This window comes from Shinella sp. GW821-FHT11G07 (assembly GCF_058808115.1).
On record NZ_JBXARJ010000007.1, the window covers coordinates 113,992 to 170,344 of the forward strand.

Consider the following 56,353-nt stretch of genomic DNA (forward strand, 5'->3'; position numbering starts at 1 on the left):
CGGCGAAGCGGTCGCCCGACATTTTCACGCGCGGCTGCAATAGCGGCCGTCAGGGGGTCAGCAGCGATGGCATCGGCGAGGCCGAGCGCCACGGCTTCGTCCACCTTTGCCGTCCGTCCCGTACCGATTAGGTCGATGGCGGCAATCGTGCCGATCAGGCGCGGCAGCCTTTGTGTCCCGCCGGCACCCGGAACGATGCCGAGCTTTACCTCCGGCAGGCCGAACGTGGCGTTCTTGCCGGCAATGCGGCCGTGGCAGGCGAGCGCGACCTCGCAACCGCCGCCAAGGGCTGCACCGGTCACGGCGCAGACAACGGGTTTCTCGAAAGCCTCGATCTGATCGACCACGTCAGGCAGCGAGGGCGCGACCGGGGGCTTGCCGAACTCCCGGATATCCGCCCCGCCAATGAAGATGCGGCCCGTGCCCGAAATGACAAGCCCGACGACATCGCGAGCACCGGCGGCATAGTCCAGCGCCGCGACCAGCCCGGACCGGACATGCGCCGAGAGGGCGTTAACGGGCGGATTGTCGATGGCAACGACGAGAACGTCCCCCTCCAGCCGGGCGGAAACACTCTCGGAAAATCGCATCTCGGCCATTGCGGCAAGCCTCATTCGGGGATGACGGCCGTGGCCTGGATTTCGATCTTGGCGCGGTCCTCGACCAGCGCGACCACCTGCATCGCCGCCATGGCGGGATAGTGCCTGCCGATGGTTTCGCGGTAGGCCTGGCCGATGCCGCGCAGGTTGCCGAGATATTCCTGCTTGTCGGTAAAATACCAGGTCATCGTGGTGATGTGGTGGGGTTCAGCACCGCCTGCCGCGAGCACGGCGACGACATTCTTCAGCGTCTGGCGCACCTGTTCGACAAAATCGTCGGTCTCGAATTCGGAGCGTTCGTTCCAGCCGATCTGGCCGCCGACGAAAAACGTGCGGCCCGTCGCCGCCACGCCGTTGGAGTAGCCGATGGGCTTTGCCCAGCCTTCAGGTTGCAGGATGGTGTGCATGGGGCGTCTCCAGATGAGATGTCAGTGCGGCGCGGATATCGTCCGGCCAGGCGAGCGAGGCGTGGGTATCAAGCGAGGTGGCGACGATGCGGTGTTTGGCGGTCCAGAGCACGATGCCCCTCGCCGATACCGTATGGTCCATGTCGAGTGACGAACGGCCGACGCCATGCACCGCGAGCGCGAAATCCAGCTCGTCGCCCTGAAAGCCCGGGCGACGGAAGGTGAGGTCGAGACGCACCGTCGGCACGCCGATGCGCAACTCGTCATTCATTGCCTTCCAGGGAAAACCGAGCGAGGCGAAAAAGTCCTCCAGCACACCGACAAGGATGTTGAGGTAGGACGGGAAGTAGGCAATCCCCGATGGGTCGCAATCCCCGAACCGCAATGGTTTTTTGATCGTGAACACGGTGGCCTCTCCTCTATCGCGTCGAGGTTTTCACCAGCTCGCGGCCGATGATGAGCTTTTGAACTTCGGTCGCACCCTCGTAGATGCGCAGCGCCCGGATCTCCCTGTAGAGCCGTTCGGTGATCTCGCCGGAGCGCACGCCGCGGCCACCAAAAAGCTGGAGCGCCTGGTCGATGACCCATTGCGCATTTTCCGTCGCCGTCATCTTCGCCATCGCGGCTTCGCGCGTCGTCGGCAGCTTCTGCACGTCGCGCTTCCAGGCGGTGCGGCAGGTGAGGAGGGCTGCGACATCAATGGCGGTCGCCATCTCGCCGAGTGTGCTTTGCGCGGTCGGCAGATCGGCCAGCGTCGCGCCGAACATCTTTCGATTTTTGGCGTGCGACACCGCTTCGTCGAGTGCCCGCCGTGCGAAACCGGTTGCGGCCGCCGCAACGGACGGGCGAAAAATGTCGAGCGTGCGCATGGCGATCTTGAAGCCTTCGCCCGGGCTGCCGAGAAGCTGCGCAGCCGGGATGCGGCAATTGTCGAAACGGATGCGCGCGAGCGGATGCGGGGCGATCGTCTTGATGCGCTCGGCAATCGTGAAGCCTGGCGTATCCGCGAAGACGACGAAAGCGGAAATACCGCGGGTGCCGGGCGCCTCGCCGGTGCGCGCGAAGACCGTGTAGACGTCGGCGATGCCGCCGTTCGAGATCCAGGTCTTTTCACCGTCGAGCACGAAGTCGTCCCCGTCGCGTCGCGCCGCACAGGCCAAAGCGGCGACATCCGATCCGGCATCGGGCTCGGACAGCGCGAAGGCGGAAATCCATTCACCGGCTGCGACCTTGGGCAGGACAAGCTCCTTTAGCGCCTGCGAACCGGAAAGGCTGATTGCGCCCGTGCCGAGCCCCTGCATGGCGAAGGCGAAATCGGCAAGACCGTCGGCATAGGCCAACGTCTCGCGCATGAGGCAAAGCGCCCGGCTGTCGATCTCCTCGCTCGCGCCGCCGAAAGCTTTTGGCACGCAGGGACGAAGAAGGCCGGCGGCACCAAGGGCTGTGACCAGTTGCCGGCAGGCGGCATCGACATCGCCGTGATCGATCTCATCGAGGCTGCCGCGGGCAACGAAGCCGTCGAGATCCGCAGCAAGGGCACGGTGGTTCTCGTCGAAGAACGGCCAATCGAGATGATCGCGGGTCGGCGCCTTGCGTTCGGAGTGCATGGTCAGTTCCCCTCGAAGACGGGCTTTGCCTTGGCGGCGAAGGCCTCGAAGGCGCGACGGAAATCGCCGGTCGCCATGCAGATCGCCTGCGCCTGCGCTTCCGCCTCGATCATCTGGTCGATACCCATCGCCCATTCCTGGTCGAGCATCTTTTTCGTCATCGCATGGGCGAACCACGGACCATCGGCGATCATGCGAGCAAACTTTTGCGCTTCGGCGAGCAGCGTGTCGCGCTCGTGCAGGGCATTGTAAAAACCCCAGGCATGACCTTCCGCCGCCGTCATGACGCGGCCGGTGAAGAGCAGCTCGGCGGCACGGCCCTGGCCGATGATGCGGGGGAGAATGCCGCAGGCGCCCATATCCGCACCGGCAAGCCCGACGCGGGTGAACAGGAACGCTGTCTTCGCCTCCGGCGTCGCGACGCGGAAATCAGCCGCCATCGCCAGAATGGCGCCGGCACCGGCGCAGATGCCGTCGACGGCCGCGATGATCGGTTGCGAGCAGGCGCGCATCTGGCGCACCAGTTCGCCGGTCATGCGCGTGAAATCGAGAAGGTCCGGCATTGCCATGCGCGTCAGCGGCTCGATGATCTCGAACACATCCCCGCCGGAGGAGAAATTGGCCCCGGCGCCGGTCAGCACGACCGCGCGGATATCGCTGGCGCGCGAAAGCGAGCGAAAGAGATCGCCAAGCTCTTCATAGCTATCGAAGGTCAACGGGTTCTTCTTGTCCGGCCGGTTGAGCGTGATCGTGGCGACGCGACCGTCGGCATCCGTTTCGAACAGGAAGTGTTTTGCCTCGTGACCCTTGAAGGGGCGTTTCTTGGCCTGCATGGGGTTCGTCATGTCGTCTATCCTCACAGAACTTCGCCGCCGGCCACCGCGATGGCCTGGCCGGTGATCGCGGTCGCCTTTTCCGAGACGAGCCAGGAAACGGTGTGGGCCACCTCGGCGGGCGTCACCAGCCGGCCCTGCGGATTGGCGCGGGCGAGGCTGGCGCGGGCGTCCTCGCGCGAGCGGCCGGTCTTCTCGCTGATCGTGTCGAGCGCGCCATCGATCAACGGCGTGTCGGTGAAACCGGGGCAAACGGCGTTGACGGTGACGTCGCTGCGCGCCAGTTCCAGTGCCAGCGCCCGCGTCAGGCCGATGACGCCATGTTTGGAGGCGCAATAGGCCGAGACATAGGCATAGCCGGTGAGGCCCGCGGTGCTGGCGACATTGACGATCCGGCCGTTTCCGGCCCGACGCACGGAGGCGAGTGCGGCCTGCGTAACCAAAAAAACGCCCGTCAGGTTGATGGAGAGAACCCGTTGCCAGAGCGCCAGGTCGGTTTTCTCGAAGGGCGCGGACGGCGCCTCGCCCGCGCAATTGACGAGCACCGCGATGTCGCCGGCTTCCGCGATCGCCGCCGCAATGCCGCGCTCGACGGCAGCGGCGTCGCTGACGTCGAAGCCATCCCGGACGAACGCCTCTCCGCCCGACGAAAGGATCTCGTCGCGCGCAGCTTCCAAGGGGGCCGCGCGCCGGCCTGCGAGGCTCACGGCATGACCATCGGCCGCGAGTGCCAGCGCGATTGCCTTGCCGATGCCGCTGCCGGCACCTGTGACGAGGGCGTGTCGTCTGCTCATGGCTTGCCCGCCGTTGTTGCCGCGCGGGCGAGGTTGCTGACATATTGCCCGCGGGCGGAATGGTACTGCTTTGGCCAGGGCTGGGCGTCATAACCGATCTTCGCCGCCTCGTGCAGGACGAAGGACGGATCCGCCAGATGCGGGCGGGCGACGGCGCAGAGGTCCGCGCGGCCGGCCGCGATGATCGAATTGGCGTGATCGGCCTCGGAAATCGCGCCGACGGCGATGGTCGGGACCTGGATTTCGTTGCGGATCTTGTCGGAGAACGGCGTCTGGAACAGGCGGCCGTAGACCGGCTTTTCCTCCTTCACCACCTGGCCGGAAGAGCAGTCGATCATGTCGGCACCGGCCTCCTTGAACATCCGGGCGAAAATAGCCGCATCCTCGGGCGTGTTGCCGCCCTCGTGCCAGTCGTTGGTCGACAGGCGCACGGAGATCGGCTTGTCCTCAGGCCAGACCTTACGGAGGGCCTGGAAAACTTCGAGCGGGAAGCGGGCTCGCGCCGCATGGTCACCGCCATACGCGTCGGTGCGCCGATTGGTCAGCGGCGACAGGAAGCTCGAGAGCAGATAACCGTGCGCGGCGTGCAGTTCGAGTATGTCGAAGCCGATGTCGCGGGCCCGCTCGGTCGCCGTCACGAAATCCGCGACGACGCGGTCCATGTCCTCACGGGTCATTTCGCGCGGCGTCTCAGAATGCGCGAGATAGGGCACGGCCGAGGCCGAGATCAGCGGCCAGCCACCGTCGGAGAGCGGCTGGTCGATGCCCGCCCAAGCCAGTTTCGTTGCGCCCTTGCGCCCGGCATGGCCGAGCTGGATGCCGATCTTGGCCGGCGTCTGGTGGTGGACGAAATCGACGATGCGTTTGAAGGCCTGTTGCTGGTCGTCGTTCCAGAGGCCGAGGCAGCCGGGCGTGATGCGGGCATCGGCCGAGACACAGGTCATTTCCGGAAAGATGAGGGCGGCACCGCCCATGGCGCGCGCGCCGAGATGCACGAGGTGAAAATCGCCCGGCACGCCATCCGTTGCCGAGTACATCGCCATCGGCGACACCACGATGCGGTTGCGCAGCGTCAGGCCACGAAGCTTGAACGGCGTGAACATCGGCGGGGGCACCGCGCCGTTTGCCGCGGGTTCCGCACCCGCCCGCTCGGCGAACCAGCGCTCGAATCCTTCGAGCCACACCTTGTCGCGCAGGCGAAGATTTTCATGGCTGATGCGCTGCGAGCGGGTCAGCATCGAATACATGAACTGCTCGGGCTCCAGCGTATCGGCATAGCGTGTGCCGACGACCTCGAACCATTCCATGGCGTTGCGCGCCGCATTCTGGATGCGGGCGACGTCGACGCGGCGCACCTCTTCATATGCCGCAAGCACGGCGGGGATGTGCGCCTTGTCGTGGCCGAGGATATCGAATTGCCGGGTCAGCTCGATTGCATCGTCGATGGCAAGCTTGGTGCCCGAGCCGATGGCAAAATGGGCGGTATGGGCGCTGTCGCCCATCAAAACGACATGGCTGTTGCCGTTGAAATGGCTCCACTTTTCGCAGATCAATCGGCCGAAATTCAGCCAGGCGGAGCCGCGCTGATGCCGCGCATTGGTCATCAGCTTGTGGCCATCCAGCGTGCCGGAAAAGAGCTTTTCGCAGAATTCGATGGACTGCTGCTGGTCCATCTGGTCGAGGCCGTGCGCCCTGTAGACGTCGTCCGTGGTCTCGACGATGAAGGTCGAGGTCGTGTCGTCGAAGCGATAGATATGCGACTGGAACCAGCCGTGTTCGGTGCGCTGGAAATCGAAGGTGAAGGCGTCGAACAGCTTGTTGGTGCCGAGCCAGATGTAGCGGTTCGGCCGCACGACCATATCGGGCTGGAAGACCTCGGCATATTTGTTGCGAAGGCGCGAATTGACGCCATCCGACGCGATGATGAGATCCGCATCGGCGAATTCCGCGTCGCTCTCCACATCGCGCTCGAACAGCAGTTCGACGCCGAGTTCAAGGCAGCGGTCCTGCAGGATGTTGAGCATCTTCCGCCGGCCGATGCCGACGAAGCCGTGGCCGGTCGTGCGGATCTTGCGGCCCTTGAAGACCAGTTCGATGTCGTCCCAATGATTGAAGGAGACCTCTATCGCCTCCGCCGTCTCGGGATCCCACTGGCGCATCGACTGCATGGTCGCATCGGAAAACACCACGCCCCAGCCGAACGTATCGAAGGCGCGGTTGCGCTCGACGACGGTGATATGATGTTCCGGGTGCTGGCGCTTCATCAGCAGCGCAAAATAGAGCCCGGCAGGCCCACCACCGATACAGACGATCCGCATGTCGTTCTCCTCCCGAGGTCCGGCTGCGCGTGTCGCTGTCAAGACGCTGTCGGGGCGCCTCGGACTGCGAGAAGCAAGGTGGACCCGTTCGAAAGAAATTTCAAGCTTAAAATTGTTTTGGGCGCACAGATGGTTTGGCCGGACGCGCCGCGTGAGAACGGCTCGCTTCAAAGGGCGTCAGAAAAGACGGAAAGGGCGTTTCAGGTGCCCTTGGCAAGCGAAGCAATGATGGAGCGCTTGAGTTTGGCAAGCTCATCCATCAGCACACCGCCATCGTTTGGTGCGAGGCCGGCGAAGAGGTCGGAAATCCAGTCGGCATGCCGGGCCGCCATCTTCTCGAATTCACCGCGGCCAAAGGGCGTGAGTGCAATGATCTGCACGCGCCGGTCGGTCGGGAGTGTCGTGCGGCTCAGATGCCCGCTTTCGGTCAGCCGCTCCACCAGAACCGTGATGTTGCCAGGCGAGACCATCATGCGCTTGGAGACCTCGCCGAGCACCATGCCATCCGGCGCGCGCTCGAGCTGGGCCATCAGGTCGAAGCGCGGCAGGGTCGAGTCGAACTCTTCCCTGAGCCGCCGCCGCACCTCGCTCTCGACCAGGGTCGAGCAGGTCAAAAGGCGCAGCCAAAGCCGAAGCTCGGCGCGGTGATCATGCGGAGCCTCAAGGACTTTGGTTTCGCCATCCAGCCAATCCGGCGCGATGTCGAACGTGTCGTCACCCGTCATTGCAAATGCCCGCTTTCTATCCCGTCACCTGTCTTTTAGAGATGTTTCCAACACTTGGACAGGCCAGACGTCGCACCGTCATTTTGACGGCTGCGCCTGCAGCGCGGGCAGGGGGCCGCCGCCGTCCTCGGATTGCGCAAAGACATTGACCGTAAAGCCGATGTGGTCGGCCATAAGCACCCGCGCCTGGTTGACGTTCCGGTCGAGTGCGGCCTCCATGAGTTCGGTGTGGTGCTCGATCGCCATGGCGTCGCGCAGCGCGGCAACAGCCTCCTCATATCCCTCGCTCCTGCCTTCGGCGGCGCGTATCGCCGGGGCAAGGCTAAGGAACCGGTGATGCCGGCGGAGCTGGTCGGAAATCGTCGCCTGGAAGCGCAGCAGCCAGGTCGACCGCGCCGCACTGATCAGCGAGGCATGGAAGGCGGTGTGCTTCTCATCCCATTCGTCGATCTCGCCTTCCGTCGCAGTCTCGACGGCGAGCTTGCAGCGCGACAGCCGGTAATGCGCAGTGACGACGGCGGACTCCCATTCGCTGCCGCCATTCTCGATCGCTTCCAAGAGAAGCGGGACCTCAACGACCAGACGAGCGCGGGTGAGATCCTCCAATTCCTCGCGCGAGACCGGCGCCACGGCAAAACCACGATTGCTGATCGCCGTGACGAGCCCCTCGGCCTCCAGCCGCGACAGCGCCTCCCGGAGCGGCGTCCAGCCGATCTCATAGCGGTCGCGCAGCGCGCTCAGCTTCATCGGCGCACCGGGTCTTAGCCGCGTCGCGAGAATGTCGCGTCGCAGAAGCCGGTAGGCGGATTCGGTTTTGGTCGATTGCTCCTGATCTTGCATCGAGTTCCCTTAACGCCTGCACCCAATGGACACAAATATATATAATCACGCGCCCACTTCAAAACTATATATATTTATTTGACAAGAAAGCGTCCCGCCGCCATGATCCTTGCAAGCCGCTGAGGAACGGCGGCCGCTTGTCGTATCTGGGAGGATTTCATGAGCAGCCTGAAAAAGAATTGGATTTCCGGATTGTTGGTCGCTGGCGCTCTCGCATGGGGTGCAGGGGTGGCGGCCGCCGAGCCGATCCGCATCGGCATCGCCAATTTCGGTGAGCACCCGCAGCTTGCCGCATCGATCGCCGGCTTCAAGAAGGCTCTGGCGGAAAACGGCTTCATCGAGGGAACCGACGTCGTCTACAGCGAGAGCCACACCAATTTCGATGCATCGCTGGTGCCGCAGATGATCGCCAAGCTCCAGGCCGAACAGCCGAAGCTGATCTACACGATCACCACCCCCGTCTCGCAGATCGCCAAGAAGGCACTCGCCGGCTCCGGCATTCCGGTCGTCTTCTCCGCCGTCACCGATCCGGTGGCCGCCAAGCTGGTGCCCTCCTGGGAGGCCGGCGACGAGGGCATGACGGGTGCGACCGACCTTCAGGACGTCGCCGCCGTGATGGAATTCACCCACAAGCTTCTGCCGAACGCCAAGCGCTTCGGCGTGCCCTACAATCCGGGCGAGGCGAACGACGCGGCGCTGCTTGAAAAGATCAAGGATGCAGCACCGGCGGCCGGCTTCGAGGTGGTCGATGTCGGCGTCGACAACGTCAACGACATCCAGCAGCGCATCGCTTCCTTCGCCGGCAAGGCCGACGTGATCTATACGCCGGCCTCCAACCTGCTCCAGCCGGCGATCGCCGCCGTTTCGGCCGCCGCACGCCAGGCACAGATCCCGATCGTCAACTCCGATGACGGTGCGGTGCGCGACGGCGTCGTTCCGGCGAGTTTTGCCGTGAACTATGAGCAGGTCGGCCTTGCCGCCGGCCGGATCGCCGCGGAAATCCTCAAGGGCAAGGACCCGAAGTCCATCGCCCCGTGGCGCCCGGCCTATGAGGACCACAAGCCGCTGATCTCGAAGAAGACGCTCGCCGCCTTCGGTCTCGAAGTGCCGGCCTCGCTCGCCGATTGTGGTTGCCTGATCGACTGATCTGCGAACCGGTGGCGGCGCGACAAGCGCCGTCACCCAACAATAAAGGGGGAAGCCAATGCTGGAAATCCGGTCAGCCCGCAAGGTATTCTACAAGGGACAGGCAGATGAGAAGACCGCGCTGAACGATCTCTCTCTGCGCCTCGAAACGGGTGAATTCGGCGTCGTCATCGGCTCGAATGGTGCCGGCAAGAGCAGCATGCTCAATGCCATTTCAGGGGCACTCGTTCTTGATACCGGCAAGGTCCTCATCAATGGCGACGATGTGACGGCCATGCCCGTGCACAAACGCGCCATCAGGCTCGCACGCGTCTTCCAGGATCCGATGAAGGGTACCGCGGCCTCGATGACGGTGGCGGAAAACATGCTGCTGGCCGATCTCCGGAGCAACAAGCGGACACTCCGCCGCGGCCTCAATCCGGCACGGCTGGCGTCCTACAAGGAGCGCCTGTCGCTGCTCGGCCTCGGGCTTGAAAACCGTCTCGATACCCGGGTGGAACTGCTTTCGGGCGGGCAGCGGCAATCGCTGTCGCTGATCATGGCGGTCGGCGGTTCGCCGGAACTGTTGCTGCTCGACGAACACACCGCGGCGCTCGATCCACGCACCGCCGATATCGTCATGCAGGCCACCATCCGCGCCGTCGAGGCCCTGAAGCTGACCACGCTGATGGTGACGCACAACATGCAGCACGCCGTGGATTTCGGCCACCGGGTCATCATGCTCGATGCCGGCCGCGTGCGCCTCGAAATCGCCGGCGGGGAGAAAACCGCGATCACGGTCCCGGACCTGATCGGCCATTTCTCCGTCAAAACCGACCGCATGTTTCTGGCGAGCTGACGACCATGGATTTTCTTCAAAACACCGTCGCGAGCTTCATCGCACTCGTTCCCGTCACACTGGCACAGAGCCTCATCCTCGCCTTCGTCGTGCTCGGCATCATGATCCCCTTCCGCATGCTGAGCTTTCCGGACCTGACCAGCGAAGGCGCATTCCCGCTCGGCGGCTGCGTCTGCGGCGTGCTCATGGCGGCCGGCATGTCACCGCTCCCGGCGATCCTGATTGCGCTCATGGCCGGCTTCGTCGCCGGCTGCTGCACGGCCTTCATCCACCTGCGTTTCCGGATCCACACGCTGCTCGCCGGCATCCTGATGATGACGATGCTCTACTCCATCAACCTGCGCATCATGGGCCGCTCGAACCTCTCGGTCTTCGGCTCGACGACGGTGTTCGACTGGGTGCCATTCCTTCAGCCCGGCTTTCCGGCGAGCAAGATCGTCATGGCAGGGGCCATCGGCCTCCTCGTCTTCACCCTGCTCCTCTATTTCTTCCGCACCGAAAAGGGCACGGCCGTGCGCGCCGTCGGCGCCAATCCCGATATGGCCGAGGCGCAGGGCATCAATGTCTGGCTCGCGACCATCGGCGGCGTCGGGCTTGCCGGCGCCTTTTCCGCGACAGGCGGCGCGCTGATGGTGCAGTCGCAGGGCTTTGCCGACGTCAATATGGGCCTCGGCATCCTGATCAACGGGCTTGCGGCGCTGATGATCGGCGAGGCGATCGTCGGCAAGAGTAGTGTGCCGCGCCAGCTCGCCGCCCCTTTCGTCGGGGCTATCGTCTACTACCAGCTTGTCTCCTTCTGCCTTGCCGCCGGCATGCCGCCGCCGGATCTGAAGCTGGCGACGGGCCTGTTCGTCCTGGCCATGCTGGCCCTGCCGAGCCTCAAGCGCAGCCGCGGGGCAGCGCCCGCCCGCGAAACCGTTCGCGAATAATCCAAGGACCATCCAATGACCGCACTTCCCGATTTCACTCAGATCGAGGCCATGGATGCCGCCGATGAGCTGCGCTCCATGCGTGAACGCTTCATCCTGCCGCCGGGCCTCGTCTATCTCGACGGCAATTCGCTGGGCGTCGCCTCGCATGCCGCCTTCGCCGAGCTGCAGAAGGCGGCGACGGAAGAATGGGGGCAGGACCTCATCCGGAGCTGGAACACCGCCGGCTGGTTCGACATGCCGCTGGCGCTTGGCGACCGCGTCGGCCGCCTGATTGGCGCTGCTGCCGGCCAGACGGTCGTCTGTGACACGACCTCGATCAACATCTACAAGACCCTGCATGCCGCGATGGCGCTTCGGCCGGACCGTTCGGTCATCGTCAGCGAGGGCGGCAGTTTTCCGACGGATATCTATATGGCCGAGGGCGTGGTTTCGACGCGTCCCGGTGCATCGCTCCGCCTCGAAGGCGTGGATGCACCTGATATCGAGGATCTGGTCGACGGCAACGTCGCCGTGGTTCTCGTCAACCATGTCAACTACAAGTCCGGCGAGCTGCGCGACATGGCGGCGCTGACGCAGAAGGCCCACGAGAACGGCGCGCTCATCATCTGGGACCTCTGCCACACGGCGGGCGCCCTTCCGGTCGATCTCGACGGTGCGAATGTCGATTTCGCCGTCGGCTGCACCTACAAATACCTGAACGGCGGCCCCGGTGCGCCGGCCTTCATCTACGCCGCCGAACGGCACCACGGAAATATCAGCCAGCCGCTCAGCGGCTGGTGGGGCCATGCGCGCCCCTTCGCCTTCGAAACACATTATGCGGCCGGCGATGGCATCCGCCGTTTCCTGTGCGGCACGCAGCCGATCCTGTCGTTTCGCGCATTAAAGGGCGCACTCGACATCTGGGACGAGGTCGACATGGCCGCGCTGCGCGAAAAGAGCCTCGGCCTTACCGATCTCTTCATTGCGCTCGTCGAAGAAAAATGCGCCGGCCATGGCCTCGAACTGGAAAGCCCACGCGACCGCGCAAAACGCGGCAGCCAGGTGTCGTTCAGCCATCCGAACGCCTATGAGATCATGCAGGCACTGATTGCCCGCGGCGTCATCGGCGATTTTCGTGCTCCCTCCACCCTGCGCTTCGGCTTCACGCCGCTCTATGTCCGCTATGCGGACGTGTGGCAGGCCGTCGTGATCCTCGAAGATATTTTGCGCACCGGCGCATGGCAGGATGCACGCTTTGCCGTCCGGGCCGCCGTGACCTGATTTGCGACTGCGGGCGGTCTTTGCCCGCAGTTTCTCAACAGAGGATATCGGGAGGCCTTTTGCCATGACCGAACCACACCGCCCGACCCTTGACGAGATCGGCGAGGCACGTTTGCGCATCGCGCCACACTTGGCCCGCGCGCCGCTCGTCAGGCTCGACCTCGGTTTCCCAGACCGAACAATCTTCCTGAAGCTGGAAACCCTGCCGCCGATCGGCGCCTTCAAGCTCCGGCCGGCTTTGAATGCCGTGTTGTCGCGTGATCGCCCGGCGCTCAGCAAAGGCGTCGCGGTCACCAGTTCCGGCAACATGGCTTATGGCATGGCCTGGGCCGCGCACCGCGCCGGCGTGCCGATGGTGGCCTACATGTATCGCGGGGCGCCGCAGACCAAGATCGATGGTGTGCGGAGCCTCGGCGGCGAGGTGCGCTTCGTCAGCGCGCAAACCTGGTGGGACTACATTGTCGGCGCGGACCGGCCGGATGCGCCGGAACTGCTGATCAACCCGGTGACCGACCAGGCGGTGCTCAACGGCAACGGCTCCATCGGCATGGAAATCGTCGAGGATTTGCCCGATGTCGACGTGGTGCTGACACCCTATGGCGGTGGCAGCATGACCACCGGGGTCGCCAGTGCAATCAAGGCCGTCTCCGCGCGGGCGCGCGTCTTCGCGGTCGAGGACGACAGCGCAGCGCCGGTCACCGCAGCCCTTGCAGCGGGAAAAATCGTGACGATCGAAACCCGGCCGTCCTTCATCAAAAGCATTGGCGGCCCCTCGCTGGTGCCGCAACTCTGGCCGATCGCCCGGGACCTGATCGACGGCGCCATTGCCGTCAGCCCTGACAATGTGGCGGAGGCGATGCGGCTGCTGTTCAGGAAGGCCAAGATTGTCGCCGAAGGTGCGGGCGCGGCCTCGCTCGCCGCCGCGATCGCACGGCCCGATCTGACGGGAAACATCGTCTGCGTCATCTCCGGCGGCAATATCGATGCGGAGGCCTATTCCGTGGTGCTCGGCGGCGGCATCCCGGCCGCCTGAGCAAGCGTCAGACGCCGAGATAGCGGTCCTGAAGCTCCGGCGTCAGCGCCGTCGGCGCGCCCTCGAAGACAGTTGCCCCCTTTTCCAGCACGAAGCACCGGTCCGCCACCGGCAGCAACTCCGAAAGCGTCTTGTCGACGACAAGGATCGATTGGCCGGCGGCCTTCAGCTTGCGGATCGCCGACCAGATGTCCTGCCGTATGACGGGAGCAAGGCCCTCGGTCGCCTCGTCGAGGATGAGGAGGCGCGGATTGGTCATCAGGGCACGGCCGACGGCAAGCATCTGCTGCTCGCCGCCGGAAAGCGTGCGGGCATGTTGGTCGCGCCGCTCGCCGAGGCGCGGGAAGAGATCGACAACCTTCGCAAAAGTCCACTCGCTGCCGCGGGCCGTGGCGACGAGATTTTCCATCACCGTCAGGTTGGGAAAGCAGCGCCGTCCTTCCGGCACGAGACCGAGGCCGAGCCTGGCGATACGGTGCGGCCGCATGCCGAAGATGGCTTTGCCACCAAAGCTGATCGCGCCGGCCCGCGGACGCACGAGGCCGATGATCGAGTTGATCGTGGTCGTCTTGCCCATGCCGTTGCGCCCCATCAGCGCGACGACTTCGCCTTCCCTGATATCGAGATCGACGCCAAAGAGTGCCTGCGAGGCGCCGTAGAAGGTTTCGAGGCCTTTGAGGTCAAGGAGGGTCACGCGGCTTCTCCCAGATAGGCGCGGCGGACTTCCGGGTCGCGGCGAATTTCATCGACCGTGCCCGTTGCGATGATGCGGCCGTAGACCAGCACCGATATGCGGTCTGCCAACGCGAAAACCGCATCCATGTCGTGCTCCACCAGCAGCATCGGCGCTTCGTGGCGCAGGCCGTCGAGGAACATCGTCAGCTGCTTGGAGCCTTCCGGTCCCATACCCGCCATGGGTTCGTCGAAGAGGAAGGCTCTTGGCGAAAGGGCGAGTGCGATGGCGATTTCGAGCTGCCGGCGCTCGCCGTGGGAAAGTTCCGCTGCCGGCACATGCGCGCGGGCGGCAAGGCCGACACGCTCCAGCATGGCCATTGCGGGATCGATCAGGCTCCGGTCGCGCGCCACCTGCCGGAAGAACCGGAAGCTGCTGCCCTCCTTCGCCTGCACCGCCAGCATGACGTTACGCAGTGCGGAGAATTCCTGTGCGAGCGAGGAGATCTGGAAGCTGCGGGCAAGGCCGAGCCTTGCCCGCGCCGCCATGTCGAGCCCGCCGATGTCCCGGCCGAGAAAACGGATCGTGCCGCTGTCGGCTTTCAGGGAGCCGGCGATCTGGTGGATGAGCGTGCTCTTGCCCGCACCGTTCGGCCCGATCAGCGCGTGGATCTGGCCGGGGTAAAGGTCGAGGCTGACGCCATCGGTGGCCTTCAGCGCGTTGAAGGATTTGCGCAGGTCGCGGATTTCGAGAATGGGCTCAGACATGGCGCGGCTTTCCCGAGACGAGGCCCAAAAAACCACCGCGCGCAAAAAGCACGATGCCGAGCAGGATGAGGCCAAGGAAGAACTGCCAGCGCTCGGTGATGCCGCCGAGCACATATTCGAGGCAGACGAAGATCATCGCGCCGGCGACGGGTCCGAACAGCCGTCCCTTGCCGCCAAGAATGATGAGCACCATGAGTTCACCCGACATGTGCCAGGAGAGCATCGACGGGCCGACAAAGCGGTTGAGATCGGCATAGAGCGCACCGGCAAGGCCAGTGATCATCGCCGAGAGCGTGAAGGCGACGAGCCGAATCTGGAAGGGCTGAATGCCGACCGCGGCAAGGCGCACGCCGTTCTGCCGGGCCGCTTGCAGGGCGCTGCCGAAGCGCGAGCCTTCGACGAGGCGAAACAGCAGGAGCGTCGCCATGAGCACCGCAAAGCAGATCAGGAAATAGGGTAGCGGCTGCGCGGTGTTGATGCCGGGGAAGGCGTTGCGCACATAGATCGACAGGCCATCCTCGCCGCCATAGGCCGGCCAGGAGATGGCGAAATAGTAGATCATCTGCGCGAAGGCGAGGGTGATCATGATGAAATAGACACCGGTCGTGCGCAGGCTGATCACGCCGATCGGCAGGGCGACGAGCCCGGCAACTAGAACGGCCACCAGCCAGATCAGCGGCATGGAGGTCGTACCGGGAATGCCGGCAAAGAGTGGTTCGGCGTTGAACGCGTGGGTTGCCAGGATGCCGGCGACATAACCGCCAAGGCCGAAGAAGGCGGCGTGTCCGAAGGACAGCAGCCCGCCGACCCCAAGCGCCAGGTTGAGCCCGACGGCGGCGAGCGCCAGCACGACGACGCGGGTGGCAAGCGTCACATAGAAGGGTTCGCCCATGCCGGCCGCGATAAGCGGCAGGGCGAGAAGCAGGAGGGCAATGAAGAGGTTGACGGTGGTCTCGCGGGTCATCTGGGCCTCACGACTGGGCCGCGAACAGGCCGCTCGGCCTGAAAGCGAGGATGAGAGCCATGACGACATAGATCAGCATCGAGGCCACTGCTGCGCCGATCGTGGTGGCCTGTGCGGCCGGCATGGTCAGCGCAAGCAGCGAGGGCAGCAGGAAGCGGCCCATGGTATCGACGACGCCGACGATGACCGCGCCGACCAGCGCGCCCTTGATGGAGCCGATGCCGCCGATGACGATGACGACGAAGGCCAGGATGAGCACCGGCTCGCCCATGCCGACCTGAACCGACTGGAGCGCCCCGACGAGTGCACCGGCAAGGCCGGCCAGTGCGGCACCGAGCGCAAAGACCACCGTATAGAGCGTGCTGATATCGACGCCGAGCGCCGCGATCATCTCGCGGTCGGATTCACCGGCGCGGATCCGCATGCCAAGGCGTGTCTTGGAGATCAGCAGGTAGAGGCCCACAGCCACCGCAATGCCGACGGCGATGATGGCCAGCCGGTAGAGCTGGTACTGGCCGCCGCCCGGAAGCGGCACCGCGCCCTGAAGCTGCTTGGGAATATCGAGATAGAGCGGGAACGAGCCAAAAAGCCAGCGCGCGCCTTCGGATAGAATGAGGATCAGCGCGAAGGTGGCGAGCACCTGGTCGAGATGGTCGCGGTCGTAGAGCCTTCGGATCACGGCGACCTCGATCAGGGCGCCGACACCGGCGGCGGCGACAAGGCTGGCGATGAGGCCCAGCCAGAAGGAGCCGGTGGCGGCCGCGACCGTCGCGCAGGCGAAGGCGCCGATCATGTAGAGCGAGCCGTGGGCGAGGTTGATCAGGCCCATGACGCCGAAGATCAGCGTCAGACCGGCGGCCATCAGAAACAGCATTACGCCGAGCTGAAGCCCGTTGAGCAGTTGTTCGATGAGGAGTGCGGTGAACACGGCGTCGGTCCAAGCTTCGGGTCAGGATCGCGTGGGGCATAGCCCGGGCGCCGGCTAAAGCCGGGCGCCCGGGCAATCAGACGTCAAAGGGCGTTACAGGCCGCACTGGTCGGCGTAGGCGTCCTTGTGATTTTCGAAGGCGGTCGCGACGATCTTGTTGGTCAGCACGTCGCCATCCTTCACCACCTCGCGCACATAGATGTTCTGGATCGGGTGCTGGTTCTTGTTGAAGGTGAACGTGCCGCGCACGGACTTGAAGTCGGCTGCCTTCAGCGCTGCGCGAAAGGCGTCCTTGTCCTTGACGCTCGCCTTGGAAAGCGCCGAGAGGATCAGGTTCGCCGTATCCCAGCTCTGCGCCGCATAGACCGAAGGCAGGCGGTTGTATTCGGCCTTGAAGCTTTCGACGAAGGCCTTGCTGGTCTCGTTGTCGAGGTCCGGCGACCAGCTGGCGGAATTCTTCACGCCGAGCGCTGCATCACCGACGGCCGGCAACACGTCCTGGTCGAAGGAGAAGCCCGGTCCCATGACCGGAATGCCGACGCCCGACTGGGCATATTGCTTCATGAAGGCGATGCCCATGCCGCCGGGCAGGAAGAAGTAGACGGAATCGGCGCCAGACGCGCGGATCTGTGCAATTTCGGCCGCGTAATCCGTCTGGCCGACCTGGGTATAGACCTCACCGGCAAGGTTGCCTTTGTAGAAGCGCTTGAAGCCGGTCAGCGCATCCTTGCCGGCCGGATAGTTGGGCGCGAGAATGAACGAGTTCTTGTAGTCCTTGTTGGCATATTCGCCCATGCCTTCATGGAAATTGTCGTTCTGGTAGGCGACGTTGAAGTAGTTCGCATTGCAGTTCGCCCCGGCCAGCGCCGAGGGGCCGGCGTTCGGCGAAAGATAAATGATGTCCTGCGCCACCGTGTTAGGCACGACGGCCATGGCGAGGTTCGACCAGATGATGCCGGTCATCAGGTCGACCTTGTCGCCCTGGATCATCTTTTCCGCGATCTGCACGGCCAGTTCCGGCTTCTGGGCGTCATCCTCGATCACGAGTTCGACGTCCTTGTTGCCCGATTGCTTGATGGCGAGCGTGAAGGCGTCACGCATGTCGATGCCAAGGCCGGCACCGCCACCCGAAAGCGTGGTGATGACGCCGATCTTCACCGGCTCGGCATAGGCGAGGCTGGATGTCGCGAGCGAAAGGCCGAAGAGGCTTGCTGCCAGAATGCGGTTCATGCTGTTCTCCTCATAGAGTTCGGTTTTTATTGTGTTCTATCAAAGGTCTGTACGAACATGCCATAGCTCGGGGAAGAGTTCCACTTCCAGCATTTTCTTGAGATAGGAGGCGCCGGAGGTTCCGCCCGTGCCGCGCTTGAAGCCGATGATGCGCTCGACGGTGGTGACATGGTTGAAGCGCCAGCGCCGGAAATAATCCTCGAAATCCACGAGCTTTTCCGCAAGCTCGTAGAGCATCCAATAGCGCTGCGGATCGCGGTAAACTGTCTGCCAGGCTGCAAAAACCTTGTCGTTCTCGGTGCGTGTCTCGCGCCAGTCGCTGCGCGCCGCCTCGTCGCCGATATCGAAGCCGTTGCGGCCGAGAAGCCGGATCGCCTCGTCGTAGAGCGAGGGTGCGGCGAGGATCGCCTCCAGCTTTTCCATGATATCGGGGCGATGCGCGTGCGGGCGCAGCATGGCGGGATTGCGGTTGCCGGCCAGGAACTCGATTGCCCGGTACTGCCAGGACTGGAAACCCGAGGATTGCCCGAGCGAATCCCGGAACTCGGTATATTCGCTTGGCGTCATCGTGCGCAGCACGTCCCAGGCGCTGTTGAGCTGCTCGAAAATGCGGGCGACACGCGACAGCATCTTGAAGGCGGGCTCCAGCCGGTCCGCCCGTAGCGACCGGATCGCCGAGCTGATCTCATGCAAGGCAAGCTTCATCCACAGCTCGGAGGTCTGATGCTGGATGATGAACAGCATTTCGTCATGGGCGTCCGACAGGGGCGCCTGCGCCGTCAGCACCTTCTCCAGCTTGAGATAGTCGCTGTAGGACATGCGCTCCTTGAACGACATCTGTGCGCCTTCCGTGGAAGGGTCATACGGCTTGCTCATCTCAATGCTCCGTGCGCAGGCGAAAACGCTGGATCTTGCCGGTCGGTGTCTTCGGCAAGGCATCCAGGAACTTCACCGAGCGTGGGTATTTATAGGGGGCGATCATCGCCTTCACATGATCCTGCAGGCGCTTGATCGTCGCCTCGTCGGCCGAAACGCCGGCCACCAGCACGATATGGGCCTCGACGATCTGGCCGCGTTCGCCATCGGCCGCGCCGATCACGGCGCATTCCGCCACGTCCGCATGGGCGATCAGCGCCGCCTCTACTTCAGGGCCGGCGATGTTGTAGCCGGCGCTGATGATCATGTCGTCGGAGCGGGCGGCGAAGTGGAAAAAGCCGTCCTCATCCTGCAGAAAGGCGTCGCCCGTGAGGTTCCAGCCGTCGCGCACATAGTCGCGCTGGCGGGTATCGGCCATGTAGCGGCAGCCGGTCGGGCCGCGCACCGCAAGCTTGCCGACCGTGCCGCGCGGCACTTCGTGCATCTCCTCGTCGACGATCCGTGCCTCATAGCCGCCCACGGGTTTGCCGGTGGAGGCCGCCTTGCGGTCTTCGAAACGGTTGGAAATGAAGATGTGCAGCATTTCGGTGGCGCCGATGCCGTCGAGGATCGGCTTGCCGGTCTTTTGCGTCCATTCTTCGAAGACAGGCCCGGGCAGCGTCTCGCCGGCGGAGATGGCAACGCGCAGCGACGAGAGGTCCGCGCCGGCATCCATCGCCTTCAGCATGGCGCGGTAGGCGGTGGGCGCCGTGAACGAGATCGTCGCCTTGTAGGTCTCGATAATCTCCACCATCAGCGCCGGCGTCGCCTGTTCGAGCAGCGTCGCGGCCGCGCCGAAACGCAGCGGGAAGATCGCAAGGCCGCCGAGGCCGAAGGTGAAGGCGAGCGGCGGCGAGCCGACGAAGACGTCCTCGGGGGTCACCGCAAGGACTTCCTTGGCGTAGCCGTCGGCGATTACCATGAGGTCGCGGTGAAAGTGCATGGTCACCTTCGGCACGCCCGTGGTGCCGGATGTGAAGCCGAGCAGCGCCACGTCGTCGCGTCCCGTCCGCACGGCATTAAAAGTGACCGGTTTGTCGAGCGCGACGCGGTCGAGTTCAGCATCATGGTTTGCGGTTCCGTCAAAGCCGATGACCTGTTTTAGATAGGCGCTGTCCTTGGCGCAGGCGATCATTTCGTCCATCAGCCGCGTGTCGCAGAGCGCCAGGCTGATTTCGGCCTTATCGACGATCTTGGCGAGTTCCCCGGCGCGCAACATCGGCATCGTATTGACAACGACGGCGCCTGCCTTGGTGGCGGCAAGCCAGCACGCGACCATGGCCGGATTGTTGGCCGAGCGGATGAGAACGCGGTTGCCGGGCTTCACGCCGTAGTTTTCGACGAGGGCATGGGCCAGCCGGTTGGTCCAGTCGGAGAGTTCCTTGTAGGTGCGCCGCCGCCCGTTGCCGATCAGCGCCGTGCGGTCGCCAACGCCTTTGGCGACCATCGCATCGGTCAGCTCCACGGCGGCGTTGAGATGATCCGGATAGTCGAAGCCGTCGAGCAGGAAATCCGGCCACTCCCCCGGCGGCGGCAGGTTGTCGCGGGTGAATGTGTCGACATGTGCGGTCGGTCCAAGCATGTGGCGGCTACTCCCCTGTTGCTGTCTCGCCCTGCTCCCAGGCACGGTCAAAGCCGACGAGATGGTTTTTGGCCGCGCAGCGACACTCGACCGGGCATGGCTCCGCCGGATCGCGCCGTCGCGCAGGAAATGCATCGTTGGTGATGGGCACAGCGAAGACCTCCACTTCTGCGCTGAACATGGAGCAGCATCGCATCTGTCAAAAATTATTTCAAGCATAAAGTTTCTTGCCCGATGGCATTGCCTTTGCCGACGGACCAGGCGATTGCTATGCCGCTGGCCGCATCAACGGGAGGAGTGCAGCGATGCTGGAATACCGCATTTCGGATTGGGACGACGCCTATGCCAATGGTGTGAACATCGCGCGCAGCGATCGGTGGCCGGAGGCCTGGACCAAGCCCGCCGCAGCATTCCGGGACACGTTGCTTTCCGCCGGGCGTGCAAAACTCGACCTCGCCTATGGCGAGCGGCCGCGCAACCGCCTGGACCTCTTTCTCCCGGAAGGCCCGGCCAAGGGTCTGGTCGTCTTCGTGCATGGCGGCTTCTGGCTGCAAACCGACAAGAGCGTCTGGTCGCATCTCGCCGCCGGCGCTGTCACGAGCGGCTACGCCGTCGCCATGCCATCCTATACGCTGTGCCCGGAAGTTCGCATCGGGCACATCGTGACGGAAGTCGCAGCCGCCATCGGGGAAGCCGCAAGGCGCGTCGAGGGCCCTCTGATGCTGACCGGGCATTCCGCCGGCGGTCATCTCGCCAGCCGGATGGTCACGGCGACGTCGCCTCTTGCACCGCTCGTTCAGCAGCGCATCCGCAACGTCGTCTCCATCTCCGGCCTGCATGACCTGCGCCCGCTTCTATCCACCACCATGAATGAAAAGCTCGCCCTCGACGAGGCAGAGGCACTTGCGGAAAGCCCCGCACTGCTGCGACCCATGGAAAATGCCCGCATCACCTGCTGGGCCGGCGCCAGCGAACGCGCGGAATTCCTGCGCCAGAATGCCTTGCTCGCCAACATCTGGACGGGGCTGGGCTCAACCACCGCAACGGTCGTCGAGCCGAACAAGCACCACTTCGACATTCTCGACGGTCTCACCGACGCAGCGCATCCACTGACGAGGGCCCTACTGTCGGAGTGACCGCATTGTTGCGAAAATGAAGACAAGGCCGCTCCAACGAGCGCCGTTCAGGGCGGCGCACATCGTCTTTGACCGGGTCAACTCCGTAGAGAATGACCGTGCCGTGCGCGAACAACCTCACGTCGGCTACTCTGCCGTTTTTCCATCACAACTACAGTTCATGCAGGCGGCATGAATCGCTTCGTCAAAACGCCCCTGATCGTCTTTTCGCTCGCCGTTGCAGGCCTTGTCACGGCATTCGCCGATCGGCAGGGACTGGCCGAGGATGCCGCACAACCTGTTGCCGCGAAGGTCGTCGAGGTTGCGGCCTCGGAGGTCATCAGGCTTGAACGCAAGGCTTACGCCGAGACCCTGCCGATCAACGGCTTTCTGCAACCCGCCCGCCGGGTGACACTTACCGCCAAGCTCTCCGGTGTTCTGAAAGACGTTCATGTCGATGTCGGCGACAGTGTGCGCAAAGGCGACATCGTCGCGTCGTTCGATGACGAGGCGCTAAAGCTTTCCCTTGAAAGCAGGGCCGCACGCATGGAAGCCAAGGCCGCAGCCCTCACCCGCGCCGAAACTGAACTGGAGCGCGCGCGCGGCTTGGCGCAGACGGGCGGCATCACCAAGGCGCGGGTGATCGAGGTCGAGACCGACATGATGGTGCAGAAGGCCGAACTGCGCGCCTTGCAGGCAGAGGCCGCGGAGACACAGCGCCTCCTCAACGATGCCGTCGTGACCGCGCCATTCGACGGCGTCATCAGCATCCGGCGAATCAATCCGGGTCAGGCCATCTCCGCCAATACCGAGCTCATGGAAATCGTCGATACCGCGGAAATGGATATGGTCGCCAAACTCCCCCCCGCCGAGGGCACGCGACTTCACGCCGGCCAGACCGCTCAAATTCGCATCGAAGGCCTGCCGGACCAGACCCTTTCTGCCCGTCTCGCGCGGATCAGCCCGGCAACCGTCGATGGCTCGCGATCGCTGCTGATCTATCTGAGGCTCGAAAAGACGGGTGCTGCCCTTCGCGGCGGCATGTTCACGGAGGGCGAATTGCAGCTTGCCCGGATGGACGATGTGCTCGCGGTGCCGAGCGCGGCGGTACTTTACACGGACAAACTGCCCTTCGTACTCAAGATCGCAGATGGCAAGGCGCAGCGCCAACAGGTCACGCTGGGCAAGGCCCTGCGCCGCGATGGCCTCGTTGAAATTCGCGAGGGCCTAAAGGAAGGGGACATGGTGGTCACCGTTCCGCTTGCCGACGTCAAGAACGATACGCCTATGACGATCGCGCAGCGCTGACGGAGGCCGGACATGTTTCTTGCCCGCATCTCCATCGGCCAGCCCGTCTTCGCGACCATGGTCATGCTCGGCATCATGGTGCTCGGTCTCGTCTCCTGGATGCGCCTGCCCATCGATCTTCTTCCAGCGGTCGACCTGCCGATGGTGGTCGTTTCCACCAGTTTCGAGGGGGCTTCTGCTCTGACCATCGAGCAGCAGGTGACGCGGCCGATCGAGGACAATGTCGGCACGCTCACCGGCGTGAAACGCGTGACCTCCCACTCGTCGCCCGGCACGTCGCTCGTCATCATAGAATTCACGCTTGAAACACCCTCGCGCGCTGCCGCCGATGACGTGCGCGAACGTGTCTCCCGCCTGCAATCCGCATTGCCAGACGGCGCGGACCAGCCGATCGTCACACGATTCAATCCGCAAGATGCGCCGATCCTGTCGCTGGCCGTTAACTCCCCGACGCTCTCTCTCACCGACATGACGGGCATTGCCGAACGGATCATCGTGCCTCGCCTCCGGCGGGTGCCGGGGGTCGGGCAGATCAGCGTTGTCGGCGGCAGCGCCGCGCAGATCCGCATCGAGCCGCATATCGCCAAACTTGCTGCCTATGGGATTCCGGTGACCGGGGTGATCGATGCGGTTCGCAAGGCGACGCGCGACGATGCCATCGGCTCGATCATTTCGAACACGAACGACCACAGCGTGACACTGAGCGTAGTGCCCCAGAACGTCGAGGCCTTCGGTGACATCGTGGTGACACGCGACGAGACCGGCCGCGCCATCCGCCTTTCGGAGCTTGCCAGCATTGCGGAAACCGGCGCCGACCCGAAGGGCCGCGCCTGGTTCAACGGCGCGCGCACGATCGCCCTCGATATCGTCAAGATCGACGGCGCCAATACGGTGGAAGTGTCGGAGGGCGTCCAACGCGAGGTCGCCAAGCTCAAGAGCGATTCCGGCCTGCGCGGTCTCGACATCGCCGTGTCGCAGGATAGCGCGCGCACCATTTCCGCGCAGATCGGTGACGTGCAGCGCACGATCATCGAGGGCGCCGCACTCACCATCGTGATCGTGCTGCTCTTCCTCAATTCCTGGCGCTCCACGGTCATTACCGCGCTGACTTTGCCTGTCTCGGTGGTTGGCACATTCGCGGCTATGGCCTTGCTTGGCTTCAGCCTCAACCTGATGACGATGCTCGCACTGTCGATCTCGATCGGCATCCTGATCGACGACGCCATCGTCGTGCGTGAAAACATCAGCCGCCATGCGGCGATGGGCAAGAACAGGAAACAGGCCGCCCTCGACGGCACCTCGGAGATCGGCCTTGCGGTGCTGGCGACGACACTCTCCATCGTCGCCGTCTTCCTGCCGGTCGGCTTCATGGGGGGCGCGCTCGGCCGCTTCTTCTACCAGTTCGGCGTTACCGTCTCGGTCGCGGTGCTGATTTCCCTTCTCGTCTCTTTTACGCTGGATCCGATGTTGTCGAGCGTCTGGTCCGATCCGCCGGCTTCTGAGAAAAAAGGCCGCCTTCGCAACTTGCTCGAAGGTTTCGAGCGCGGTTTCGAACGGATCGCTCAGGAATACGGCCGCGTGATCGGCTGGTGCCTCGATCATCGCCTCGCCGTTTCCGGGCTTGTTGTGGCGACCTTTGTCGGTAGCCTCCTGCTCGTCCCGAAGATCGGGGCGGAGTTTGTGCCGCCGACGGACCAAGGCATCGTCAGCGTCTCGCTGACCCTGCCGGAAGGGGCGTCGGCTGACTACACCGCGGTCAAGGTCGGACAGGCGGAGCGCATCCTGCGCGGTTTCTCCGAGGTGTCGACGGTCTACTCCACAGTCAACAGCCGGGACGGCGCAGAAACCAACAAGGCGCGTCTCATCGTTTCGATGGTTCCCGCCGACGAGCGGACGGAGACGTCGCTCACGCTCGCCCCGCGCCTGCGCGAAGCGCTTGCGGTGATCGCCGGCGTGAAGGTCGAAGTCGGGCAGCCCGAAGAAAGTGGCGGCGCCGAGGCGAAGGCCATCCAGATTTCGATCCTCGGCGACGACCTGTCCGTGCTTGCCCGCCTTTCTCGCGAAGCAAGTGCCAAGCTGCGCGACATCAATGGTCTCGTCGACCTCGAATCTTCCGCCGACAAGACGCGGCCGGCCTTCACCGTTCGCCTCCGTCCGGATGCGGCAGCCGACCTCGGCATCCAGTCGGACATGCTGGTGCATAACCTGCGCCCGCTGGTCGCCGGTGAAAGCGTCGCCAGTTGGGCGGAAAGCGGCGACGGCTCGCGTTTCGTCGTGGTGCGCCTGCCCAAGGAGGGGCGCCGGTCGATCGAGGATCTAAAGGATCTGCCGATCCCCATCGAGCAGGCCGGGGTGGCGGGCAGCGTACCCCTGTCGCAGATTGCCGAGGTGACCGAAGAACAGGCGGCGCAGACGGTCTTCCGCCGCGACGGTGACCGCGAGGTGCGGCTGTCCGCCAACATCTCCCAGCGTGCGCTGGGCGATGTCGTCACCGACATCACGGTGGCGACCGACGCCATCGCTCTGCCGCCGGGATACTACATCGTCATCGGCGGCCAGACCGAGGACATGGTGGAGAGCTTTGGTTATGCGGTGGAGGCACTGGTTCTCGCGGTCGTCTTCATCTACCTCATCCTCGCCTCGCAGTTCGGGTCCTTCGTCCAGCCGCTTGCCATCATGACAAGCCTGCCTCTGTCGCTGATCGGCGTGCTCCTCGGCCTGTTGCTGACGGGTTCGACCATCAACATCTTCTCGGTGATCGGCTTCATCATGCTGATGGGCCTCGTGACGAAGAATGCCATCCTGCTGGTGGACCATGCCAATCAACGGCAGCGGGAAGGTGTTTCGGTGCGCCAGAGCCTGATCGATGCCGGCACGATCCGTCTGCGGCCGATCATCATGACCACCTTCGCGATGATCGTCGGCATGGTTCCGCTCGCCCTTGGTTTGGGCGAAGGCGGCAAGGAGCGGGCCTCGATGGCCCATGCGGTCATCGGCGGCCTGGTATCCTCGACCGCGCTGACCCTGCTGTTCGTGCCGGTCGCACTGTCGCTCATCGGATCGGTGAAGCGTCGGCTCGCGTGAATCACATTCGTAGCGGCACCGTCTCTTTGGCTCGATCCGGGCGATAGACTACGGAGGCGATTCTACTGCGCGGTCGACCTGTCATCCGGGCACCAAACCGGAGTCTTTCGCATGGACGTTGGACCTGCGACCACTTTGGGGATTTCCCTAATTGCTGAGGACTTCCCGGTTCGGAAATTGCGAGGCCTCTTTCGAGCGCAAGACGAAAATCGAGCATCAGGTCATCGGCATGTTGCGGATCGGGGAGGCAAAATGCTGACACCATCGTCAGCGGAGCCCATCTCGGCATAGGGGAGTTCCTACGGCAGGAACGTCTGTGCGGATTCCGTCTGCTAGCGTTTGGTCGCCATCCACAGGATGTGGCGGGCACCGCCGCGCTTGCCATTGGCGCGCACGTTCACCTCGTCGGTAGCGAAGCCAACGTCACGCAACCGGCGTGTAAAAGCGCTATCCGGCGCGGATGACCAAACACCCAGCACACCCCCTGCGCGCAGGGCAACCTTGGCGGCACGAAGGCCATTGTGGTTATAGAGGCTGTCGTTGGAGGCGCGCGTCAGACCATCGGGTCCGTTGTCGACATCAAGCAGGATGGCGTCGTAGGCAGCCTTCGTCGACCGGATCAACGCGCCGACATCACCGACATGAACTTTGACGCGTGGATCATCGAGTGTGCCGTTGTGGAGATCGGCCATGGGTCCGCGCGCCCAATCGACGATCGCCGGAACGAGCTCCGCGACAACGACATGGGCGTCGTCGACCAGGACATCAAGAGCCGCCCGCAACGTGAACCCCATTCCGAGGCCGCCGATCAAGACGCTGGCGTTTTTCCGACCGGCAATCCGCTCGCAGCCAAGCGTCGCCAGCGCCTCTTCCGAACCGCTCAGCCTGCTGTTCATCAGCTCCGTCGCACCAAGCATGATGGAAAATTCGCTACCCCGCTGCTTCAAGCGCAGCTCGCCGCCACCGCCAGGAATGGTTGTGCGATCCAGCTGAATCCAAGGAAGCATCGGGGTATCTCATTGTGTTGTTCGGAGGCCTCGTAACATGAGTACTGTGCGAACACATCACCTTATCGATGAACCGAAGAGAATTGAATGCAACCCGGACCTGCTCTCGACTTCGGCTTTTGTTTCGCTCAGCTTTGCAAGATGGAGAGTTTGTCGGCTCCTAAACATTGATTTACAGCGGCTATGGCGAAGACGAGCGCCTGGTCGAGCAGTCAGCCGTTGAACATGACGTTCATCGCCCGGCCCGGGCGTCCTAAGCTGAAGGATCTTAAAGGCCCCGAAGCGCACTACATAACGCCCCGCGTCCTGGATGGGCTGGCCATTCGACTCCAGAAGCCGACCACATCCTCACGGAAAGTCGCATGACATGTGGCCAAGCGAGAAGGACCACTTGAGCTTCCGTGATCAGATCAACGAGGACGCCGAAGCGAGTGGTTCTGCAGCCGGATACCGGGCTCCCCTTCAACCTGAATCAACACGACAAAATTCGATCTACGTCCAAACGGCCGTTCGATCGAATTTCGCCCACTGCGGGCCCTAGGCATTATCTTGAAGCGATAACGATCACACGGTCTGGAGGGTATCGATTTCGCGCTGTGCGACCTCCCCTTTCGTCCATAAAACACGATTACAAAGGAGTGTTTTCTGATATGTTTATATTTGTACAAACCATTTAGGAAACACGAAAGTCTTGGCAAAACCTGCAAACCTCGATCCATCTCCCCCGACACAACGGTTGGTCGGGTACGCGCGTGTTTCAGCGGACGATCCGTTCAACGATACGCAAGTCGACGAATTGCGGGCGGCTGGCTGCCACCGTATCCAGCGGGAGCACGAAACCGGCGCATCCAGCGCAAGACCGGTGCTGACTACGCTTCTTAAAGACCTTGCCCTCGGCGACGTTCTCGTTGTCGTACGTCTCGATCGGCTGGCGCGATCGGTCAGTCATTTGCTTGAAGTCATCGAAAACTTGGAAAAGCGCGGCGTTCATTTCCGCTCCTTGCACGATCCGATCGATACCTCGACGCCACAAGGCATGGTTTCCTTGCAGGTGCTCAGCGCAGTCGTCCAACTCGAGCGCGCCGTGATTGTCGAGCGAACTAAGTCCGGCATGAAGGCGGCCAAGGCGCGCGGCAAGCTTGCGGGCAATCCCGGACTTCGGGAAAGACGCCCGGAAGCGATCCGTGCCGTTTCCCTGGCGCGTGAGCGGGTCTATCTCGATGGCCTGATGGCGTCAGTAGAGACGTGGCTGCCGACGGTGCGTCAATTGCGGCCCCAGCATAGCTGGGACGATGTCGTCCTGATCCTCAACCGGCGGGGACACGACTGGACCGTCGAGCGCTTACGTCGAGCGATCCACCGAATGGTGCGGGAAAACCTTGTAGAACCGGAATTGCTCCTCCGATCGCCGCGACGGCCACCGGAGCATCGCCTGATGCAGGTCGTTGCCAGGATCGCCATTGCAGACCCGGATCTGTCGCTGCGCCGCATTGCGGCCCAACTGGATCAAATGCACGAGCGACCGCCACGGGGCGGCCGGAAGTGGCAGCCATCATCTGTCAGGGCATTGCTGGATGATGCGCGTCGCCTGGGCTTCATGCGCTCTTGAGAGTTTGGTGCATGCAGCGCCAATCAGGGCCGTCGTACGTGCAACTCGAAACCGTAATCAAGACAGCCTGACACAGCCGAGCGCCGCGGCATCAACCAGAAAACCATGGCCAATGGACGAGCGCAACTCGGCATTGGTCTGCTGTCCAGCGCAACAATCCGAATGCCCCCACACCTGGCATTGGACACCGGCAGATAAAACCTAAGCCCGGCGGCCACGGCAAGTCGGCCTCTTCAGGAAGCCATCGCCAAGCGTCGTCTACGATGACGATCTCAATCAGCATAGCTCGTCTCATTGACGACTTTGCCACCGCTCGAACCGGAAACTCTGCTTAGCCAACTCGCTCGGTCAAGCCCTCCGGTCGGGTTGCAGACAGCGCTTTCGCGCGCCACCCAATTCTCGTCAGCCTAAAACGCCTTTCAAAGGAATTCTAAAGCCGCGTCTCCAGTGATTTGGAAACCGACGATCATGAGATTGTCACCGGTTCTTCCTGGGTGAGTACCGTCGAAGAACCGACCGAGGGAGGAAGCACGTTCGGATCGTCGGGCATAGAAAGTGGCAATGTTCCAATCAAAAACCGCCTTATAGCTTACTGAATGAAGCGGGACCGCAGACATCGCATGTTACGGCTGTTCGTCCCAATGAAGGGAGGCGGAATTGGGCGGCCGGCTCGAGAGCATGCCGTGTTTCGAACTTCAGCGACTTCGCCCCGGGGGCAACCGAATTCTGCGAGGTGCTCACGTTGACGTAGGTTCAGAACCCCAGCGCAGAGGCTCCACAGCTTCCGGGCATTGGGTGGGAGCCTCACCGACTGCGGGCGCTATTTAAAGAATGGTCCGGTCTGCGGCTCTCCACGGGGGAGAGGATTGATCCAACCCAGACTTTAAGCCGTTGTTGGCTTTCAACGGGGTTCACGGCTTCAGCCGCAGTTGGTAGGTAAGGGGTACCAATCACTCCTCCAATCTTGTGGTAAGCATGCTCCCAACGCCCCGATCAGCAAGGTGGGTTCACAACGAAACCCGCAACTCTGCTCGGGGTTTCGCATATGTTTGCAGGGGAATATCAGCTGAACTAGCTGATAATATTGATAAAAAAGCCTATTTGTACGGCTGACAAATCACCGTCACCCTTGAGAAGGTTTTTTACGGCAAGTTCCTTGCCGCAGGCCATCATCGATAAGGGACCCGGCGTGATAGAAGCGGGACCTATATCTGTAGACGGGTAGGTTTCGCGTCTGCGTCAGTCTGCAAGACAACTGCCCAGCTGGCAGAGCCTAGTAGGTTGCAAATATCTCTTACCCCACTTGTCGAGCACCATCACTCTGCGATCGCAAAAGAGCCATCAACATCGGCCCGACTGAAAACTCCCCGCGTCGCGCTTTTTCGATCAAATCACGCAGATAGGCGCCGGCCGAGTTGATACGCTCGGCGCGCTCCAGAATGCAGGCCACCAGAACCGCGGCATTCTCGCCCCCCACGGTCTCACAGGCCTGCTGGTAGACGGAGGATCCTATCCCGAGGGCCGAGCGGGCAATGACGGCCGCTGTCATCAAATCACGCCACCCGGTAACTGTGCCGCCTTGTGCGTACAGGACGATTTCGGGGCAGGCACGCAAGACCATTGCCAATGGGAAGGATGGAGCCTGAATCGGACGTCGTTCGATATTTGCGCCTACCGAGTCATCCCGCTCTTTTCGAGAGCCCGGTTCAGATTCAATGATAGATTCAGTATTTGAATTCTGTTTGTGCTGACGGATATCGTTGTCATTGGTGACGGATTTTGCCGGAATGATTTGATTTTCCAGCATGTTGATGACTTCGCTGCGAATGAGGAGCAGGTCATCAAGGGATTCTGCGAGTGCCTCTAGGGTTTTTGCCGATCGCAGGCCGCCTACCGCGGTGACATAGTAGCCCTCGACCTTCTCCCAATTGCCCGGCGCAGCTTCCTCGATCGCTGCCGATATCAGCTTTCGGATGTCCCTGCGGGTGATTGTGATGCGTTCCTTGATGAGCTTCAGGCGCCCGTTCTCTTCGGCTACCTGCTGTGCCAGCTGTGCCAATTCGCCAGATCGGGCAAGGAGTGGAGCCAAGCTGAACCCGTAAGCGGTCTCGATCGACCCGTCTCTTGCTTTTCGTGCGTAGCGTTTGCCATTCGGGCTGTCGTTGCGGTGGATAAGGCCGGCCTGCGTGAGGAGTGCGAGGTTTTCGCGCAGGGTCGTTCCCGCAATGCCGTTTGCACGCGCCGTGAGTTGGGCGTTGGATGGAAACACGATGAGATTGGCTTTATCCCGCAGGTCGGTTTCGGGATAAAACGACAGCAGCGCATGGAGCACGGCAAGGGCGCGATCTTTGAGACCGAGCAGCGACCGCGCCTCACAGGTGTCGCGATAAACCTTCCACTTGTCGATGGACTTACCGTGCGTGATATCCGCCGTATTGAACTGGCTTTTCACCAGGGCAAGTGTCATCGACCGCCGCCCAAAGGGCGTCGTTACACTTCCACTTTGCATGTCTTTCACCTTTCAAAAGGCAAAAGAAATCCGCTCACCAAAATTGGCGTCAAAGACTCTTGACTAGGATTCGTGGAAATGCGATTCTCTGAGTGTCTAGTTCGGAGAGAGGCTTCCACGGGTAACCGTTTGGGGGCCTTTTTCTTTTGCGATCTACCTTTCTTCAGCTTTTGTTGACGTCAGAAACTCTGTGTGCAGGCGCTCGAGGTTGTCCGCGATGAAGCGGCCAAAGCGGCCGGCATCGTGGGACTTGAGCGCAATCGAATAACTTTTTCCGGCGCCCTGGAACTCCGCACGCACGCTGGCGTCTGCGGCTTGCCACTCGCCACCGGCTTTTTGACGCTTTGGCAGACGGCCGGCCTTCTTGATTCCATTGGCGACGAATTCAAACCGAGCGTCGGATTGCAGCGGTGCGAAAGTCTTGCTTGCAACAAGCTCTTCAGCCAATGCCGCAGCAGATGGTTTTTCGATCTGCTGGGCGAGGTCGATCCAGCGGTCGCGACCAATACCTTTTGCCGCTCCGATCGCCTCTACAATCGCCTTTGGAACCCGGCTGCTTACGGACAGCATGCGCGTCAGCATCGGCGCGTCCACGGACAGAGCTGCCTGTATGGTCGGCTTGTCGTGTCCGAGGGATAGGAGTTTGTGCGCGAAAATCGCGCGTTCGATAAAAGAGAGGTTCTCCCGGGCGGAGTTTTCCTGACCTTGGGCGATGACGTGATCGCCGTCCGAGACCTCTCGAACGATGGCGCGGACAGGCCTTCCGAGTGCTTTTGCTGCACGGGCGCGACGGTGGCCAAAGACGATTTGGTACTGGCCATCGCTCGTCGGGTGAGGGCGTACCAGGATAGGCGTATCCTGGCCGCGTTCCTTGATGGCTTCAAGCAGTTCGGCAAAGGCAGCGTCATCGTCGCCAAGGCGATCGGAGACGAACGAGTTTTCGACCAAAGCCGTGTCCAGCTCGACAATTGCGTCCGCGGACTGGCTCTGGTCGGCGAGGGCGGCTTTTTCCGCAAGCTCATGCAAGGAACTGATCATCGAGCGCGAGGCGCCGCGCGTTGCATAGCCTGGGGTGGCGCGCCGCTCCGTGCTCGATTCTTGTGTGGCTGTGATGTTTGCAAAGACGTCCTTACGAGCCATCTCAGAGTTCCTTGAGCGCGTTCAACGCGCGGGTATTATTGTGAAAACTCAGGGTCTGTACGGCTGACAAGCGATTATGCATTGCGCCGCCCCCACGCCTTGTTCAACAGTTCGCTGACCTCTGCGTTGACCGCGTCCATCGATTCGCGGGCGCGATCGTAAGTCGCTGCCGTAAACTGGGCTCTCTCGACTTCATAGAGGCTCTGCTTCGTGAGGCCTGCGTCCGAAACCGCGGTCGATTTCACCATGTGATGTTTCATCATCTGCTGGGCAAACATTGATTGCATGAACCCGACCATCTGCTGTTGCGGGATGTCGGTGGGCTCGAAACGGGTGATCAAGTAGCGGAACCAGTCGAGCGAAACATTCACCCCGACATCTTCGACGCTCTTCAGGATGTCGCCGAGCATCAGGAGAAACTGCGACATCGACATGATGTCCAGCATCTGCGGGTGCACCGTGATGAGGACGGAAGTCGCGGCCGTCAAGGCCGTCAGCGTGAGATAACCAAGCTGGGGAGGGCAATCCACGACGACGACGTCGTACCGGTCATCGATCTCGCTCAGGGCGTCGCCGATGCGTGTGTAAAACAGCTTGCCAGCGTTGGAATCCTTGCGCTGCATGGCGATCGGCGTGTCGTATTCATATTCCTGCAGCTCGAGATTCGCCGGCACCACGTCCAGATTGGGGAAGTTGGTGGGCTGTATGATGTCGACAATCGACTTGCGCTGATCGTCGTATCGAAGGGCTTCGTAGAAGGAGGCGTTCTGGTCGAGTTCCGGCTGTATGCCGTAAAGCGCCGTCAACGATGCCTGCGGGTCGAGATCGACCGCCAATACCCGATAGCCGCGCAGAGCAAGATATTGGGCGAGATGGGCAGCGGTGGTCGTCTTCCCGGAGCCGCCTTTGAAGTTGACCACGGCGAGAACCTGAAGCTTTTCGGTGCCCTTGCGATGGGGCGAGCGGTCGAGCAAAGTCCGCAACTCGTTCATCTGGTTTGCGGTATAGTACCTGCGGCCGGTCGACGTGGTGCTGGGCTCGACGCCCTTGCCCTGCAGATGCAGCTTCTTGAGGTAACTTTGTGATACGCCTACGAATTCGGCGACCTCTGAAAGGGAGAACTGGCGAAGGGTCTTCTGCGCGTTCGGCGGAAATTTCTCCTGCCTCAACAGGTCGAGCTTCGAGGAGATATTGCTGCCTTGTTCGAGAATCGTATCCGCGAAACTCGTCACTTTTTCCGAAGTGGCCATTTTCACGTTCATTTAGGGATCTGCCTCTAATCACGATATTATCGCGGTTTCATACGAAATATCGTGACAGTTACCCGATTCCCCGATTCTGGCAAGGGAAATAGGGTTGCCAGGACCCTAACATCCTCAGGCCAATATGACAGTCAGCGCTTTGTGTATGGGCATTTATGGCCGGCACGGCCTCGAAAACGCGCAGCCCTCATCTTGTAGGAAGATCAGCCCCGTAGTCGTCACCCTGCCTTTCCGAGCCCGAAGGTCTCCGTGGCAAGGCTACGAATGTACTCGGCAATCGGGATTGCCGATGTCGCAGCGGGTGATGGGGCGTTGCAGATGTGGATGGTGCGCGCGGAGCTGCGGATCAGGAAATCATGCACCAATGTGCCGTCGCGCAGCACCGCCTGAGCGCGGATCCCTGGTGGATGGGGCAGGAGATCCTCGATTTCGAGCGAGGGGCAGTAACGCTGGCAGGCCTTCAGGTAACGGCGGCGGAAGGCTGAATTCGCGGCCTCCGTGAGGCCGGAGGAGAGGTTCGCCCGCAATGTGCGCCAAAACCCGGGAAAGCGCACCATGGCGCCGAGATCACCGAAATCGACGGCGAGTTTGCCGTAGCCTTCACGCGAAAGCGACAGCACGGCGTTCGGCCCGACAGTGACGTAGCTGCCGATCATGCGCGTGAGGTGGATGCCGAGGAAGGGCAGGGCGGGATCCGGCACCGGATAGATGAGGTGACGAACGACCTGGTCATGGCGCGGCGCCAGACGGAAATACTCGCCCTTGAAGGGCACGATGGCAAAGTCGTCGCCAAGCCCGCACAGGGCGGCGAGCCGGTCCGCCATGACGCCAGCGCAGACGACGAGATGGCGCGTTGTGCGGGTGCTGCCGTCGGCAAGGGTGAGGCGCACGTCGTTTGCCCGCTCCTCGATGTGTTTTACCTCGGCCCCGCGGGTCACCTGGCCGCCGAGATCGCCAACGAGCGCGGCCATGCGGCGCACGATGCCACCATAATCTGCAATGCCCGTCGTAGGACTGAGCAGCGCGCCCAGCCCCTCGATGTTGGGCTCGATCTCCCGCAGTTCCGCTGTACTCACGCGCCGGACATCAAGGCCGTTTGCAATCGCCCGCGTTTCGAGGGCGGCAAGGCGCTCCATCTCGACGGAGGACGTGGCGACGAGCAATTTTCCCGGCTGCTCGTGCGCGATGCTGTGCTCGGCGGAAAAGCGCAGCGTGGCGGCAAGCCCACGGCGGCAGAATTCCGCCTTCAGGCTGCCCGGGGCATAGTAGATGCCGGCATGGATGACGCCGCTGTTGCGGCCGGTCTGGTGCAGCGCAAGCTCTGCCTCCTTTTCAAGCACTTCCAGCGATAATCCTGGAAAGTGGCGCAGCAGTTCATAGGCCGTCGCGATGCCGACGATGCCGCCGCCGATAATGGTGATGTCGGTCACATATGCCTCCTGTGTCGGGCGGCGGTGCCGCCGCCCGGATGTCCGTCTTTCAGGCGATCGGCCGGATCTTCTGTTCGCCGTGACGACGCTCCCATTCTGCCCATTCGTCGTGCGGATTGGAATCGCGCAGAATCGAGGGTTCGATCAAGGTGAAGTCGGCAATGGCGTCCTTGCGCAGGCACACGACACCCTTGTGTTTCAGGGCATAGTCGAGGAAACGGTCGAGCGAGCGGACGCGGAAGGGCCGGCCCTGCACCCGGTCGTGGGTGGAGATCGACATCATGCGCCGGCGGGTCGCAGCCTCCTCGTAGAGCACGTCGAATTCATCTTTTAGCTGACGCTCATATTCCGTGTTGGTGAATTTGTAGCCCTCGAACTGCACGATGTCGTTGAGGGTAAGGGAGTAGGGCACGACGGCAAAATCCTTGCCGCGCACCGGGATGAGGAAGGGTTCATCGCGGCTGACATCGTCGATGTGATAGCGAAAACCTTCATCCTGCAGTATTTTCAGCGTGTTGACGGTGCCGCGCATCGCCGCGCCATTGTAGCCGACGGGAGCGACGCCGGTGGCGCGCTTGATCGAAACCACATTGTCGCGGATGAATTTTCGCTCGTCCGGTTCCTGCAGATCGACCTGAAGGATCCAATCGCGCCCGTGCGCGGCGGCTTCATGGCCGCGTTCGACGATCTCGCGAGCGACGGCCGGACTGCGGTCCACGGCGGAACCGACCATATGGGACGTCACCTTGATGCCGTGTTTGTCCCAGAGGTCCAGCATGCGCTGGATGCCCTCGACATAGCCGTAGCGGTACCAGCTCTTCGTCGGGAAGTCGGGGTAGGAAGGGTCCATGTCGATGAAACCCGAGAACGGGCCGCCCGGCCCATAGGGCGCCTCGCCACCGGCCTCGAACTGCATGGAAATGGAAATCACCAGCCGGATGTCGTTCGGCCAAAAGGGTTTGCTCATCTTGGTCTCCATTGGGGAAGGAGGCGGGCGCGGCTAGCCGAAACGCCCGCCGGAAAGCTTCAGTTGACGCCCCAGATCTTCTTGTAGGCGTCGCGGTAGCCGTTGTTCGGGTCGAAGGCGAAGCGCTCGCCGCCGTCTTCCTTGACGTTTTGCGGCAGGAAGAGGTGCACCGGCACGACGTAGCCGGAATCCTTCTCTCCGGCGAAGGCGCGGTTCAACTCATCGACGGCCTGCCAGCCGTGCAGCGACAGCGGTTCGGCCACGGTGCCGGTCTGGTAGTAGTTTTGCTGGATGCGCTGGAAGGCGGCCTCCGAGCCGTCGCCAGCCGAGACATTGCGCGGAAAGCCATCCGCCGCCTTGCCGGCGGACTGGAGTGCCGAGGCCATGAAGTCGATGGGCAGGTCGTTGATCGTCAATGAATAGGTCCACTCGTCGCCAAAACGCTGAAGCAGGGCATTGGTGAGCGGCGGCATGCGCGTCGAGGCTTCGGCGAGCGGCGTATCCTCGATCGTCAACAGCTTGCAGGTCGTGCAGGCGCGGATGACCGCCGCCATGGCGTCGGACTTGGCGATGGCGATGTCGTAGACGCTGTCGGTGAAGATCACGACATTGGCCTTGCCGTCGCTGTCGGCGACGACGAAGGAGGCCGCCGCCCTGGAAATCTCCAGCGGGTCGGTGGTGATGTTGGTGACGATCGCATGTTTTTCGGAGGGGCCGGTGGTTGCCGTGGCGTGCCAGCCGACAAGCTTTATACCGGCACCGGTCGCCTGCTTGATCGCCTCGGCCTGCTCGTTGGCATCGACGGAGCCGAGCACGATACCGTCGGGCGAAAGCGCGATGGCCTGTTGTAGGGCGGCGGAGCGGCCGGAAACGGTGCCCTGCCCGTCGATCACCCGGACGGTCCAGCCGATGGCGGCTGCAGCTTCCTCGATGCCCTTGGAGACGCCGAGCACGCCGCCATTGCGCATATCGGCTGCCACATAGACGATCGACTTGCCCTTCTGCGCGACCGGTCCCGTCGTCGGGCCTGTCCAGGCGGGGTTGGGCTTGGTAATTTCGGCGATATAGGCCTTGGCGTCGGCCACGGCATCGGCGCGGGCTGTCGTGGCGCTAATGGCCACCAGCAGCGTCAGTGCAGTCGTTTGAAGCAGTCTCTTCATGTCTTCTCTCCTCCTTGAAGACGGTTTCAGGATTTTGCGGTGGGGCGGCGGGCGTGGCGCACGGAACCGCGCCGGCGCTGGGCGTAGCCGGCGATACCGATCGCCACGAGCAGCGTCGCGCCGTTGAACAGCGGCTCGACATAGAAGGCGCCGCCCATCTGCTGGATGCCCGATATGCCGACGGCGAGAATGATGACGCCGATGATCGTGCCCCAGACATTGACGCGGCCGGGCTTGATGGTGGTCGAGCCCAAAAATGCGCCGACGAGGGCGGGCAGCAGGAATTCGAGGCCGACGCTTGCCTGGCCGATGCGCAGCTTTGCGGCAAGCACGACGCCGGCGAGGGCGCCGATGAGGCCGGAGGCGACGAAGGCGCCGATGACGAAACGGCGGGTGCGAATACCGTTCAGCTCCGCCGCGCGGGAATTGGCGCCGATGGCATAGAGATAGCGACCGATCGGCAGGTAGTCGGAAACGAGCCACAGCGTCACCGCGATGGCCAGTACGTAGAAGGCAGCGATCGGCAGGCCGAAAAGCTGGGTCGTGTAGAGCGCGGTGAAGGCAGGCGGCAGCAGGCCGATGACCTGGCGCCCTTCGGTATGCCAAAGGGCGGCGGCATAGATGAGCGTGCCGGTGCCGAGCGTGGCGATGAAACTGTCGATCTGCGCCACTTCGACGAGCAGCCCGTTGATGAGGCCGAGCAGGCAGCCGCCGGCAAGCACGATCAGCACGGCGACCGACCAGTGCAGGCCGTAGACCGTCTGCAGGCTGATGGCGAGCACATGCCAGATGACGATGCCGTAGCCGACGGTAAGATCGATGCGGCCGGTCATCATGGGGATCATCGCGGCGAGCGAGAGCAGGGCGATTACCGCCTTTTCACCGAGCACGGCCCGCAAGTTCAGCAGGGTCGGAAAGGTATCCGGCAGGATCAGCGAAAAGAACAGTATGAGGGCGAGCGTCAGGAGCGGCAGTCCGTAGACCGGCAGAAGCCGCAGGAGACGGGCGGTACCGGCAAGGCCGGCAAGCTCCGAGCGTGTTGGCTCGAGCGCGTTTGAACGTAGGGATTCCATCAGGCCTCCTCCTGCCTTGACAGCGGTTCCAGGGATGCGGTGTTGAGCAGGCTCTCGACCGAGAGGTCGCTGCCCGAAAGTTCGGCGGTGACCCGCCCGTCGCGGAAGACCAGCGCCCGGTGGCTGATGCCGGCGACTTCCTCGAAATCCGTCGAGATCAGCAGCACGGCGAGGCCCTTGGCGAGCGCCTCGGCCAGCAGCGCATAGATATCGGCCTTTGAGCCGACATCGACACCGGCGGTCGGGTCTTCGAGGATCAGCACGTCCGCGCCGATCTGCATCCAGCGCGCCATGACGACCTTCTGCTGGTTGCCGCCCGACAGCGTCTCGATGGCGGCCGCGGGGTCGTTGGGCCGGATGTCGAAGGTCTGGCCGATCGCGGTGGTCGCCTTTGCCTCCGTGTCCGGATGGGCAAAGTCGGACAGCCGCCGCCCGGTGAGCGCCGGATTGAGAAAGAGGTTTTCCTGCACTGAAAGACCGCGGGCAACGGATTCTGCATTGCGGTCGCCCGCCACCATGGCGATGCCGGCACGGATGGCATCCCGCGGGTGCCGGCTTGTGAGCACATGGCCGTCGCCAAGGACGGCGCGGCCCGAATAGATAGGACAACGGCCGAACAGCGCCCGGCCGACGGCATCCTGGCCGGCACCGCGCAGGCCGACAAGACCAAGCACTTCGCCGCGCCTGAGCGTAAGGGAGACCGGTCCGACATCGGCGGCGACAAGGTTTTCCAGTGTCAAGGCCACCGGCGCGTCGGCCGGCACCGGCGGGCGGACGAACACGTCCTTCATCCTGCCGCCGATGATCAATTCGATCAGGCGGGTGCCGTCGAGCCGGCCGATCGGTTCGTTGGCGACGCGAAAGCCGTTACGCAGCACGACGACGCGGTCTGCGATCGCAAACACCTCGTCCAGCCGGTGCGAGACATAGATGATGGCCACGCCGCGGCCACGCAGCCGCATCAGCACCGCGTGCAGCATCTCCACATCGGATTGGGGAAGGCTCGCCGTCGGCTCGTCGAGCACGAGCAATTGCGCGTCCCGTGCCAGCGCCCGGGCAATCGCAACGAGGGATTTTTCCGTGCGCGTCAGATCCTGCACGCGGGCGTCCGGATCGATCGCGTCGGATACCAGAGCCAACGCGTCGGCGGCGCGGCACCGGGCGGCCCGCCAGTCGATGAAGCCCAGCCGGCGTGGGTAGCGACCGTGCATTAGGCACATGTTCTCCGCCACGGTCATCCATTCGATGAGACCGAGATCCTGGTGGATGAAGGCGATGCCGGGATGGCCGTCGCGCGGGTCGAAGCGCGTGCCCCGGAAGCGAAATTCGCCCGCATCGGCACCGTAGACGCCGGCAAGCATCTTGATCAGCGTCGACTTGCCAGCACCATTCTCGCCGAGCAATGCCAGGATCTCGCCGGTTCGCACGGCAAACCCGACATTGCTGACCGCCTGCGTGCCGCCAAAGCGCTTGCTCAGCCCTTCAAGCGACAACACGGCATCCTCCGCCGCCCATGCGTCGATCAGTGTCATCGTGGTGATCCTCCCCAGGACATCGCTGCGGCTTTGTCCGCTTTTCGATGTTGTGATGATAAAGTGCCAAAATCGGACTTGTCCTGCATTCGATAATCGGCCATTTTTCTCCTGAAATCGGCCAATCGGATGTGGAGGCGCAGGATGGCGGACAAGATCGGTGCAGAACGGTATTTCGACGTGACCGCCGAGATGGTCAGCCATGCGCGCCTCTTCGGCACGGGTCGCTTCGATTTTGCCAGCGAAGGCGAGGGCGGCGGCCAGCTCGTGCGCTGCACGGCCGGCGAGCTGGAGCTGTTCGGCCATGCCGGCGAATGGGTCATTCCGGCCGATCACATGGTCTATATTCCACCCGCCCGCCCGTTCCGCCTGCGGGCGCGGATCCCGTCGGCGGGTATTGTTGCGAAATTCTGCGCAGGAGAAGTGGCCTGGCAACACAATGGCTGCTGGGTCGGCGCAGTGAGCGATTTCGCCGGAAGCATGACCGACTATGCCTCGCGTTGGAGCGCCGAGGCGGCGGAGCGGGACAGGAAGGCGCGCTGCTTCTTCGTGACGTTGGGCGAGATGCTGCCGAAATGGTTCCGGCACGACCGCATCCTATGGACGCCCTATGCCGAAAACTCTTCGATCCAGAAGGTGATCGACTTCGCCAGCCGGCGCGGGCCGGGGGTCACCCTGCCGGAGGTCGCCGACCATGCCGGCATGTCGGAACGCACCCTGCGGCGCCACCTTCAGGCGGAGCTCGGCCAGAGCTGGCGGGAGTTCATCCGCGAGATGCGCATGAACCGTGCAATGGAACTCCTGCGCAAGGAGGGACGCTCGATCACCGAGACCGCCTTCGAAGTCGGCTTCTCCTCAAGCTCCGCCTTTTCAAGTGCGTTTTTCGGCTATGTCGGCAAGACGCCTTCCGTCTATGCGAAGGCCTACAGCCGCCACCAGCGCACCAGACCCGCCTGACGGCAGGGCAAGGGCCTAAAGCCGCCCGTTGCCGACCGGCGTGATCGGTGGCAGAACATTTGCGTGGAACAAGCGAGGCCGTGTGCATTGCCGCCGGCCCGCAACGGGAGGGAAGCATGACCGACGCAAAGATGATGGCGCAGATGACCGGCGGGGAGGGTTTCATCGCCGCCCTTGATCAGAGCGGAGGCTCCACCCCGGGAGCCCTGCGGCTCTACGGCATTGCCGATTCCGATTATAGTGGCGACGAGGCGATGTTTCGTCTGATGCACGAGATGCGCGTGCGCATCATGACGGCATCCGCCTTTTCCGGCGACAAGGTGATCGGCGCCATCCTGTTCGAGAAGACCATGGACGGCGAGGCGAAGGGCAAGCCGGTTCCCAATTATCTATGGGAAGACCGGGGCGTCGTGCCCTTCCTCAAGATCGACAAGGGCCTTGCCGCCGAGGAGAATGGCGTACAGGTGATGAAGCCGATGCCCGATCTCGACGTCCTGCTGGCGCGCGCGGCGAAAAAGGGCATTTTCGGCACCAAGATGCGCTCGGTGATCGGCGATGCCGACAAGACCGGCATCGCGGCCGTGGTAAAGCAGCAGTTCGAGGTGGGCCGGCAGATCCTTGGCCACGGTCTTATCCCGATCATCGAGCCGGAAGTCTCGATCAAGAGCCCGACCAAGGCGGAAGCGGAAGCCATTTTGCGCGACGAAATTGTGCGCGAACTCGACGCCCTTCCGGCGGGCCAGAAGGTGATGCTCAAGCTCACCATCCCGACGGTCGCGGATTTCTACAAGCCGCTCATCGCTCACAAGGCGGTCATCCGCGTCGTGGCCCTGTCGGGCGGCTACAGCCGCGCTGATGCCTGCGAAAAACTCAGCCACAACCACGGCATGATCGCCAGTTTCTCGCGCGCCCTGACGGAGGATCTGCGCGTGACGATGAGTGGCGGCGACTTCGACGCCAGCCTCGCCAATACGATCGACCAAATCTACACGGCGAGCGTTGTGAAGGCCTGATGGCTTCGATTTGAAGCCCGACGCTGTTCTCTGGAACAGCGTCGGGCGTATATCGTTTCGAACGCCTGAATCGGCGTTAAGGACCGATTACCAGGACGGGATCAGGGCGCCCTTGAACTCTTCGTTGATGAAGGCCTTGATGCTGTCGTCATGGTAGGCTTCGACAAGCGTCTTGGCCCACGGCGCATCCTTGTCGGCGCTGCGCACGACGATCACGTTGGCATAAGGCGATTCCTGGCCTTCGATCGCGATGGCGTCGGTCTTCGGATGCAGGCCGGCTTCCAGCGCGTAGTTCGTGTTGATGACGGCCGCATCGACGTCGTCGAGCGAGCGGGGAAGCTGTGCGGCGTCCAGTTCGGCGAACTGGATGTTCTTCGGGTTCTCGGTGATGTCGGCGGGGCCGGCCTTCAGGCCGACATCCGGGTTGACCTTGATCAGGCCTTCCTTGGCGAGGACGAGAAGCGCGCGGCCGCCATTGGTCGGGTCGTTCGGAATGGCGACGGTCGCGCCGTCGGCCAGTTCGCCGAGGTTTTTCACCTTCTTGGAATAGACACCCATCGGCGTGGTGATGGTCTTGCCGACGCTGACGAGATCAAAGCCGCGATCGGCGATCTGGTTGTCGAGATAGGGCTGGTGCTGGAAGGAGTTGGCGTTGAGGTCGCCATCGGCGAGCGCCTGGTTCGGCACGACGTAGTCGGAGAATTCCAGGATCTCGATGTTGAGGCCCTTCTTGGCCGCGACTTCCTTGACCTTTTCCATGATCTGCGCGTGCTCGCCGGGCGTCACGCCGACTTTGATGTCTTCGGCGAGCGCCGGGATGCTGATGAGGGCCACAACGGCCACGGTGGCGAGGAACTTGAACATGTGTATCTCCTTGATGATGACACGGCTTGGGAGGATGGAAAGTCAGGTCTTGCGGTTGCGCTTGTCGAAGCGCCGGGCAAGCGCGTCGCCCGCGCTCTGGACAAGCTGAACCAGGACGATCAGCACGATCACCACGGCCAGCATCACTTCCGGCATGAAGCGCTGGTAGCCGTAGCGGATGCCGAGATCGCCGAGACCGCCGCCGCCGACCGCACCGACCATTGCCGAATAGCCGATGAGGCTGACGATGGTCATGGTGAAGGCAAGCAGGATCGACGGCCGGGCTTCGGCCAGCAGCACCTTGAAGACGATCTGCATCGGCGTTGCGCCCATGGCGCGCGCCGCCTCGATCAGCCCCTTGTCGACCTCGCGAATGGCGGCCTCGACGAGACGCGCAAAGAACGGAACGGTGGCGATCGTCAGGGGCACGATGGCCGCTGTGGTGCCGATGGACGTGCCCGTCAGCAAGCGTGTGAACGGGATGATCGCCACGACCAGGATGATGAAGGGCGTGGAACGGGCCGCGTTGACGACGAGCCCGATCGCCTGGTTGAGCGCTGGCGCCGGAAAAAGTTCGTTCCTGCCGCTGGTGGCCAGGAAGATGCCGATCGGCAGACCGATCAGCGAGCCGACCAGCCCGGAGACGGCCACCATATGCAGCGTCTGCAGCAGCGACTTCCAGAGAAGGTCGAACAGCATCTCAGGCGACATAGCCGAGCACCTCCGTGGAAAGGCCGGTTGCGGCATAGAAGCGATCGGCGCGCGTAAGCACCTCGGGGGTCGCCGGATAGGCAACGACCAATGTGCCGAAGGGCTCGCCGGCGATCTCTTCGATCGCACCGGCGAGAATGTTGACGTTGCCACCGATTTCGGTGACGAGCTGCGCCGTCAGCGGCTGGAAGGCCGTCGCGCCGAAAAAGGTAAGCCGAACCAGAATGCGATCGCCCGATGCGGGCGCGGCCTTCAGGCCGGTGCGCAGCCATTCCGGAAGATTGGTGCCCACCGTGGACGACAGCAGGATCCGCGTCGTTTCGTGTTTGGGCGCCGTGAAAATCTCGAAGGTCGGTCCCTGTTCGACAATGCGGCCCTTGTCGATGACGGCGACATGCGAGGCGATCGTCTTGACCACCTCCATCTCGTGCGTGATGAGCAGCACCGTCAGGCCGAGTTCGGCGTTGATCTGCTTCAGAAGCGCCAGGATGGACTGCGTGGTCTCCGGGTCGAGTGCGGACGTCGCCTCGTCGGACAACAGCAGCTTCGGCGATGTGGCGAGCGCCCGGGCGATGCCGACACGCTGTTTCTGCCCGCCGGAAAGTTCGGACGGATAACTCGCCGCCTTGTCGCCAAGGCCGACGAGATCGAGAAGCGGGGCGACCTTCGCCTTGATCGTAGCGGCATCGAACCCGGCGATCTCGAGCGGCAGCGCGATATTGTCGAAGGCGGTGCGCGAGGACAACAGATTGAAGTGCTGGAAGATCATGCCCACTTCGCGGCGCAGGCCGCGCAAGCCCGTCTCGCTGAGCTGCCCGACTTCCGTACCATCGACCACCACGCGCCCGCCGCTTGCCTTTTCAAGGCCGTTGACAAGTCGGATGAGCGTGGACTTTCCGGCACCGGACCGGCCGATGATGCCGGTGATCGCCCCGCGGCCAACCGTCATGTCGACGCCGTCAAGCGCAACGAAGGCATTGGCGTCGTCGCCGTAGCGTTTGGTCACGCTCTCGAACGTGACCATGGGCGTGGACTGCGCTTGCTCCCGCAGGGCGGCGTCGTCCACGGCGGTTGGAAGTGTCATTGTCTACTCACACTCTACGTCCGGTCATGGCGGCGAGATAGCACTGCGGCGAGGCTCTGCGAAGATGCAGTGCGCGATTTTAAAGCGACCCACTGTCACAGCCTATCGGCCTGCGCCCGGACATATCATAGTCCGATACCGTGTTTGCGGGATTTGATCGTGTTCATCACAAAACTTGTTTCAATCGTGTCGACGCAATTCAGCTTGGCAATCTTGTCTTTTATGAAGCGCTCGTAGGATTCGAGCCCCGCGCTCATGACGGTCAGCACATAGTCGCGCGAGCCGGTCACCAGCTGGCATTCGATCACTTCGTCCCAACTGCGGACCGCATCCTCGAACATGCGGATTTCGTCATCGTGCTGGCGGCTGAGGCGGATAGAGGCGATGGCTGTCATCGTCCAGCCTTCGAGAGCCGGATCGACAAGGACGGAATAGCCCCGGATGATGCCGGTTTCCTCAAGCCGTCGCAACCGGCGCAGGCACGCCGATGCGGAAAGGCCGACGCGCTCCGCCAGTTCGTTGTTGGTGAGGCGCGCATTGGCGGAAAGTTCTTTCAAAATCCTTCGGTCAACGCCATCCGCAATTTTTTGCGCCACTTTTGAGAAAACTCCGCAAGAACTTGCGCCCAGCATCATGAGATCGCGCCAAATAGCAAGAACGCACCACTGAATCTGGTATAATTTGCGGTTGAGCCTCTAACACTCCAGGAGACGTTCCATGACCGCGCCGCATCCGTCGAGAACCCATATCGGCAACCATGCCCTGCATCCCGAAACGCAGATGCTGAACTATGGTTATGACCCGGAACTCTCCGAGGGTGCCGTCAAGCCGCCGGTCTTTTTGACCTCGACCTTCGTCTTCAAGTCGGCCGAGGATGGCCGCGACTTCTTCGACTATGTTTCGGGCCGCAAGGAGCCGCCGGAGGGCAGGGGCGCCGGTCTCGTCTATTCGCGCTTCAACCATCCCAACAGCGAGATCGTCGAGGACCGTCTTGCCGTCTACGAGCGGACGGAAAGCTGCGCGCTGTTCTCGTCGGGCATGTCGGCGATCGCCACGACGCTGCTGGCCTTCGTACGGCCGGGTGATGCCGTGCTGCATTCGCAGCCGCTTTACGGCGGCAGCGAGACCCTGCTGGCAAAGACGTTCCTCAATCTTGGCGTTTCCGCCGTCGGTTTCGCCGATGGCGTCAACGAAGAGTCGGTGACGGCTGCGGCCGAGGCGGCCATGCAGAAGGGCCGTGTCTCGGTCATTCTCATCGAAACGCCGGCAAACCCGACCAACAGCCTCGTCGATGTTGCAATGGTCCGCCGCGTCGCCGACAGGATTGGTGAAAAGCAGGGCCATGTGCCGATCGTTGCCTGCGACAACACGCTGCTCGGGCCGGTCTTCCAGCGGCCGATCGAGTTCGGAGCGGATATCTCGCTCTATTCGCTGACGAAATATGTCGGCGGGCATTCCGACCTTATCGCCGGGGCGGCTCTTGGCCCCAAGTCGGTCATGAAGCAGGTGAAGGCGCTGCGTGGGGCGATCGGCACACAGCTCGATCCCCATTCCTGCTGGATGCTCGGGCGCTCGCTGGAGACGCTGCAGATTCGCATGGAACGCGCAAACAGCAATGCCAAGACGGTCGCGGAGTTTTTGCGGGACCACCCCAAGGTCGAGCAGATCCATTATCTGCCCTTCAACGATCCGGCTTCGGCCGTCGGTCGCACCTTTGCCGCCCAGTGCAGCGGCGCGGGCTCCACCTTCTCCTTCGACATCAAGGGCGGGCAGCCAGCTTCCTTCAGGTTCCTGAACGCCCTGAAGATCTTCAAGCTTGCCGTCAGCCTTGGCGGCACGGAATCGCTCGCGTCCCATCCCGCCACGATGACGCATTCAGGAATTCCCGTTGAGGTTCGCCAGCGCATTGGCGTGCTCGAATCGACAGTGCGTCTGTCGATCGGCATCGAGCATCCCGATGATCTGGTTGCTGATTTGGCCCTGGCGCTCGACGGCGCCTAGGCGCGCCGTCCTTTCAGTTCGGAACGCGCAGGACATCGTAATCGATACTATCGATTAATCGTGCGCCTTTCGTGATCTTGCGGAAAGGCATCGCCCCTAAATACTCTGTTGGGCACTGATATTTAGGGGCGCCCAGCATGGCCAATACCGCCGAAGCCGTAATCGACAGGACTGCCGACCGTATCGACTGTCTCGTCGCCGAACATCGGGCCGGCCATGGCCTAGCCCGCGCGTTCTACCACGACCCGGAAATTTACCGGCGCGACATGGAGCGGGTCTTCCGACGCCACTGGCACTGCATCGCCCATGAAAGCGTGATCCCGAACGCCAACGACTTCGAGGTTTTCCGCATCGACACCGAACAGGTGATCGTCACCCGGGCGGCGGATGGATCGGTCAACGCCATTCTCAATGTCTGTCGCCATCGCGGGGCGGAAGTCTGCACCAAGCAGAAGGGCAATGCGCGCGTCTTCGTCTGTCCCTATCATGCCTGGACCTACGGCAATGACGGCAGCTTGCGCGCGGCGCGCCTGATGCCGAAGGATTTCAAGCGCGAGGACCATGGGCTGAAAAAACTCCATGTCCGCGTCGTCGAAGGCTTGATCTTCATCTGCTTTGCCGATGAACCGCTCGATTTCTCCGAGGTGGAAAACCTGCTGCGCGCCACCTGCGGGCAATATGGCTGGGCGAGCGCCAAGGTCGCCTATCGCGAGACCTATCCGGTCGATGCCAACTGGAAGCTGGCCGTCGAAAACTATGTCGAGTGCTACCATTGCGGCCCGGCACATCCGGAATATTCGCAGACCCATGCGCTCGAACAGCCGCTGCATATGATCGAGGCGTTGAATGAAGCGATGGAGGCGCGCACCTGCGCACTCGGCATCGAAGTCGGCTCGGGCAACCACTGGCAGACGTCGCGCGAAGGCCGCGAGGCGATCCATGCCTTCCGCTATGCGCTTTATGACGGCGTGCAGAGCGGCAGCGAGGACGGCAAGGCCGTTGCGCCGCTGATGGGCCGCTTTTCCGATTTCGACGGCGGCGTCACCTCTATCCATCTCGGCGGCACGACTTTTCTTGTCTGTTATCCCGACCACGGCATGATCTACCGCTTCATCCCGAAGACGGCGGGGACGTGCGAGATGGAACTGATCTGGCTCGTCGACGGCAAAGCGGAGGAGGGCAGGGATTACGATCTCGAAAAGCTCACCTGGCTGTGGAAGGTCACGACGGCGGAAGACAAGACGATCATCGAGCACACGGCGCGCGGTGTGCAGTCGCACTATTTCGTGCCCGGGCCGATCGCGCCAATGGAGCAGAACGAGCTTCGCTATATCGACTGGTATCTCGAAGAGATCAGTCGCCCGGACGGCGTGGGCGCATAAGAAAAAGATATAAAGATATCTTTATATCATTGACGAATGACTCCGGACAGACGATGATCCCGCCATCGAGGTTCTTCGGGTTCCGATCCGAAGCTAAGAGGGAATCCGGTGCGACCTTCGGGTCCATGCCGGAGCTGCCCCCGCAACTGTAAGCGGCGAGTTTCGTCCACCATGTCACTGAGGAAGACGCCTCGGGAAGACGGACGCAAGCGCTGACCCGCCCCCGATAGATAACGTCCACGGGCGGGGTGTCCCGGTGTGCCGCTTTTGCGACCGGCCACCTGTGCGCCGCCGTCGTCGATGCGTCATTCCTCCCTGCCCATAACCTACGGGGTAGGAAAATGACCATCAGAACTGCAAATCTCGGTTTTCCCAGGATTGGAAGACATCGCGAGCTGAAATTCGCGCTCGAAGCCTATTGGTCCGGCAAGGCGGACCGCACGTCGCTGCTCGACGTCGGAAAGACGCTGAGGGCGGAAAACTGGAAGCTCCAGCAGGAGAAGGGGATCGACGCGATCCCGTCCAACGATTTCTCCTTCTATGACCACGTTCTCGATACCGCCGTCATGGTGGGTGCCATTCCGCCGGCCTACGGCTGGACCGGCGGGCCTGTCGACCTCGACATCTATTTCGCCATGGCGCGCGGTGCGACCGGCGGCGAGCATGCCGCCTGCGGCCACGCCCATCACGGGCAGGGCGTGCCGGCGCTCGAAATGACGAAATGGTTCGACACGAACTACCACTACATGGTGCCGGAATTTTCCGCCGACCTAGCCTTCGCGCTGACGGAGAACCGGCCGCTGCAAAGCTTCCTGGAGGCGAAGGCGCTCGGTATCCACACCCGTCCCGCCCTCCTCGGCCCGGTCACTTTCCTGAAGCTCGGCAAGACGCGGGATGGGTCGGATGCCCTCGACCTGCTCGACCGTCTTCTGCCGGTCTATGGCCGTATTCTTGCGGAACTCGCCGAGGCGGGGGCGGACTGGGTGCAAATCGACGAGCCGTGCCTTGTGCTCGACCTTTCCGACAAGGAGCGCGATGGCCTGAAGCGAGCCTATGCGGCCCTGTCGAAGGCCGCGCCCGGTCTCCGCATCCTGCTGGCCGGTTACTTCGGGCGTCTTGGCGAAAACCTTGGCACAGCGGTCAGCCTTCCCGTCGCCGGCCTGCATGTCGATCTGGTGCGCGCACCGCAGGAACTGGAAACGATCGCCGAAACGGCACCGGGGACGCTGCATCTCTCGCTCGGTGTCATCGACGGCCGCAATGTCTGGCGGGCGGATCTGGCGTCGCTGGCGCAGCGGCTCGTGCCGATCATTGCGCGCCGCGGAGTGGGCAACATCGAGATCGCGCCGTCCTGCTCGCTGCTGCACGTGCCGATCGATACCGCGCTTGAAACGGCACTCGACGACGAGCTTCGTTCCTGGCTCGCCTTCGCCACGCAGAAGCTTGAGGAACTCGCGTTGCTCGGCCGTCATGCCGAAGCCGGTGCCGTCGAGCAAGGCGGTGCCGTCGCTGCCCGCCTGACCTCGGTGCGCGTGCACGACCCGCTCGTCCAGGGCCGATTGAAGGCGCTGGAGGGTGCGGCGCAGACGCGCAACCTGCCGTTTGGCGGGCGCCAGGCGATCCAGCGCCGGCGTTTCGGCCTGCCGCTTTTCCCCACCACCACCATCGGCTCCTTCCCGCAGACGGCCGAGGTGCGCAAGGCGCGCGCACGCCATGACAAGGGCGAGCTGAGCTATGTCGACTACAAGGCCTTCCTCGAGCAGGAGACGGCCGCAGCCATCCGCTGGCAGGAGGAAGTCGGCCTCGACGTGCTGGTGCACGGCGAATTCGAGCGCAACGACATAGTGCAGTATTTCGGCGAGCAGCTTTCCGGTTTTGCCTTCACTCGGCACGCCTGGGTGCAGAGTTACGGGTCGCGTTACGTGCGTCCGCCGATTATCTTCGGCGATGTGTCACGCCCGAACCCGATGACCGTCGGCTGGTGGAAATATGCGCAGTCCCGCACCGAAAAGCCGCTGAAGGGCATGCTGACCGGGCCGGTCACCATCCTCAACTGGTCCTTCGTGCGCGACGACCTGCCGCGCGAAACCGTGTGCCGCCAGATCGCGCTGGCCATTCGCGACGAGGTGCACGACCTCGAGGAGGCCGGTGCCGCGATGATCCAGATCGACGAGGCTGCCCTTCGCGAAGGCCTGCCGCTGCGCCATTCGGATTGGCAGGCCTATCTCGACTGGGCCGTGGAATGCTTCCGCATCTGCGCCAGCGGCGTTGCCGACGAGACGCAGATCCACACGCATATGTGCTATTCGGAGTTCAACGACATCATGGCGGCGATCGCGGCCATGGATGCGGACGTCATCTCGATCGAGACCTCGCGTTCGAAGATGGAACTGCTCGATGCCTTTACCGGCCGCGGCTATCCGAACGAGATCGGCCCGGGTGTCTACGACATCCACTCGCCGCGCGTGCCCGATGTTGGCGAGATGGAAACGCTGCTTCGCCTCGCCCGCGAGCGCCTTGCCGACGGCCAGATCTGGATCAACCCGGATTGCGGCCTGAAGACGCGCAAGTGGGAGGAGGTGCGGCCCGCCCTCGTCAACATGGTCGAGGCCGCTCGCCGGCTTCGGACGGCTGCAAGCACGCCCGCGGTAGCGTAACACAGGGGAAGCGCCGGTTTTCCGGCGCTTCCCTTCCATGCCCGACCGATGCCGTCAGGCGTGCCAGCTCTTGGAAAGGGGTAATCGGGACAGAGCGAGAAGGTCGATCGCGCGGGTGGCGAGGTGATCCACGATCTCCGCGACGGATTGCGGAAGATGATAGAAGGCCGGTACGGGCGGCATGACGATCGCGCCCATTTCGGTGACGGTGCACATATTGCGCAGATGCCCCAGATGGAGCGGCGTCTCGCGAGTCATGAGCACCAGCCGGCGGCGCTCTTTCAACTGCACGTCCGCTGCGCGCGCCAGAAGCGTGTCCGTGCGGCCTGTCGCAATCGCAGAAAGCGTCTGCATGGAGCAGGGCGCGACGATCATGCCATGGACCGGAAAGGAGCCGCTGGCAATCGACGTCCCGATGTCGTCGTTCGGATGATGGCGATGGACGAGGGACTGAAGTCGTTCCAACGTGGTCGGGTCGCATTCCAGGTCGAGTGTGCGTCGCGCGGCATCGGAGACGACGAGATGCGTCTCGATATCCGCGAGTGTAGCGAGCAATTCGACGATGCGCATGCCGAGTGCGGCCCCGGACGCGCCGGATATGCCGACGATGACGCGCGCAATGTTCATGGCGCGATACCCTCAAGGCCGAGGGAGGCCCAGAGACCGTCGATACGGGCGGTAACGTCCGGTGCCATCGCCAGGATCCGGCCCCATTCGCGGTTCGTTTCGGTACCGATCTTTGTGGTGGCGTCGAGACCGAGCTTGCCGCCGAGGCCAACCTTTGGAGAGGCGAAATCGAGATAGTCGATCGGGGTGTTTTCGACACACATCAGGTCGCGGCCCGCGTCAAAGCGGGTGGAGAGCGCCCAGATCACGTCTTCCCAGCGTCTGACGTCGATATCGTCGTCCACCGCGATGATCAGCTTGGTATAGGTGAACTGCGGCAGCGTGGACCAGAGGCCCATCATCACCCGCCGTGCCTGGCCGGGATAACGCTTGTTCATCGAGACGACCATGGCGCGGTAGGAGCAGTCTTCGGGCGGCAGCGAGAGGTCATGGATTTCTTGGAATTGCCGTTTCACCAGCGGCACGAAGAGTTCATTCATGGCCTCGCCGAGCCGCGACGGCTCGTCCGGCGGGCGGCCGGTATAGGTGGAGAGATAGAGCGGGTTCTTGCGCATGGTGATCGCCGAAAGCGTCATCACCGGAAAGCGTTCGACGGCATTGTAGTAGCCGGTATGGTCACCGTAGGGACCTTCTTCGGCCTCCGCTGTGGCCGAAACCATGCCCTCGAGCACGATTTCCGCATTGGCAGGCACCGGCACGGGAACGCTCACGCCCAGCGCGGTTTCCTGCCGCCGCCCGCCCAGCACGCCAGCAAAACTCAGTTCGCTCAAACCGTCCGGTAGCGGCATCACGGCAGAGAGGATCGTTGCCGGATCGGCACCGATGACCACTGCAACCGGCATGTCGCGTCCAAGCGCCTGCCAGAGGCGGTGGTGACGGGCGCCGCCACGGTGCGCCAGCCAGCGCATGATCAGCCGGTTCCGGCCGAGTTTTTGCATACGGTAGATGCCGACATTGACGTCTGCAGGGTCCTCGGGTGCACGCGTGATGACAAGCGGCCATGTGACGAGCGGTGCCGGTTCGCCCGGCCAGCAGGTCTGGATGGGCAGGCGGTCGAGATCGACTTGATCCCCCCGCCAGACGATTTGCTGGCAGGGTGGACGCCGTGTCTCGCGCGGGTTCATCGAGAACGCGGCCTTGAGATGCGGCAGTTTGTGCCACGCATCGCGCAGCGAGCGCGGCGGCCGCGGATCGCGCAGATCGGCGAGGAAGTCCGCAAGACGCGGCAGGCCACCGACTTCGAGCCCGAAACCCCATTCGATGCGCTCGCGGGTTCCAAACAGGTTTGCGAGGAGAGGGATCGGCTGGACGCGCCCTTCCGCATCGACCGGGCGCTCGAAGAGAAGTGCCGGCCCTTCATCGGCCAGCACGCGGCGGTGGATTTCCGTCATCTCGTGGACGAGAGAGACAGGCTCTGCAATGCGCTTCAGCCGTGCGCGTCGCTCCAAGAGCGCCACGAAATCCTGCAGGCTGTCGTAACGGCGGGGAATGGCGGCATCGGCTTTCATGCCGCTCCCTTGCCGGGAAAAAATGTCGTGGTCTTTGAGCTGGCGCAAACTCCGCAAGCGCAAGGCTCCCTAGGGTCTAACCATTCGTTTCTCGCCGGGGTCCTGTTCATGTCGTCTCTTCCTCCCTTTCTCGCAAAACCGGTCGATATGGCGCCGATCTGGCTGGTCGAGAGGATGGCGCGCCTCGTCTTTTCCGGGGTGCTTAAGGCTCATCCCGGCCTTTTCGAAAGGCTCGGTCCGTACCAGAAGGTCCGCTATGGTTTTTCGCCGACCGACCTGCCGCTGCATTTCATCGTGGTCCCGGAAAAACGTTCGCTCAGCGTGTCGCGAGGCCAAGCGCCATCGGCGGATGCCCGCATCGGCGGACCGCTCGTGTTGCTGCTTGGGCTTCTCGAAGGGCGGTGTGATGCGGACGCGCTGTTCTTTTCGCGCGACCTTTCGGTGACGGGCGACATGGAGGCCATGTTGGCGCTGCGCAATGCTCTCGATGACAGCGCGATCGACCTGCCAAGCGAACTCGGTGCGTTGGCCGGGCCGTTTTCGCCGCTGGTTTCGGGTGTCGCGCGATATGTCCGCACCAAGACCCTCGAAGGGAGGGTCCCCGCATGGAACTGATCTGCCCGGCCGGCACGCCTTCCGCCTTCCGCGAAGCGGTGGAGGCCGGAGCCGATGCGGTCTACTGCGGCTTTCGCGACGAGACCAATGCCCGCAATTTTCCCGGCCTCAATTTCAGCCGTGAGGAACTGCGCCAGTCCATAGGGCTTGCCCGCAGCAGACGGGTGCAGACCTTCGTCGCGCTCAACACCTTCATGCGGGCGGGCGATGAGGCGCTTTGGCATCGGGCGGCAGACGATGCGGTGGCGATCGGCGCCGATGCGCTGATCCTCGCGGATTTCGGTCTGATGGCCTATGTGGCGGAGAAGTATCCGGAACAGCGGCTGCATGTGTCCGTCCAGGCCTCGGCCTCGAATGCCGATGCAATCCGCTTCCTCATCGAGGCTTTTGGCGCCAGGCGCGTCGTGCTGCCACGCGTGCTGACCGTGCAGGACATTGCCCGGCTGACGCGGCAGATCGCCTGCGAGGTGGAGGTCTTCGCCTTCGGCGGGCTCTGCGTGATGGCGGAGGGGCGCTGTTCGCTCTCCTCCTACGCCACCGGCAAATCGCCCAACATGAATGGCGTCTGCTCGCCGGCAAGCCATGTGCGCTACCGACAGGACGGCGCGGACCTCGTCTCGGAACTCGGCGCCTACACGATCAACCGTTTCGGCCCCGGTGAAGCCTCCGGCTATCCGACGCTGTGCAAGGGGCGTTTCGCGATTGGCGACGTGGAAGGCTATGCCTTCGAGGATCCGGTCTCGCTCGATGTCATCGATGAGATCGATGCGCTCCGGGCGGCCGGCGTCTGCGCGCTCAAGATCGAGGGGCGACAGCGCGGCAAGGCCTACGTCGCGGAGGTCGTGTCTTCGCTGAAGAGGGCGCTCACCGCGGGCCCGCCCGAGCGGGCCGCGCTGGTGGCCCGGTTGCGCGCGATGAGTGAAGGCCAGCGCACCACGACGGGCGCCTATGACAAGCGCTGGCGATAGGAGACGACATGCCGCAGACCAACAAACCGGCTCTCAGCCTTGGACCGGTCTACTTCCTGTGGGACGGGCCGAAATGGCGCGACTTCTACTTCCGCATCGCCGACGAGGCGGACCTTGCCCATGTGACGCTGGGTGAGACCGTCTGCTCCAAGCGCCAGCATTTCAGCGAGCCGCATGTCGCAGAGGTCGTCGAGCGGCTGGAAGCGGCTGGCAAACGCGTGACGTTCTCCACGCTCGCTATGGTGACGCTGGAGCGGGAAAGCCGGTATGTCCGTGATCTCATCCGCGACAGCGCCCACCCGGTCGAGGCGAACGATCTTTCTGCACTTGGCCTCGTCAAGGACCGACCGCATGCGATCGGCCCGCTGGTCAATGTCTACAATGCCGCAACGGCGCGCCTGCTTGCGGCGCGTGGCGCAGACAACATCTGCCTGCCGCCTGAGCTGCCGGCGGGTTCCATCCTGCAGATTTTGGTCGCAATGCCCGGCTTCTCCTTCGAGATCTTTGCGTTCGGCCGCATGCCGCTCGCCATTTCCGCCCGCTGCGCCCATGCCCGCTCAAAGGGACTGACAAAAGACAATTGCCAGTTCATCTGCGGCGAGGAGCCAGACGGCCTGCCGCTGCGCACCCTCGATCGCCAATCCTTCCTCGTGTTGAACGGCGTGCAGACCATGTCGAGTAGCTGTGCCGTGTTTCTCGATGATCTAGCACCGCTGGTGGAGGCGGGACTTTCGCGTGTCCGGCTCTCCCCACAGGATTGCGACATGGTTGCGGTGGCCGGTATTTACCGTGCGGTCCTCGATGGCAGGATGGACGGCGCGGAGGCGATTGCGGACCTGTCGGGCGTCTATCCGGGCGTGCGCTTCTCGAACGGTTTCCTGCACCAGCAGGAAGGGGCGGCCTGGGTTTCGCGCGGGCGCAACACGGCAATCGGGCACGGTTGAGCCGCCGGTTCAGGCGAAAATGGTGCGCGCGTCGGCTTTGGCGGAGATCAGCGCCTCCATCATCATCTGTTCAGCGAAGACGTGGCGGCGAAGCGCTTCCTGAAAGCCGCTGACCATGCGCGCAACCGTCTCAGGCGAGAGGGCGCATCGATCGTTCGCGGCGGCTTTCAGCGTCAGGGACAGCTCTTCGGCAGCAAGCCGATCGCAGCGATGTTCCGCCTTCAGGCGTTCGATGGTCATGGCGGCGAAGCAGGAGCCGGCGTGACGGTCGAAATCGGGAAAGAGCAGGCGTTCCTCAAGATCGTGGGCGGCGTGGAGAAGCGATGGGATCGTCTCCGCAAGCTCGCGCATGTCGCCTGTGACACCCGGTTCTCCCGCACCGTCTTCGAGACGAAGGCACAGGTCGAGCAGGCGGTGGTGAAGCGCTTCCAGCTGGCCGATATCGGCGGCATCGAGGCTCGGTTCGCTCATGAGATCTCCTATTGGCCGAAGAACAGCACGGCAGCGATGACGATCGACGCGCCGACGGCGGAAAGCGTACCCGCGCCCTGCAGGACGCCCATGCGATAGAGCATCATGGCAAAGCCGGCGATGACCGGGGCTGCGACGACGAGGCCGAACTGTGCATCCGTCATGCAAGGATCCTTTCGTTTCACCACCATTCTGCCGCGCCGGCCGCCGCTACTCTTTGTGCCGGCGCAAAGAAGCCAGCGGCTTCCGACGCTACGAAAGGCCATGGCGACGATAGACGGTGCGGACATTGGAGGCGGAAGGCCGTTCGCTCGGATGGTGCGCAGTTGCGCCACGAAGCGATCCGTCGCCGGGCAAGGAAAGTTCGGGCCGGACTTCGCTCGCCGATTACGTGACGAGCAGGCGTATCACGACGACATCTGGCAGCTGGACGACATCGTGGCTGCCCTCGCTGCCGAGGCCAACTAACAGAGTGCGCACCCGTTTGAAGCCGACGTCGACCGGCAGTCTTCAAAAAAGGCGCCGGACCTGCCGGCGCCTTGCGTATTCGGTCCGTTCGTAGGGCGCTACTGCACCCTAGACGATGAAGAAGTCCGCGTTACTGATGCCGAGGCCAGCAGAAAGGGTAGCGAACAACACTGATCCACCCCCCGCACTGCCGTTGGAATCGTAGTACAGTTCCCCAGTATCAGTTTCATAGATGATGCGGTCGTTCAGATCGCCGGCCGCGCCGCTGGCATTGGCGACAAATTGCGCGGCGCTGAGCACACCGACACCGACGATTGCGTTGAAGATGGCATTGTCCAACCGGATCGTGTCGTTGACGAAGCTGAAGTCGGTGATCGTGTCGACGTTTGTTGCTCCGAGCGCTGTGTTGAACAGGAACGTATCGTTTCCGCCGCCCCCTGTCAGCGTGTCATTGCCGGCCCTGCCGTTCAGCGTATCGTTGCCATTGCCGCCGATC

The 56,353-nt window shown here is 63.0% G+C and carries 52 protein-coding genes and 1 riboswitch (2 of these 53 running past the window's edge); of the genes, 18 read left to right on the forward strand and 34 right to left on the reverse strand.

From position 1 onward, the window contains the following. The 9 genes from AC1RT2_RS15260 to AC1RT2_RS15300 all read right to left on the reverse strand — a co-directional run. Window positions 1-599 carry the 5' portion of a 3-hydroxyacyl-CoA dehydrogenase NAD-binding domain-containing protein gene (locus AC1RT2_RS15260; RefSeq protein ID WP_493103126.1) on the reverse strand. It extends 1,366 nt beyond the left edge of the window, so 599 of the gene's 1,965 nt are visible here — the first part of the coding sequence; the start codon lies at window positions 597-599; the stop codon falls past the left edge of the window. Window positions 600-610: 11 nt separating this feature from the next. Further along, window positions 611-1,006, reverse strand: a complete 396-nt coding sequence (locus AC1RT2_RS15265) for a RidA family protein (protein ID WP_444801251.1) — start codon at window positions 1,004-1,006, stop codon at window positions 611-613. Continuing rightward, window positions 984-1,412, reverse strand: a complete 429-nt coding sequence (locus AC1RT2_RS15270; protein WP_069062148.1) for an acyl-CoA thioesterase — start codon at window positions 1,410-1,412, stop codon at window positions 984-986. The genes AC1RT2_RS15265 and AC1RT2_RS15270 overlap by 23 nt, the downstream gene beginning before the upstream one ends. Window positions 1,413-1,425: 13 nt before the next feature. Beyond that, window positions 1,426-2,613 carry an acyl-CoA dehydrogenase family protein gene (locus AC1RT2_RS15275; RefSeq protein ID WP_493103129.1) on the reverse strand — a complete coding sequence of 396 codons (1,188 nt, stop codon included), beginning with the start codon at window positions 2,611-2,613 and terminating at the stop codon, window positions 1,426-1,428. A gap of 2 nt (window positions 2,614-2,615) precedes the next feature. After that, the gene (locus tag AC1RT2_RS15280) at window positions 2,616-3,458 is read right to left on the reverse strand and encodes an enoyl-CoA hydratase family protein (protein ID WP_493103131.1); all 843 of its coding nucleotides are present in this window, start codon (window positions 3,456-3,458) and stop codon (window positions 2,616-2,618) included. 11 nt (window positions 3,459-3,469) lie between these two features. Further along, window positions 3,470-4,240, reverse strand: a complete 771-nt coding sequence (locus tag AC1RT2_RS15285; RefSeq protein WP_493103133.1) for an SDR family NAD(P)-dependent oxidoreductase — start codon at window positions 4,238-4,240, stop codon at window positions 3,470-3,472. Next, the gene (locus AC1RT2_RS15290; RefSeq protein WP_493103135.1) at window positions 4,237-6,558 is read right to left on the reverse strand and encodes a bifunctional salicylyl-CoA 5-hydroxylase/oxidoreductase; all 2,322 of its coding nucleotides are present in this window, start codon (window positions 6,556-6,558) and stop codon (window positions 4,237-4,239) included. The genes AC1RT2_RS15285 and AC1RT2_RS15290 overlap by 4 nt, the downstream gene beginning before the upstream one ends. A gap of 200 nt (window positions 6,559-6,758) precedes the next feature. Then, a complete protein-coding gene (locus tag AC1RT2_RS15295; protein ID WP_493103137.1) occupies window positions 6,759-7,283 on the reverse strand; it encodes a MarR family winged helix-turn-helix transcriptional regulator in 525 nt (174 codons plus the stop codon). A 78-nt stretch (window positions 7,284-7,361) separates the two neighbouring features. Beyond that, a complete protein-coding gene (locus tag AC1RT2_RS15300) occupies window positions 7,362-8,123 on the reverse strand; it encodes a GntR family transcriptional regulator (protein WP_493103139.1) in 762 nt (253 codons plus the stop codon). A gap of 159 nt (window positions 8,124-8,282) precedes the next feature. On the opposite strand from AC1RT2_RS15300, the gene AC1RT2_RS15305 reads away from it, so the two are divergent. The 5 genes from AC1RT2_RS15305 (at window position 8,283) to AC1RT2_RS15325 (ending at window position 13,332) form a co-directional block, all read left to right on the forward strand. Then, window positions 8,283-9,269: an ABC transporter substrate-binding protein gene (locus AC1RT2_RS15305; RefSeq protein WP_493103141.1), complete on the forward strand. Its 987-nt coding sequence runs from the start codon at window positions 8,283-8,285 to the stop codon at window positions 9,267-9,269. Window positions 9,270-9,327: 58 nt separating this feature from the next. After that, entirely contained in the window at window positions 9,328-10,107 is a 780-nt protein-coding gene (locus AC1RT2_RS15310) for an ABC transporter ATP-binding protein (protein ID WP_069062140.1), read from the forward strand. A 5-nt stretch (window positions 10,108-10,112) separates the two neighbouring features. Beyond that, window positions 10,113-11,036 (forward strand): ABC transporter permease, encoded by a 924-nt coding sequence (locus AC1RT2_RS15315; RefSeq protein ID WP_493103144.1) that lies wholly within the window; start codon window positions 10,113-10,115, stop codon window positions 11,034-11,036. Between the two features lie 15 nt (window positions 11,037-11,051). Further along, the gene (gene kynU / locus AC1RT2_RS15320) at window positions 11,052-12,299 is read left to right on the forward strand and encodes a kynureninase (protein WP_493103146.1); all 1,248 of its coding nucleotides are present in this window, start codon (window positions 11,052-11,054) and stop codon (window positions 12,297-12,299) included. Window positions 12,300-12,363: 64 nt separating this feature from the next. Further along, window positions 12,364-13,332, forward strand: a complete 969-nt coding sequence (locus AC1RT2_RS15325) for a threonine ammonia-lyase (protein ID WP_493103148.1) — start codon at window positions 12,364-12,366, stop codon at window positions 13,330-13,332. 7 nt (window positions 13,333-13,339) lie between these two features. Here AC1RT2_RS15325 and AC1RT2_RS15330 read toward each other — a convergent pair whose 3' ends face one another. The 7 genes from AC1RT2_RS15330 to AC1RT2_RS15360 all read right to left on the reverse strand — a co-directional run bounded on the left by AC1RT2_RS15330 (window position 13,340) and on the right by AC1RT2_RS15360 (window position 20,391). Beyond that, window positions 13,340-14,026, reverse strand: a complete 687-nt coding sequence (locus AC1RT2_RS15330; RefSeq protein ID WP_493103150.1) for an ABC transporter ATP-binding protein — start codon at window positions 14,024-14,026, stop codon at window positions 13,340-13,342. Then, window positions 14,023-14,772: an ABC transporter ATP-binding protein gene (locus tag AC1RT2_RS15335; protein WP_493103152.1), complete on the reverse strand. Its 750-nt coding sequence runs from the start codon at window positions 14,770-14,772 to the stop codon at window positions 14,023-14,025. The genes AC1RT2_RS15330 and AC1RT2_RS15335 overlap by 4 nt, the downstream gene beginning before the upstream one ends. Next, window positions 14,765-15,736: a branched-chain amino acid ABC transporter permease gene (locus AC1RT2_RS15340; RefSeq protein WP_493103154.1), complete on the reverse strand. Its 972-nt coding sequence runs from the start codon at window positions 15,734-15,736 to the stop codon at window positions 14,765-14,767. The genes AC1RT2_RS15335 and AC1RT2_RS15340 overlap by 8 nt, the downstream gene beginning before the upstream one ends. Before the next feature lie 7 nt (window positions 15,737-15,743). Beyond that, window positions 15,744-16,664, reverse strand: a complete 921-nt coding sequence (locus AC1RT2_RS15345; protein ID WP_069062133.1) for a branched-chain amino acid ABC transporter permease — start codon at window positions 16,662-16,664, stop codon at window positions 15,744-15,746. Window positions 16,665-16,757: 93 nt separating this feature from the next. Further along, entirely contained in the window at window positions 16,758-17,894 is a 1,137-nt protein-coding gene (locus AC1RT2_RS15350) for an ABC transporter substrate-binding protein (protein WP_493103157.1), read from the reverse strand. A 39-nt stretch (window positions 17,895-17,933) separates the two neighbouring features. Further along, complete coding sequence (gene kynA, locus AC1RT2_RS15355) at window positions 17,934-18,770, reverse strand: tryptophan 2,3-dioxygenase (RefSeq protein ID WP_493103159.1); 837 nt, start codon at window positions 18,768-18,770, stop codon at window positions 17,934-17,936. Between the two features lies 1 nt (window position 18,771). Beyond that, the gene (locus AC1RT2_RS15360) at window positions 18,772-20,391 is read right to left on the reverse strand and encodes an AMP-binding protein (RefSeq protein WP_493103161.1); all 1,620 of its coding nucleotides are present in this window, start codon (window positions 20,389-20,391) and stop codon (window positions 18,772-18,774) included. A gap of 305 nt (window positions 20,392-20,696) precedes the next feature. Between AC1RT2_RS15360 and AC1RT2_RS15365 the strand changes: the two genes are divergently transcribed. The 3 genes from AC1RT2_RS15365 to AC1RT2_RS15375 all read left to right on the forward strand — a co-directional run bounded on the left by AC1RT2_RS15365 (window position 20,697) and on the right by AC1RT2_RS15375 (window position 25,898). Beyond that, entirely contained in the window at window positions 20,697-21,527 is an 831-nt protein-coding gene (locus AC1RT2_RS15365) for a hormone-sensitive lipase (protein WP_493103163.1), read from the forward strand. 171 nt (window positions 21,528-21,698) lie between these two features. Then, window positions 21,699-22,814, forward strand: coding sequence for an efflux RND transporter periplasmic adaptor subunit (locus tag AC1RT2_RS15370; protein WP_493103165.1), 1,116 nt, complete (start codon window positions 21,699-21,701; stop codon window positions 22,812-22,814). A gap of 12 nt (window positions 22,815-22,826) precedes the next feature. Continuing rightward, entirely contained in the window at window positions 22,827-25,898 is a 3,072-nt protein-coding gene (locus AC1RT2_RS15375; RefSeq protein WP_493103167.1) for an efflux RND transporter permease subunit, read from the forward strand. 332 nt (window positions 25,899-26,230) lie between these two features. Here AC1RT2_RS15375 and AC1RT2_RS15380 read toward each other — a convergent pair whose 3' ends face one another. Continuing rightward, window positions 26,231-26,905 (reverse strand): spermidine synthase, encoded by a 675-nt coding sequence (locus AC1RT2_RS15380; protein WP_493103169.1) that lies wholly within the window; start codon window positions 26,903-26,905, stop codon window positions 26,231-26,233. 691 nt (window positions 26,906-27,596) lie between these two features. On the opposite strand from AC1RT2_RS15380, the gene AC1RT2_RS15385 reads away from it, so the two are divergent. Then, on the forward strand, window positions 27,597-28,514 hold the full coding sequence (locus AC1RT2_RS15385; protein WP_493103171.1) for a recombinase family protein: 918 nt from the start codon (window positions 27,597-27,599) through the stop codon (window positions 28,512-28,514). Between the two features lie 1,294 nt (window positions 28,515-29,808). On the opposite strand, the gene repC is transcribed toward AC1RT2_RS15385, so the two are convergent. The 8 genes from repC to AC1RT2_RS15425 all read right to left on the reverse strand — a co-directional run bounded on the left by repC (window position 29,809) and on the right by AC1RT2_RS15425 (window position 39,587). Then, window positions 29,809-31,023, reverse strand: coding sequence for a plasmid replication protein RepC (repC, locus tag AC1RT2_RS15390; RefSeq protein ID WP_493103173.1), 1,215 nt, complete (start codon window positions 31,021-31,023; stop codon window positions 29,809-29,811). A 153-nt stretch (window positions 31,024-31,176) separates the two neighbouring features. After that, window positions 31,177-32,163 (reverse strand): plasmid partitioning protein RepB, encoded by a 987-nt coding sequence (gene repB / locus AC1RT2_RS15395; RefSeq protein ID WP_493103175.1) that lies wholly within the window; start codon window positions 32,161-32,163, stop codon window positions 31,177-31,179. Between the two features lie 74 nt (window positions 32,164-32,237). Continuing rightward, complete coding sequence (gene repA, locus AC1RT2_RS15400; RefSeq protein WP_493103177.1) at window positions 32,238-33,425, reverse strand: plasmid partitioning protein RepA; 1,188 nt, start codon at window positions 33,423-33,425, stop codon at window positions 32,238-32,240. Window positions 33,426-33,643: 218 nt separating this feature from the next. Further along, complete coding sequence (gene lhgO, locus AC1RT2_RS15405) at window positions 33,644-34,855, reverse strand: L-2-hydroxyglutarate oxidase (protein ID WP_493103179.1); 1,212 nt, start codon at window positions 34,853-34,855, stop codon at window positions 33,644-33,646. A 49-nt stretch (window positions 34,856-34,904) separates the two neighbouring features. Beyond that, window positions 34,905-35,822, reverse strand: coding sequence for a polysaccharide deacetylase family protein (locus tag AC1RT2_RS15410; protein WP_493103181.1), 918 nt, complete (start codon window positions 35,820-35,822; stop codon window positions 34,905-34,907). 59 nt (window positions 35,823-35,881) lie between these two features. Next, window positions 35,882-36,982: a substrate-binding domain-containing protein gene (locus AC1RT2_RS15415; RefSeq protein WP_493103185.1), complete on the reverse strand. Its 1,101-nt coding sequence runs from the start codon at window positions 36,980-36,982 to the stop codon at window positions 35,882-35,884. Window positions 36,983-37,008: 26 nt separating this feature from the next. Beyond that, complete coding sequence (locus tag AC1RT2_RS15420; RefSeq protein ID WP_493103187.1) at window positions 37,009-38,055, reverse strand: ABC transporter permease; 1,047 nt, start codon at window positions 38,053-38,055, stop codon at window positions 37,009-37,011. Then, a complete protein-coding gene (locus tag AC1RT2_RS15425; RefSeq protein WP_493103189.1) occupies window positions 38,055-39,587 on the reverse strand; it encodes a sugar ABC transporter ATP-binding protein in 1,533 nt (510 codons plus the stop codon). Before AC1RT2_RS15425 ends, AC1RT2_RS15420 begins: the two co-directional genes overlap by 1 nt. 144 nt (window positions 39,588-39,731) lie before the next feature. Here AC1RT2_RS15425 and AC1RT2_RS15430 point away from each other — a divergent pair, with 144 nt between their 5' ends. Together AC1RT2_RS15430 and AC1RT2_RS15435 are read left to right on the forward strand one after the other, a co-directional pair. Next, on the forward strand, window positions 39,732-40,544 hold the full coding sequence (locus AC1RT2_RS15430; protein WP_493103191.1) for a helix-turn-helix domain-containing protein: 813 nt from the start codon (window positions 39,732-39,734) through the stop codon (window positions 40,542-40,544). Window positions 40,545-40,660: 116 nt separating this feature from the next. Further along, window positions 40,661-41,557, forward strand: coding sequence for a fructose bisphosphate aldolase (locus AC1RT2_RS15435; RefSeq protein ID WP_493103193.1), 897 nt, complete (start codon window positions 40,661-40,663; stop codon window positions 41,555-41,557). A gap of 87 nt (window positions 41,558-41,644) precedes the next feature. Here the strand turns inward: AC1RT2_RS15435 and AC1RT2_RS15440 are convergent, their stop codons facing one another. The 4 genes from AC1RT2_RS15440 to AC1RT2_RS15455 form a co-directional block, all read right to left on the reverse strand. After that, entirely contained in the window at window positions 41,645-42,421 is a 777-nt protein-coding gene (locus tag AC1RT2_RS15440) for a MetQ/NlpA family ABC transporter substrate-binding protein (protein WP_493103195.1), read from the reverse strand. Between the two features lie 42 nt (window positions 42,422-42,463). Next, entirely contained in the window at window positions 42,464-43,132 is a 669-nt protein-coding gene (locus tag AC1RT2_RS15445) for a methionine ABC transporter permease (RefSeq protein WP_069062112.1), read from the reverse strand. Continuing rightward, on the reverse strand, window positions 43,122-44,216 hold the full coding sequence (locus tag AC1RT2_RS15450; RefSeq protein WP_493103197.1) for a methionine ABC transporter ATP-binding protein: 1,095 nt from the start codon (window positions 44,214-44,216) through the stop codon (window positions 43,122-43,124). The genes AC1RT2_RS15445 and AC1RT2_RS15450 overlap by 11 nt, the downstream gene beginning before the upstream one ends. A 125-nt stretch (window positions 44,217-44,341) precedes the next feature. Beyond that, window positions 44,342-44,812 (reverse strand): Lrp/AsnC family transcriptional regulator, encoded by a 471-nt coding sequence (locus tag AC1RT2_RS15455; RefSeq protein ID WP_069062111.1) that lies wholly within the window; start codon window positions 44,810-44,812, stop codon window positions 44,342-44,344. 121 nt (window positions 44,813-44,933) lie between these two features. Between AC1RT2_RS15455 and AC1RT2_RS15460 the strand changes: the two genes are divergently transcribed. The 3 genes from AC1RT2_RS15460 (at window position 44,934) to metE (ending at window position 50,256) form a co-directional block, all read left to right on the forward strand. After that, a complete protein-coding gene (locus AC1RT2_RS15460) occupies window positions 44,934-46,217 on the forward strand; it encodes a cystathionine gamma-synthase family protein (protein ID WP_493103199.1) in 1,284 nt (427 codons plus the stop codon). 137 nt (window positions 46,218-46,354) lie between these two features. Beyond that, window positions 46,355-47,599: an aromatic ring-hydroxylating oxygenase subunit alpha gene (locus AC1RT2_RS15465; protein WP_493103201.1), complete on the forward strand. Its 1,245-nt coding sequence runs from the start codon at window positions 46,355-46,357 to the stop codon at window positions 47,597-47,599. A 51-nt stretch (window positions 47,600-47,650) separates the two neighbouring features. Then, window positions 47,651-47,855: riboswitch (cobalamin riboswitch) on the forward strand. A gap of 85 nt (window positions 47,856-47,940) precedes the next feature. Beyond that, entirely contained in the window at window positions 47,941-50,256 is a 2,316-nt protein-coding gene (gene metE / locus AC1RT2_RS15470) for a 5-methyltetrahydropteroyltriglutamate--homocysteine S-methyltransferase (protein ID WP_493103203.1), read from the forward strand. Window positions 50,257-50,310: 54 nt separating this feature from the next. On the opposite strand, the gene AC1RT2_RS15475 is transcribed toward metE, so the two are convergent. After that, the gene (locus AC1RT2_RS15475) at window positions 50,311-50,883 is read right to left on the reverse strand and encodes a UbiX family flavin prenyltransferase (RefSeq protein WP_493103205.1); all 573 of its coding nucleotides are present in this window, start codon (window positions 50,881-50,883) and stop codon (window positions 50,311-50,313) included. Beyond that, window positions 50,880-52,391, reverse strand: a complete 1,512-nt coding sequence (locus AC1RT2_RS15480; RefSeq protein WP_493103207.1) for a UbiD family decarboxylase — start codon at window positions 52,389-52,391, stop codon at window positions 50,880-50,882. Before AC1RT2_RS15480 ends, AC1RT2_RS15475 begins: the two co-directional genes overlap by 4 nt. Window positions 52,392-52,499: 108 nt before the next feature. Between AC1RT2_RS15480 and ubiT the strand changes: the two genes are divergently transcribed. The 3 genes from ubiT to ubiV are packed head-to-tail and all read left to right on the forward strand — an operon-like array spanning window position 52,500 to window position 54,918. Next, a complete protein-coding gene (gene ubiT, locus AC1RT2_RS15485) occupies window positions 52,500-53,006 on the forward strand; it encodes a ubiquinone anaerobic biosynthesis accessory factor UbiT (RefSeq protein WP_493103510.1) in 507 nt (168 codons plus the stop codon). Further along, window positions 52,997-53,974 carry a ubiquinone anaerobic biosynthesis protein UbiU gene (gene ubiU / locus AC1RT2_RS15490; protein ID WP_493103209.1) on the forward strand — a complete coding sequence of 326 codons (978 nt, stop codon included), beginning with the start codon at window positions 52,997-52,999 and terminating at the stop codon, window positions 53,972-53,974. The genes ubiT and ubiU overlap by 10 nt, the downstream gene beginning before the upstream one ends. Window positions 53,975-53,982: 8 nt before the next feature. Beyond that, window positions 53,983-54,918 carry a ubiquinone anaerobic biosynthesis protein UbiV gene (gene ubiV / locus AC1RT2_RS15495; RefSeq protein ID WP_493103211.1) on the forward strand — a complete coding sequence of 312 codons (936 nt, stop codon included), beginning with the start codon at window positions 53,983-53,985 and terminating at the stop codon, window positions 54,916-54,918. Between the two features lie 9 nt (window positions 54,919-54,927). Here ubiV and AC1RT2_RS15500 read toward each other — a convergent pair whose 3' ends face one another. Together AC1RT2_RS15500 and AC1RT2_RS15505 are read right to left on the reverse strand one after the other, a co-directional pair. Then, a complete protein-coding gene (locus AC1RT2_RS15500; protein ID WP_493103214.1) occupies window positions 54,928-55,389 on the reverse strand; it encodes a hemerythrin domain-containing protein in 462 nt (153 codons plus the stop codon). 8 nt (window positions 55,390-55,397) lie between these two features. Beyond that, on the reverse strand, window positions 55,398-55,553 hold the full coding sequence (locus tag AC1RT2_RS15505; protein ID WP_444801846.1) for a hypothetical protein: 156 nt from the start codon (window positions 55,551-55,553) through the stop codon (window positions 55,398-55,400). Between the two features lie 100 nt (window positions 55,554-55,653). On the opposite strand from AC1RT2_RS15505, the gene AC1RT2_RS15510 reads away from it, so the two are divergent. Next, the gene (locus tag AC1RT2_RS15510) at window positions 55,654-55,857 is read left to right on the forward strand and encodes a hypothetical protein (protein WP_493103216.1); all 204 of its coding nucleotides are present in this window, start codon (window positions 55,654-55,656) and stop codon (window positions 55,855-55,857) included. A gap of 108 nt (window positions 55,858-55,965) precedes the next feature. Here the strand turns inward: AC1RT2_RS15510 and AC1RT2_RS15515 are convergent. Next, on the reverse strand, window positions 55,966-56,353 hold part of the coding region annotated (locus AC1RT2_RS15515; RefSeq protein WP_493103218.1) for a beta strand repeat-containing protein (this coding region is incomplete at its 5' end). The annotated region continues 1,239 nt past the right edge of the window; 388 of 1,627 annotated nt are visible.

What these genes read in the sequence shown, in the direction of transcription:
- AC1RT2_RS15310 (WP_069062140.1), top strand. Translation starts at nt 9,328, where the DNA reads ATGCTGGAAATCCGGTCAGCCCGCAAGGTATTCTACAAGGGACAGGCA.
- AC1RT2_RS15295 (WP_493103137.1), bottom strand. Translation starts at nt 7,283, where the DNA reads ATGACGGGTGACGACACGTTCGACATCGCGCCGGATTGGCTGGATGGC.
- ubiV (WP_493103211.1), top strand. Translation starts at nt 53,983, where the DNA reads ATGCCGCAGACCAACAAACCGGCTCTCAGCCTTGGACCGGTCTACTTC.
- AC1RT2_RS15315 (WP_493103144.1), top strand. Translation starts at nt 10,113, where the DNA reads ATGGATTTTCTTCAAAACACCGTCGCGAGCTTCATCGCACTCGTTCCC.
- AC1RT2_RS15475 (WP_493103205.1), bottom strand. Translation starts at nt 50,883, where the DNA reads ATGAACATTGCGCGCGTCATCGTCGGCATATCCGGCGCGTCCGGGGCC.
- AC1RT2_RS15445 (WP_069062112.1), bottom strand. Translation starts at nt 43,132, where the DNA reads ATGTCGCCTGAGATGCTGTTCGACCTTCTCTGGAAGTCGCTGCTGCAG.
- AC1RT2_RS15435 (WP_493103193.1), top strand. Translation starts at nt 40,661, where the DNA reads ATGACCGACGCAAAGATGATGGCGCAGATGACCGGCGGGGAGGGTTTC.
- AC1RT2_RS15300 (WP_493103139.1), bottom strand. Translation starts at nt 8,123, where the DNA reads ATGCAAGATCAGGAGCAATCGACCAAAACCGAATCCGCCTACCGGCTT.
- AC1RT2_RS15505 (WP_444801846.1), bottom strand. Translation starts at nt 55,553, where the DNA reads ATGACGGATGCACAGTTCGGCCTCGTCGTCGCAGCCCCGGTCATCGCC.
- AC1RT2_RS15275 (WP_493103129.1), bottom strand. Translation starts at nt 2,613, where the DNA reads ATGCACTCCGAACGCAAGGCGCCGACCCGCGATCATCTCGATTGGCCG.
- AC1RT2_RS15285 (WP_493103133.1), bottom strand. Translation starts at nt 4,240, where the DNA reads ATGAGCAGACGACACGCCCTCGTCACAGGTGCCGGCAGCGGCATCGGC.
- ubiU (WP_493103209.1), top strand. Translation starts at nt 52,997, where the DNA reads ATGGAACTGATCTGCCCGGCCGGCACGCCTTCCGCCTTCCGCGAAGCG.
- AC1RT2_RS15325 (WP_493103148.1), top strand. Translation starts at nt 12,364, where the DNA reads ATGACCGAACCACACCGCCCGACCCTTGACGAGATCGGCGAGGCACGT.
- AC1RT2_RS15460 (WP_493103199.1), top strand. Translation starts at nt 44,934, where the DNA reads ATGACCGCGCCGCATCCGTCGAGAACCCATATCGGCAACCATGCCCTG.
- AC1RT2_RS15365 (WP_493103163.1), top strand. Translation starts at nt 20,697, where the DNA reads ATGCTGGAATACCGCATTTCGGATTGGGACGACGCCTATGCCAATGGT.
- AC1RT2_RS15430 (WP_493103191.1), top strand. Translation starts at nt 39,732, where the DNA reads ATGGCGGACAAGATCGGTGCAGAACGGTATTTCGACGTGACCGCCGAG.
- repB (WP_493103175.1), bottom strand. Translation starts at nt 32,163, where the DNA reads ATGGCTCGTAAGGACGTCTTTGCAAACATCACAGCCACACAAGAATCG.
- AC1RT2_RS15340 (WP_493103154.1), bottom strand. Translation starts at nt 15,736, where the DNA reads ATGACCCGCGAGACCACCGTCAACCTCTTCATTGCCCTCCTGCTTCTC.
- AC1RT2_RS15425 (WP_493103189.1), bottom strand. Translation starts at nt 39,587, where the DNA reads ATGACACTGATCGACGCATGGGCGGCGGAGGATGCCGTGTTGTCGCTT.
- AC1RT2_RS15500 (WP_493103214.1), bottom strand. Translation starts at nt 55,389, where the DNA reads ATGAGCGAACCGAGCCTCGATGCCGCCGATATCGGCCAGCTGGAAGCG.
- AC1RT2_RS15305 (WP_493103141.1), top strand. Translation starts at nt 8,283, where the DNA reads ATGAGCAGCCTGAAAAAGAATTGGATTTCCGGATTGTTGGTCGCTGGC.
- AC1RT2_RS15465 (WP_493103201.1), top strand. Translation starts at nt 46,355, where the DNA reads ATGGCCAATACCGCCGAAGCCGTAATCGACAGGACTGCCGACCGTATC.
- AC1RT2_RS15370 (WP_493103165.1), top strand. Translation starts at nt 21,699, where the DNA reads ATGAATCGCTTCGTCAAAACGCCCCTGATCGTCTTTTCGCTCGCCGTT.
- AC1RT2_RS15420 (WP_493103187.1), bottom strand. Translation starts at nt 38,055, where the DNA reads ATGGAATCCCTACGTTCAAACGCGCTCGAGCCAACACGCTCGGAGCTT.
- kynA (WP_493103159.1), bottom strand. Translation starts at nt 18,770, where the DNA reads ATGAGCAAGCCGTATGACCCTTCCACGGAAGGCGCACAGATGTCGTTC.
- AC1RT2_RS15440 (WP_493103195.1), bottom strand. Translation starts at nt 42,421, where the DNA reads ATGTTCAAGTTCCTCGCCACCGTGGCCGTTGTGGCCCTCATCAGCATC.
- AC1RT2_RS15380 (WP_493103169.1), bottom strand. Translation starts at nt 26,905, where the DNA reads ATGCTTCCTTGGATTCAGCTGGATCGCACAACCATTCCTGGCGGTGGC.
- AC1RT2_RS15280 (WP_493103131.1), bottom strand. Translation starts at nt 3,458, where the DNA reads ATGACGAACCCCATGCAGGCCAAGAAACGCCCCTTCAAGGGTCACGAG.
- repA (WP_493103177.1), bottom strand. Translation starts at nt 33,425, where the DNA reads ATGAACGTGAAAATGGCCACTTCGGAAAAAGTGACGAGTTTCGCGGAT.
- AC1RT2_RS15350 (WP_493103157.1), bottom strand. Translation starts at nt 17,894, where the DNA reads ATGAACCGCATTCTGGCAGCAAGCCTCTTCGGCCTTTCGCTCGCGACA.
- AC1RT2_RS15360 (WP_493103161.1), bottom strand. Translation starts at nt 20,391, where the DNA reads ATGCTTGGACCGACCGCACATGTCGACACATTCACCCGCGACAACCTG.
- AC1RT2_RS15480 (WP_493103207.1), bottom strand. Translation starts at nt 52,391, where the DNA reads ATGAAAGCCGATGCCGCCATTCCCCGCCGTTACGACAGCCTGCAGGAT.
- AC1RT2_RS15410 (WP_493103181.1), bottom strand. Translation starts at nt 35,822, where the DNA reads ATGAGCAAACCCTTTTGGCCGAACGACATCCGGCTGGTGATTTCCATT.
- AC1RT2_RS15335 (WP_493103152.1), bottom strand. Translation starts at nt 14,772, where the DNA reads ATGTCTGAGCCCATTCTCGAAATCCGCGACCTGCGCAAATCCTTCAAC.
- kynU (WP_493103146.1), top strand. Translation starts at nt 11,052, where the DNA reads ATGACCGCACTTCCCGATTTCACTCAGATCGAGGCCATGGATGCCGCC.
- AC1RT2_RS15265 (WP_444801251.1), bottom strand. Translation starts at nt 1,006, where the DNA reads ATGCACACCATCCTGCAACCTGAAGGCTGGGCAAAGCCCATCGGCTAC.
- AC1RT2_RS15290 (WP_493103135.1), bottom strand. Translation starts at nt 6,558, where the DNA reads ATGCGGATCGTCTGTATCGGTGGTGGGCCTGCCGGGCTCTATTTTGCG.
- repC (WP_493103173.1), bottom strand. Translation starts at nt 31,023, where the DNA reads ATGCAAAGTGGAAGTGTAACGACGCCCTTTGGGCGGCGGTCGATGACA.
- ubiT (WP_493103510.1), top strand. Translation starts at nt 52,500, where the DNA reads ATGTCGTCTCTTCCTCCCTTTCTCGCAAAACCGGTCGATATGGCGCCG.
- AC1RT2_RS15510 (WP_493103216.1), top strand. Translation starts at nt 55,654, where the DNA reads ATGGCGACGATAGACGGTGCGGACATTGGAGGCGGAAGGCCGTTCGCT.
- AC1RT2_RS15415 (WP_493103185.1), bottom strand. Translation starts at nt 36,982, where the DNA reads ATGAAGAGACTGCTTCAAACGACTGCACTGACGCTGCTGGTGGCCATT.
- AC1RT2_RS15450 (WP_493103197.1), bottom strand. Translation starts at nt 44,216, where the DNA reads ATGACACTTCCAACCGCCGTGGACGACGCCGCCCTGCGGGAGCAAGCG.
- AC1RT2_RS15375 (WP_493103167.1), top strand. Translation starts at nt 22,827, where the DNA reads ATGTTTCTTGCCCGCATCTCCATCGGCCAGCCCGTCTTCGCGACCATG.
- metE (WP_493103203.1), top strand. Translation starts at nt 47,941, where the DNA reads ATGACCATCAGAACTGCAAATCTCGGTTTTCCCAGGATTGGAAGACAT.